The organism is Salinimicrobium terrae DSM 17865 (genome assembly GCF_000424665.1).
Classification (GTDB): domain Bacteria; phylum Bacteroidota; class Bacteroidia; order Flavobacteriales; family Flavobacteriaceae; genus Salinimicrobium; species Salinimicrobium terrae.
This window is the reverse complement of record NZ_AUKI01000011.1, coordinates 57672-115342: the sequence shown is the minus strand read 5'-3', so window position 1 is coordinate 115342 and position 57671 is coordinate 57672. Positions and strand designations below refer to the sequence as shown.

General features: G+C 41.2%; 45 protein-coding genes (2 of these 45 cut by a window edge). 36 read left to right on the top strand and 9 right to left on the bottom strand.

Features of this window, described 5'->3' with window-relative positions:
* Positions 1 to 1835: the 5' portion of a SusC/RagA family TonB-linked outer membrane protein gene (locus tag H148_RS0103090; protein ID WP_029033487.1), read on the bottom strand. The gene continues 1090 nt to the left of window position 1, outside the view; 1835 of the gene's 2925 nt are visible here — the first part of the coding sequence; it begins with the start codon at positions 1833 to 1835; the stop codon falls past the left edge of the window.
* Positions 1836 to 2047: 212 nt separating this feature from the next.
* Here H148_RS0103090 and H148_RS0103085 point away from each other — a divergent pair, with 212 nt between their 5' ends.
* From H148_RS0103085 to H148_RS0103005, 17 genes are all read left to right on the top strand, one after another.
* Entirely contained in the window at positions 2048 to 3085 is a 1038-nt protein-coding gene (locus tag H148_RS0103085; RefSeq protein ID WP_029033486.1) for a LacI family DNA-binding transcriptional regulator, read from the top strand.
* 107 nt (positions 3086 to 3192) lie between these two features.
* Positions 3193 to 4707 (top strand): MFS transporter, encoded by a 1515-nt coding sequence (locus H148_RS0103080; protein ID WP_029033485.1) that lies wholly within the window; start codon positions 3193 to 3195, stop codon positions 4705 to 4707.
* Entirely contained in the window at positions 4700 to 5359 is a 660-nt protein-coding gene (gene pgmB / locus H148_RS0103075) for a beta-phosphoglucomutase (RefSeq protein ID WP_029033484.1), read from the top strand. Before H148_RS0103080 ends, pgmB begins: the two co-directional genes overlap by 8 nt.
* Before the next feature lie 4 nt (positions 5360 to 5363).
* Entirely contained in the window at positions 5364 to 7670 is a 2307-nt protein-coding gene (locus H148_RS0103070; protein ID WP_029033483.1) for a glycoside hydrolase family 65 protein, read from the top strand.
* An 11-nt stretch (positions 7671 to 7681) separates the two neighbouring features.
* Entirely contained in the window at positions 7682 to 9523 is a 1842-nt protein-coding gene (locus H148_RS0103065) for a glycoside hydrolase family 13 protein (RefSeq protein WP_029033482.1), read from the top strand.
* 5 nt (positions 9524 to 9528) lie between these two features.
* Positions 9529 to 11934 carry a glycoside hydrolase family 31 protein gene (locus tag H148_RS0103060; protein ID WP_245583380.1) on the top strand — a complete coding sequence of 802 codons (2406 nt, stop codon included), beginning with the start codon at positions 9529 to 9531 and terminating at the stop codon, positions 11932 to 11934.
* An 11-nt stretch (positions 11935 to 11945) separates the two neighbouring features.
* Positions 11946 to 13382 carry an alpha-amylase family glycosyl hydrolase gene (locus tag H148_RS0103055; protein ID WP_029033480.1) on the top strand — a complete coding sequence of 479 codons (1437 nt, stop codon included), beginning with the start codon at positions 11946 to 11948 and terminating at the stop codon, positions 13380 to 13382.
* Positions 13383 to 13506: 124 nt separating this feature from the next.
* On the top strand, positions 13507 to 14493 hold the full coding sequence (gene pfkA, locus H148_RS0103050; protein WP_029033479.1) for a 6-phosphofructokinase: 987 nt from the start codon (positions 13507 to 13509) through the stop codon (positions 14491 to 14493).
* 21 nt (positions 14494 to 14514) lie between these two features.
* Positions 14515 to 15516 (top strand): type I glyceraldehyde-3-phosphate dehydrogenase, encoded by a 1002-nt coding sequence (gene gap / locus H148_RS0103045; protein ID WP_029033478.1) that lies wholly within the window; start codon positions 14515 to 14517, stop codon positions 15514 to 15516.
* 47 nt (positions 15517 to 15563) lie between these two features.
* The gene (locus tag H148_RS0103040) at positions 15564 to 16421 is read left to right on the top strand and encodes a BadF/BadG/BcrA/BcrD ATPase family protein (protein ID WP_029033477.1); all 858 of its coding nucleotides are present in this window, start codon (positions 15564 to 15566) and stop codon (positions 16419 to 16421) included.
* A gap of 180 nt (positions 16422 to 16601) precedes the next feature.
* Positions 16602 to 18140 (top strand): YifB family Mg chelatase-like AAA ATPase, encoded by a 1539-nt coding sequence (locus H148_RS0103035; protein WP_029033476.1) that lies wholly within the window; start codon positions 16602 to 16604, stop codon positions 18138 to 18140.
* A gap of 8 nt (positions 18141 to 18148) precedes the next feature.
* Positions 18149 to 19303 carry a DUF2891 domain-containing protein gene (locus H148_RS0103030; RefSeq protein ID WP_029033475.1) on the top strand — a complete coding sequence of 385 codons (1155 nt, stop codon included), beginning with the start codon at positions 18149 to 18151 and terminating at the stop codon, positions 19301 to 19303.
* Positions 19300 to 20523, top strand: a complete 1224-nt coding sequence (locus H148_RS0103025) for an Nramp family divalent metal transporter (RefSeq protein ID WP_029033474.1) — start codon at positions 19300 to 19302, stop codon at positions 20521 to 20523. The genes H148_RS0103030 and H148_RS0103025 overlap by 4 nt, the downstream gene beginning before the upstream one ends.
* 2 nt (positions 20524 to 20525) lie before the next feature.
* Positions 20526 to 21263 (top strand): 5-oxoprolinase subunit PxpA, encoded by a 738-nt coding sequence (gene pxpA, locus H148_RS0103020; protein WP_029033473.1) that lies wholly within the window; start codon positions 20526 to 20528, stop codon positions 21261 to 21263.
* Complete coding sequence (pxpB, locus tag H148_RS0103015) at positions 21263 to 21994, top strand: 5-oxoprolinase subunit PxpB (protein WP_029033472.1); 732 nt, start codon at positions 21263 to 21265, stop codon at positions 21992 to 21994. The genes pxpA and pxpB overlap by 1 nt, the downstream gene beginning before the upstream one ends.
* Positions 21975 to 22844 carry a 5-oxoprolinase subunit C family protein gene (locus H148_RS0103010; protein ID WP_029033471.1) on the top strand — a complete coding sequence of 290 codons (870 nt, stop codon included), beginning with the start codon at positions 21975 to 21977 and terminating at the stop codon, positions 22842 to 22844. Before pxpB ends, H148_RS0103010 begins: the two co-directional genes overlap by 20 nt.
* Before the next feature lie 279 nt (positions 22845 to 23123).
* Positions 23124 to 24647, top strand: coding sequence for a bifunctional GNAT family N-acetyltransferase/carbon-nitrogen hydrolase family protein (locus H148_RS0103005; protein WP_029033470.1), 1524 nt, complete (start codon positions 23124 to 23126; stop codon positions 24645 to 24647).
* Here the strand turns inward: H148_RS0103005 and H148_RS0103000 are convergent, their stop codons facing one another.
* Positions 24648 to 26120: an aldehyde dehydrogenase family protein gene (locus H148_RS0103000; protein WP_245583379.1), complete on the bottom strand. Its 1473-nt coding sequence runs from the start codon at positions 26118 to 26120 to the stop codon at positions 24648 to 24650.
* A gap of 386 nt (positions 26121 to 26506) precedes the next feature.
* Here H148_RS0103000 and H148_RS0102995 point away from each other — a divergent pair, with 386 nt between their 5' ends.
* The 14 genes from H148_RS0102995 to ilvA all read left to right on the top strand — a co-directional run bounded on the left by H148_RS0102995 (position 26507) and on the right by ilvA (position 42622).
* Positions 26507 to 27154, top strand: a complete 648-nt coding sequence (locus tag H148_RS0102995; protein ID WP_029033468.1) for a GNAT family N-acetyltransferase — start codon at positions 26507 to 26509, stop codon at positions 27152 to 27154.
* Complete coding sequence (locus H148_RS0102990; RefSeq protein ID WP_029033467.1) at positions 27151 to 28338, top strand: argininosuccinate synthase; 1188 nt, start codon at positions 27151 to 27153, stop codon at positions 28336 to 28338. The genes H148_RS0102995 and H148_RS0102990 overlap by 4 nt, the downstream gene beginning before the upstream one ends.
* Positions 28335 to 29300 (top strand): N-acetyl-gamma-glutamyl-phosphate reductase, encoded by a 966-nt coding sequence (gene argC, locus H148_RS0102985; RefSeq protein WP_029033466.1) that lies wholly within the window; start codon positions 28335 to 28337, stop codon positions 29298 to 29300. The genes H148_RS0102990 and argC overlap by 4 nt, the downstream gene beginning before the upstream one ends.
* A 46-nt stretch (positions 29301 to 29346) precedes the next feature.
* Positions 29347 to 30144 carry a pyrroline-5-carboxylate reductase gene (gene proC, locus H148_RS0102980; RefSeq protein ID WP_029033465.1) on the top strand — a complete coding sequence of 266 codons (798 nt, stop codon included), beginning with the start codon at positions 29347 to 29349 and terminating at the stop codon, positions 30142 to 30144.
* On the top strand, positions 30141 to 31280 hold the full coding sequence (locus tag H148_RS0102975) for an aspartate aminotransferase family protein (protein ID WP_029033464.1): 1140 nt from the start codon (positions 30141 to 30143) through the stop codon (positions 31278 to 31280). The genes proC and H148_RS0102975 overlap by 4 nt, the downstream gene beginning before the upstream one ends.
* A gap of 51 nt (positions 31281 to 31331) precedes the next feature.
* Positions 31332 to 32291 (top strand): N-acetylornithine carbamoyltransferase, encoded by a 960-nt coding sequence (locus H148_RS0102970; RefSeq protein ID WP_029033463.1) that lies wholly within the window; start codon positions 31332 to 31334, stop codon positions 32289 to 32291.
* Between the two features lie 118 nt (positions 32292 to 32409).
* Positions 32410 to 33189, top strand: a complete 780-nt coding sequence (gene argB / locus H148_RS0102965; protein WP_029033462.1) for an acetylglutamate kinase — start codon at positions 32410 to 32412, stop codon at positions 33187 to 33189.
* Entirely contained in the window at positions 33189 to 34256 is a 1068-nt protein-coding gene (locus tag H148_RS0102960; RefSeq protein ID WP_029033461.1) for a M20 family metallo-hydrolase, read from the top strand. The genes argB and H148_RS0102960 overlap by 1 nt, the downstream gene beginning before the upstream one ends.
* Positions 34257 to 34408: 152 nt before the next feature.
* Positions 34409 to 35689 (top strand): argininosuccinate lyase, encoded by a 1281-nt coding sequence (gene argH, locus H148_RS0102955; protein ID WP_029033460.1) that lies wholly within the window; start codon positions 34409 to 34411, stop codon positions 35687 to 35689.
* Positions 35690 to 35927: 238 nt separating this feature from the next.
* Complete coding sequence (gene ilvD / locus H148_RS0102950; protein ID WP_029033459.1) at positions 35928 to 37601, top strand: dihydroxy-acid dehydratase; 1674 nt, start codon at positions 35928 to 35930, stop codon at positions 37599 to 37601.
* An 11-nt stretch (positions 37602 to 37612) separates the two neighbouring features.
* Positions 37613 to 39346, top strand: coding sequence for a biosynthetic-type acetolactate synthase large subunit (gene ilvB / locus H148_RS0102945; protein WP_029033458.1), 1734 nt, complete (start codon positions 37613 to 37615; stop codon positions 39344 to 39346).
* On the top strand, positions 39346 to 39885 hold the full coding sequence (gene ilvN / locus H148_RS0102940; protein WP_029033457.1) for an acetolactate synthase small subunit: 540 nt from the start codon (positions 39346 to 39348) through the stop codon (positions 39883 to 39885). The genes ilvB and ilvN overlap by 1 nt, the downstream gene beginning before the upstream one ends.
* Complete coding sequence (ilvC, locus tag H148_RS0102935) at positions 39882 to 41351, top strand: ketol-acid reductoisomerase (RefSeq protein WP_029033456.1); 1470 nt, start codon at positions 39882 to 39884, stop codon at positions 41349 to 41351. Before ilvN ends, ilvC begins: the two co-directional genes overlap by 4 nt.
* Complete coding sequence (ilvA, locus tag H148_RS0102930) at positions 41351 to 42622, top strand: threonine ammonia-lyase IlvA (RefSeq protein WP_029033455.1); 1272 nt, start codon at positions 41351 to 41353, stop codon at positions 42620 to 42622. Before ilvC ends, ilvA begins: the two co-directional genes overlap by 1 nt.
* Before the next feature lie 56 nt (positions 42623 to 42678).
* Here ilvA and leuB read toward each other — a convergent pair whose 3' ends face one another.
* The 4 genes from leuB to H148_RS17115 are packed head-to-tail and all read right to left on the bottom strand — an operon-like array spanning position 42679 to position 46937.
* A complete protein-coding gene (gene leuB / locus H148_RS0102925) occupies positions 42679 to 43794 on the bottom strand; it encodes a 3-isopropylmalate dehydrogenase (RefSeq protein WP_029033454.1) in 1116 nt (371 codons plus the stop codon).
* Positions 43791 to 44384, bottom strand: a complete 594-nt coding sequence (gene leuD / locus H148_RS0102920) for a 3-isopropylmalate dehydratase small subunit (RefSeq protein ID WP_029033453.1) — start codon at positions 44382 to 44384, stop codon at positions 43791 to 43793. Before leuD ends, leuB begins: the two co-directional genes overlap by 4 nt.
* A gap of 1 nt (position 44385) precedes the next feature.
* Complete coding sequence (gene leuC, locus H148_RS0102915) at positions 44386 to 45768, bottom strand: 3-isopropylmalate dehydratase large subunit (RefSeq protein WP_029033452.1); 1383 nt, start codon at positions 45766 to 45768, stop codon at positions 44386 to 44388.
* Complete coding sequence (locus tag H148_RS17115) at positions 45768 to 46937, bottom strand: 2-isopropylmalate synthase (RefSeq protein WP_051286146.1); 1170 nt, start codon at positions 46935 to 46937, stop codon at positions 45768 to 45770. Before H148_RS17115 ends, leuC begins: the two co-directional genes overlap by 1 nt.
* A 151-nt stretch (positions 46938 to 47088) precedes the next feature.
* Here H148_RS17115 and H148_RS0102905 point away from each other — a divergent pair, with 151 nt between their 5' ends.
* Positions 47089 to 48633 carry a hypothetical protein gene (locus H148_RS0102905; protein WP_029033451.1) on the top strand — a complete coding sequence of 515 codons (1545 nt, stop codon included), beginning with the start codon at positions 47089 to 47091 and terminating at the stop codon, positions 48631 to 48633.
* A gap of 10 nt (positions 48634 to 48643) precedes the next feature.
* Here H148_RS0102905 and H148_RS0102900 read toward each other — a convergent pair whose 3' ends face one another.
* Together H148_RS0102900 and panB are read right to left on the bottom strand one after the other, a co-directional pair.
* Positions 48644 to 49342 carry an RluA family pseudouridine synthase gene (locus H148_RS0102900; RefSeq protein WP_029033450.1) on the bottom strand — a complete coding sequence of 233 codons (699 nt, stop codon included), beginning with the start codon at positions 49340 to 49342 and terminating at the stop codon, positions 48644 to 48646.
* A gap of 130 nt (positions 49343 to 49472) precedes the next feature.
* Positions 49473 to 50291 (bottom strand): 3-methyl-2-oxobutanoate hydroxymethyltransferase, encoded by an 819-nt coding sequence (gene panB, locus H148_RS0102895; protein WP_029033449.1) that lies wholly within the window; start codon positions 50289 to 50291, stop codon positions 49473 to 49475.
* Positions 50292 to 50344: 53 nt separating this feature from the next.
* Between panB and H148_RS0102890 the strand changes: the two genes are divergently transcribed.
* Positions 50345 to 50821 carry a nuclear transport factor 2 family protein gene (locus H148_RS0102890; protein ID WP_029033448.1) on the top strand — a complete coding sequence of 159 codons (477 nt, stop codon included), beginning with the start codon at positions 50345 to 50347 and terminating at the stop codon, positions 50819 to 50821.
* Between the two features lie 490 nt (positions 50822 to 51311).
* Here H148_RS0102890 and H148_RS0102885 read toward each other — a convergent pair whose 3' ends face one another.
* Positions 51312 to 52736, bottom strand: coding sequence for an L-serine ammonia-lyase (locus H148_RS0102885; protein ID WP_029033447.1), 1425 nt, complete (start codon positions 52734 to 52736; stop codon positions 51312 to 51314).
* Positions 52737 to 52932: 196 nt separating this feature from the next.
* Between H148_RS0102885 and dnaK the strand changes: the two genes are divergently transcribed.
* The 3 genes from dnaK to H148_RS0102870 all read left to right on the top strand — a co-directional run.
* Positions 52933 to 54873 carry a molecular chaperone DnaK gene (gene dnaK, locus H148_RS0102880; protein ID WP_029033446.1) on the top strand — a complete coding sequence of 647 codons (1941 nt, stop codon included), beginning with the start codon at positions 52933 to 52935 and terminating at the stop codon, positions 54871 to 54873.
* Positions 54874 to 55046: 173 nt separating this feature from the next.
* Positions 55047 to 56702 (top strand): amidohydrolase family protein, encoded by a 1656-nt coding sequence (locus tag H148_RS0102875; protein WP_037324561.1) that lies wholly within the window; start codon positions 55047 to 55049, stop codon positions 56700 to 56702.
* Positions 56703 to 56739: 37 nt separating this feature from the next.
* Positions 56740 to 57671 carry the 5' portion of an amidohydrolase gene (locus tag H148_RS0102870; protein ID WP_029033444.1) on the top strand. 424 nt of this gene lie beyond the right edge of the window, so the window shows 932 of its 1356 coding nt (coding positions 1-932); the start codon lies at positions 56740 to 56742; its stop codon lies off the right edge, out of view.

Here is a 57671-nt window from a genome sequence, read left to right as displayed (position 1 = left end):
CGAAGTTTCAATTCAGAAAGAGTTTCTAAATTCTCAAAAAAGCTTTCCTGGTCGATCTTCCAACCTACAGAAACGGCCGGGAAATAACTCCAGCGGTTCTCTTCGCTAAATCTTGAAGAACCATCCATTCTGTAACTTCCAGAAATAAGGAATCTGTCATCTATGTCAAAACTGGCACGAGCGAAATAGGATTCCAAAGCATTCCTATTGATGATCTGAGGATTGGTAAACCAGAATCCTTCCACATCTTGATCTGTATATCTTTGTTGGCTTGAAACATAGAATTCCTGATAGGAATGTCCTGCAACAAAGTCAAAATTAGTATTAATTGCTTCGACGTAAGGCTTGTAATTAAAGTAAAAGTCAAGAAGGGTGTTCCTGTTAATCCCCCAATAGTTTTCCTGATATGGAATGGTCTCAAGTACTGTGGCAGAAGTTAAAGGACGAAAAATATTTCCTTCATTCTCGGCATAATCAATACCTGCATTAAGGTTAAATCTCAAATCATCAATAAATGGAAGCCGATAGTCGACATTGAAGTTTGAAATAATCCTTTTTGTTTCTCCATGATCATCAGGTTGCTCTAAAAGTGCTACGGGGTTCCGGGTTGCTTGTTGTAAAGCTTCATCATTGGCATTTCTAAATTCAAAATAACCTCCAAACGGGCTGGTGGGATCATAAACCGGCTGTGTAGGATCAAAACTTACTGCGGCGCCTATTGCAGCATTATCTGCGAATTCGTTTTCGTCAATACTTCCTTTAGCTGTAAGGGTGAGTTTTAGATCATTATCAAGAAAATCACCGTTTAAAGCGAGATTAATAGCATTTCTTTCGTAATAATCTGTTAATAAAACACCGGTTTGCGCAGTGTGGTTTAAGTTTACCCGGTAGTAAATATTCTCAAATCCCTGTGTTACTGTGAAGTTGTGAATAGCACCGACTGAAGTTTGATAAATTTCCTTCTGCCAGTTCGTATTTGTGTCTCCTAAAAGATCAAGATCTGTCCCGGGTACGCTTTCAACTAAATCTCTGAATTGATTTGCATCAAGAACATCTACATAATCTGAAACTATTCCAACAGATGTTTTCAGGTTATACTGAAATTTTAAAGCTGCATCTTTTTTACCTTTTTTAGTGGTAATAAGAATAACCCCGTTAGATGCTCTTGATCCATAAATGGCCGTTGCAGAAGCATCTTTTAAAATTACAAAATCCTCAATTTCATTCGGGTTAATAGCGTTTAATTGATTTCTTACCCCTTGAACCCCACGCTGATCTAATGGTATTCCATCGACAACGATTAAGGGAGAGTTATTGGCCGACAGGGAAGATCCTCCACGAATCCTTATTTCTCCTCCGCCACCAGGAGCTCCATCGGAACTCGTAATACGTACCCCAGCAGATTTACCTGCAATGAGTTGTTCAGGAGAAACAATTGCGCCCTGGTTGAATTCTTCAGTAGAAATTTGTTCCACTGCACCAGTAGCATCCTGTCTTCTTGTTGAACCGTATCCAATTAAGACTACTTCTTCAAGTAAAGCTGTATCGGGAGCGAGTCGAACGTTTATGGTCTCTTGGCCGGTATAGGGAATTTCCTGGGATTCAAATCCTATATATGACACTACGATCACATCATCAAGATTAACTCCTTCAAGGGTATATTCTCCGTCGAAATTTGTTGTGGTACCGGTTGTGGTACCTTTAATTACTATGTTAGCACCCGGAATAGGGATTCCAGTATCCCTTTCGGTGACAATACCGCTAACAGTAGATTGAGCAAAAAAGCTCATTGGCATCAATAAAATGAGCAATGTGCTTTTAATAAATGTTCTCATAAATTTGCTTTTTGGTTTAACTTGGTTTAACCTTATATTTCTACTTTCCCGCTCGAAATTAGTCAATCCTAAAAGATCTTCAGGTATTAAATTCTGTTCGAAACCGCCCGAAAACGTTTTCGTGTTGACAACTTTATCATAATCATAATTTAACAGTGAAATAATATAGATTTGCCTTATTAAAATGGTCTGCAATTTTTGATCTTTGACTAATGAAACCAAAACTTACCCTTAAGCAAATTGCACGTGAACTTGATGTATCTGTCTCAACAGTTTCAAAAGCCTTACGCGATAGCCCCGAAATTAGTGACGATACCCGACAAAAAATTCAGGCTTTTGCCAAACTCTATAATTACAAACCCAACAATATTGCTTTAAGCCTTAAGAACCGGAGAACAAGAACCATTGGTCTGGTCCTGCCTGAGATCGTTCATGATTTTTTCGCTACTGTAATTAGTGGAGTGGAAGAAGTGGCTAACAAACGAGGGTATAATGTTCTCATCTGTTTATCAAACAATTCATTTGACAGAGAAGTAATGAACATGGAGATGCTGGCTAATGGCAGTATAGACGGATTTATTCTTTCTGTAGCCAAAGAAACCCAGCAAAAAGCGGACTATCACCACCTGGAAGAAGTTATTAGCCAGGGGATGCCAGTGGTAATGGTGGATAGGGTAGTCAACGATATAATTTGTGACAAGGTAATTATAGATGACAGTGATGGTGCCCGGGATGCAGTCCAACACCTTATAGACAACGGCTGCCGCAGAATAGCAATTATTACCACTGTTGACTACATAAGTGTAGGAAAACTGAGAACCGAAGGATATTTAAGCGCGCTTAGGAATAATGATGTGAAGGTAGAGGAAGAACTTATTCTGAAAATTGAAGATGTAGATAACAGCAACGAAGAAATTGCTCAATTTCTTGAAGGGAAAGATGTCGACGGAGTTTTTGCTGTAAACGAGCAATTTGCCACCAGTGCCGTAAAAGCTTTGCTGAATAAAGGATTATTTGTTCCCGAAGACGTCCTTGTATTTAGCTTTTCTGACGGGGAACTTTCCCGACGGTTCATTCCCAGCCTAAGTACCGTGAATCAGCACGGGGCTGACATGGGGGCTAAAGCTGCTGATTTACTTTTAGATAGAATCGAAAACGCTGCTACAGAAGAGAAATTTCAGACAGTCATAGTGAAAACCAGCTTGATTGAACGGGAATCAACGCAAAAGAGAAAAATATCTTCCGTTTAAAATTATTTTCTATCTTTGACAGGATTTTTATCAAAACTTATATTTCTACTTCCCTTTTAAAGTTTTGATAAGTCTAAAAAGCTTATCGTAATCTAATTAATACGATAATGCAAAAACGTACCCTGAGTTTTTGGGAGATCTGGAACATGAGTTTTGGATTTCTAGGAATACAATTTGGTTTTGCTCTGCAAAACGCCAACACTTCACGAATTTTTGAAACCCTTGGGGCAGATGTGGATCAAATTCCCATTCTGTGGATCGCTGCGCCTGTTACAGGCCTTGTTGTCCAACCAGTTATTGGCTATTTTAGTGACCGTACATGGACCCGTCTAGGTAGGCGTCGCCCTTATTTTTTAATAGGTGCCATCCTTTCTTCTATCGCTTTATTTATAATGCCAAATTCACCAACCCTGTGGATCGCAGCAGGTACGCTTTGGATAATGGATGCTTCAATAAATATTTCCATGGAACCGTTCCGGGCATTTGTTGGGGATAATTTACCAGCCAAACAAAGAACTTTGGGCTTCGCCATGCAGAGTTTCTTTATTGGGATTGGAGCTGTAGTGGGATCTCTTTTGCCTTACATTTTCTCAAATTGGCTCGGAATAAGCAATACTGCTCCGGAAGGGGTGATCCCAGATTCTGTGAAATGGTCTTTTTACGTAGGTGGTGTTGTTTTCTTTCTTGCCGTTTTATGGACGGTATTTAAATCAAGAGAATATTCACCTGAAGAACTGGCGGCCTTTGAAAAAGCTGATAAAAAAATTGCTCCGGTGGAGGAAACTGCCGAACAGCGCCAAAGAAATATTCAGAAGCAACTTTACTATGGGCTTGGAATGTTTGCAGTTGGTGCTGCAGTAACCTGGTATGTGTATAGCAATGAACTAACCCAGGAATTATATATTCTGTTTATTGGACTTATGGTTGTTGGGGTTCTTTTTATGGTTACTTCGATGCTGAGAAAACAGAAAATTAGAAATGGATTTACTGTGATTGTGACCGATATGCTTAACATGCCCGACACTATGAAGCAACTGGCATGGGTGCAGTTCTTTTCATGGTTTGCGCTTTTTTCCCTTTGGATCTATACTACAGCTGCTGTTACCGGACATGTTTTTGGAACTTCAGATACTACTTCTGAACTTTATAATGATGCAGCCGACTGGGTGCCGGTAATGTTTACCGTCTACAATGGCGTAGCTGCTGCAGTGGCTTTCCTTTTGCCGGTACTGGCAAAACGAACCAGTAACAAGATTACTCACCTGCTTGCACTGGTCATTGGAGGAATTAGTCTTATATCCATTTATTTTCTTTCGAGTAAAGCAGGACTATTACTATCAATGGTAGGTGTTGGAGTTGCATGGGCAAGCATTCTATCCCTTCCTTATGCAATGTTGTCTGGTTCTCTTCCATCCTCTAAAATGGGATACTATATGGGGGTCTTCAATTTTTTCATTGTAATACCACAAATAGTAGCCGCGACGATTTTAGGGTATATAGTAAAAGAATTTTTTTCAAACGAACCTGTATATGCAATAGTTGTTGGAGGATTTGCTATGATCCTTGCAGGATTATTGACTCTGCGGGTTAGGACTAATAAAAGACTGGATATAAATGAATAATACAAAAGGAATAATATTCGACCTGGATGGAGTAATAGTCGACACAGCCAAATTTCATTATTTGGCGTGGAGAAAAATGGCTAATGATCTGGGATTTGATATAACGCTTGAGCAAAACGAACAATTAAAAGGAGTAAGTCGGGTACATTCTCTTCAGCAAATTTTAGGATGGGGGAATAAAACGGTGACCGAAGAGGAATTTGAGCGCCTTATGGCCTCCAAGAATGAGGATTACCTGGCAAGGATCGCCCACATGGATGATTCAGACCTTCTACCGGGAGTAAAGAAAGTGCTGGATTATTTAACGAAAAATGACATTTCTTTTGCCCTTGGCTCTGCAAGTAGAAATGCCAGGCCAATACTGAAAGGTTTAAAGATAGAAACCAGGTTCAAGGGAATTGTAGATGGTAATGACGTGACTAAGGCTAAACCCAATCCTGAAGTCTTTCTCATTGCAGCAGAAAAACTTGGAATAGCATCCGAAGACTGTATAGTTTTCGAAGATTCTGTTGCAGGGGTCGAAGCGGCAAACAGGGCGGGAATGATCAGTATAGGAATAGGAGATAAAAATATTTTGAAAGACGCAGATTACAATTTTGCCGATTTCACCGAAATAAATATAGAATTTGTACAGAAAATTGTAAGAAAATAAAGAAATGAATCAGGATTATATAATACCCGACAATTGGTCAATTCTCGAAGAAGGATTTGATGCGGAGAGAGTAGAGGCTTCCGAAAGTTTATTCAGCCTTGGAAATGGAGCGATGGGGCAGCGGGCAAACTTTGAAGAAAATTATTCTGGGAGTACGTTCCAGGGAAGTTACATAGCAGGAGTTTACTATCCAGATAAAACCAAAGTTGGCTGGTGGAAAAATGGGTATCCGGAGTATTTTGCTAAAGTTCTCAATGCACCAAACTGGATTGGAATCAATGTTTTCATTAATGGGGAAGCTTTAGATCTTAACACCTGTAAAGAAGTCAGGGATTTCCGCAGGGAACTCAATATGAAAGAGGGCTGGTACGAGCGAAGTTTTACAGCCATTATGCCCAATGAACTCGAGGTAGCGGTTAAAGTAATAAGATTCCTTTCTATAAAAAGAAATGAACTTGGAGTGATCAATTATGAAGTTGAGGTAAAAAATGACGATGCAACTGTCATTTTTGAACCTTATCTGGATAGCGGCATAACAAATGAAGACGCAAACTGGGAAGAGAAATTCTGGAAGACATTGGAAGTGAAAAATGAAGGTAACCAGGGTTTCATAACAGCTAAAACCCTGAAGACTGAATTTCATGCCACCACTTTTATGCAATCTAGAATATTAAAAGATCGGAAGGAAGTGAAGGTCGAACCTACAAAAGTTATTTTTGACGAAAAAATAATCTTTAGATATACTGCACAGGCTAAAAAGGGGGAAAAAGTGGCTATTCAGAAATTCGGTGGTTATGTTACCGATATGAATCACGAGAGACAGGAACTTGTCAAAGCTGCCCGATCTGTTCTCGAAGGAGCTTTTGTAGCAGGATTTGAAGTTCTTTTTCAGGAACAAAAAGAAGCATGGGCATCGGTCTGGGAAATGGCCGATATTAGCATACAGGGGGATGTGAAGGCGCAGCAGGGTATCAGGTTTAATATCTTTCATTTAAACCAAACCTATTTAGGGGAGGATGCCAGATTAAATATTGGTCCCAAAGGATTTACCGGAGAAAAATATGGAGGTAGCACCTATTGGGACACAGAAGCATATTGCATTCCTTTTTACATGGCTACCAAAAATCAGTCTGTAGCAAGGAACCTGCTTACCTATAGATATAATCATCTCGAGAAAGCTATTGAAAATGCCAAAAAATTAGGCTTTTCCAATGGAGCGGCACTTTATCCAATGGTGACCATGACCGGCGAAGAGTGTCACAACGAGTGGGAAATCACTTTTGAAGAGATCCACCGGAATGGAGCTATGGTGGTGGCTATTAAAAGATACGTTGATTATACCGGCGACTTTAGTTACATCCCTGAAAAAGGTCTGGAGGTGATGATCGCCATTGCACGTTTTTGGCAACAGCGGGCCAACTACAGCACACCAAAAGATAAATACGTCATCCTTGGCGTAACAGGGCCCAATGAATACGAGAACAATGTCAACAATAACTGGTACACTAATTATATAGCAAAATGGTGTATTGATTATTGTTTGGCTTCAATGAATAAGGTAGAAAGTGAATTTAATTCAGATTTTACCAGGATCATGAAAAAAACAGATCTGCGGGACGAGGAGATTTCCAGATGGAAGGAAGTTTCAGAGAAAATGTATTTCCCGTATTCCGAAGAATATAAAGTGTTTATGCAGCAGGATAATTTCCTTGATAAGGAGATTATCCCTGTTTCAGAATTACCTGCTTCCCAACGTCCTATTAACCAAAAGTGGAGCTGGGATCGTATTTTACGCTCCTGTTACATTAAACAGGCCGATGTCTTGCAGGGATTCTATTTCTTTGAGGACCATTTCTCAAAAGAAGATCTGGAAAAACATTTTAACTTCTATGAACCCTTAACAGTACATGAATCTTCACTTTCGCCCTGTGTTCACAGTATCCTGGCTGCGGCATTGGGAAAAATGGAGCAGGCATACCAGTTCTATTTGAGAACCTCACGGCTTGATCTCGATGATTACAATAATGAAGTAAAAGAAGGTTGCCATATAACCAGTATGGCGGGGACCTGGATGAGCATAGTAGAAGGATTTGGAGGTATGCGTATGGTTGAGGGGAAACTGTCTTTCAATCCCCGAATTCCTGAAGGTTGGGATAGCTACTCATTCAAAGTCAACTTTAGAGACCAGATCCTTAAAATAAATGTGGCACCCGAAAAGACCAGCTTTACGTTGGAGGGGAATAATCCGCTGGAGATCCTCGTCAAAGGAAATCCTGTAAAGGTGGAGCCAAGTGTGCCGGTAACCGTTTAAAATATCAAAAAATGAAGAAGTTAATTTTTCTCTTTTTACTCACGGTGAGCGTCTCAATGAGTGCACAGATAGAGAGAGTTGAGCCACCATTTTGGTGGAGCGATATGAACCTTTCGGAAGTGCAATTAATGTTCTACGGAAAAAATATTGCTGAATATAATGTTTCTGCGCCTGAAGAAATGGTGATCAGTAACGTAAGGAAAACTGAAAATCCAAATTACCTGTTTGTCACAGTACAAACTGAAGGACTACCCGCCGGAAGTTATGATATCAAATTTTCCAAAAAGGGTAAAAAAGATTTCTCTTATAATTACGAGCTCAAGGAACGGGAGCCGGGATCGGCGCTACGGGAAGGCTTTGATTCTTCAGATGCCATTTATCTTATTATGCCCGACAGGTTTGCTAATGCAAATCCCGCAAATGATTCTCATCCCGAACTTCAGGAAAAAGCCGATAGAAGTAATCCGGGAGGAAGACATGGAGGGGATGTAGAAGGAATTATTGAAAATCTTGATTATCTCGAAGATCTTGGGGTAACGGCGATCTGGACAACTCCATTACTTGAAGATGATGATCCCACCTATTCTTATCATACTTACGCTCAAAGCGATGTCTACAGAGTTGATCCCCGTTATGGAACTAACAAAGATTATCGTCGCCTGGCCACCGAAATGGAAGAGCGGGATATGGATTTGATTATGGATTATGTGACCAATCACTGGGGTGCAGAGCACTGGATGATCAAAGATCTTCCAACTTATGACTGGGTTCATCAATTTCCTGGTTACAAGAATTCAAACTACCGAATGACTACTCAGTTTGACCCTCACAGATCGGGAATAGATACAGAATTAAATGAAGACGGTTGGTTCACTTCGACCATGCCCGATCTTAACCAGAGCAATCCACTGGTTTTAAATTACCTCACTCAAAATGCTATTTGGTGGATAGAATATGCAGGTCTTGACGGGTTTAGAGTGGACACTTATTCCTATAATGATAAAGATGGGATTGCAAAATGGACAAAAGCCGTAATGGATGAATATCCAAATTTCAATATCGTAGGAGAGGTATGGATGCACGACCAGGCCCAGATTTCCTACTGGCAAAAAGATTCTCCTGTAGGTGCTATCCAAAGCTATAATTCTCATTTACCTTCGGTAATGGATTTTACACTCCATGATGCTCTCATGAGCATGTTCAACGAAGATGATATGGGCTGGGACCGAGGAATGGTTCGTGCATATGACAATTTTGCCAACGATTTTCTTTATAAGGACATTTACAACCTGCTCGTTTTTGCAGGTAATCATGACACCAATCGTATTAACGAGCAGTACGATGGAGATTTAGATAAGTACAAACTTGCGATGACGCTTGTCTTAACTACCCGCGGAATTCCACAACTTTACTACGGTGATGAAATTGGAATGCGCGGAGACAAACCTGCAAAGGGCGATGCAGATATTCGCAGGGATTTTCCCGGTGGATGGGCAGGGGATGAGCAGAATGCCTTTACTGAAGCAGGAAGAACTGAACAGCAGAATGAGTACCACTCCTTCACTAAAAAACTACTGAATTATCGTAAGAACAACGATGTATTACACACAGGGAAGTTGCTACAGTACATTCCGCAGAACAACGTATATGTTTACTTCAGGTACGATAATGACCAAAGGGTAATGGTAGTGATCAATAATAATCCTGAAGATCAAACACTCGATCTTTCACGTTTTGCTGAAGGTCTGGCAGGAGCGACCTCTGGAAATGATGTTATTTCAGGGGAGCAGGTAATTCTTAATGATGAACTAGAAATTGGTGGTAAATCCTCAATGGTACTTGAACTAAATTAATATCTATGAAAGGGCGCCAAAAATACCTTCCAAAAATGGCATTTTTAAGTGCCTTTCTTTTGCTGCCCTTTTCCCTGCTTGCGCAAAATCCCGACAGATTATTTGTTGGCTTTGAGAAAACAGAGACTGGTTTGGAGATTTCTACCAGTGATGGCAGATATTTCTTCAGGTATTTTACTCCCGAAATAGTGGAGACTGCCTTTATTCCTTCAGGACAGGAATATATGGAGGAATCTCACGCAGTGGTGCTCGAGCCCCTTTCCGTAAATTTTTCTGTTTCTGAAGAGGAGGACAGGATCCTTATCGATTCTGAAGGGCTGGATATTGAGGTGTCAAAAAGGCCATTTCAGGTCACCTATTTTTTCAACGGAGAAAAAGTAATTTCCGAAAAAACAGGTTACTTAAAAGATGAGGAGCATGAGAAACTGGATTTCAACCTCTCAGAATCTGAAGTGCTTATGGGAGGCGGTGCCCGGGCTTTGGGAATGAATCGACGCGGAAACAGGCTTGAGCTTTACAACCGTGCCCACTACGGTTATGAGACAAAAAGTGAACTGCTGAATTTTACATTACCCATAGTTCTTTCTTCAGAAAAGTACCTGTTGCACTTCGATAATGCTCCCATTGGGTTTCTTGATCTTGACAGTAATTTCAGCAATACGTTAACTTATGAAACCATAGGAGGCAGGAAGACCTATCAACTTGTGGTGGGTGATACATGGGAAGATATCGTTGGAAATTATACACTATTGACCGGCAGGCAGCCGTTGCCACCGCGTTGGGCTTTGGGAAATTTCTCCAGCCGGTTCGGGTATCATTCCCGGGAAGAAGTAGAGGAAACCATTGAAAAATTTCGGGAAGAAGAAATTCCTGTAGATGCTGTAATTATTGACCTCTTTTGGTTTGGCCATGAAATCACCGGAACCATGGGTAATCTTGAATTTGTCATAGATTCTTTTCCAAGGCCTGAAGAAATGATGCAGGATCTTGCGCAGGATGGGGTGAAAACTATTCTGGTGACAGAGCCGTTTGTTCTTACAACTTCTAATCGGTGGGAAGAAGCTGTACAGGGAAACGTACTGGCAAAAGATTCTCTGGGAAATCCTTACACCTACGATTTCTATTTCGGAAATACCGGTTTAATTGACATTTTTGAACCGCAGGCACAGGAGTGGTTCTGGAACATTTACGAAGAGCTTACCGAAATGGGAGTTGGCGGCTGGTGGGGTGACCTTGGGGAACCCGAATTGCATCCCGAAGACCTCATTCATGCTACTGGTACAGCCAACGAGGTACACAATATTTACGGCCATTACTGGGCAAAATTGATCCATGAAGGCTATGAAAGATCTTTTACAGATCAAAGACCGTTTATCCTAATGCGTGCCGGCGCTGCCGGTTCACAGCGGTTTGGATTAATGCCGTGGTCCGGGGATGTGAACAGAAGCTGGGGTGGTTTAAAACCACAGCCCGAAATTTCTCTGCAGATGGGTCTACAGGGGCTCGCTTATATGCATTCTGACCTTGGCGGATTTGCCGGTGACAATCTCAATGATGAATTGTACGTGAGATGGCTTCAATATGGCGTTTTTCAGCCTGTTTACAGACCACATGCGCAGGAAGAAGTCCCGTCTGAACCTGTTTTCCGGGAGCCGGAAACAATGGCCCTTTCAAAAAAGGCAATTGAACTGCGTTATAAATTATTACCATACAATTACACACTGGCCTTTCGAAATTCTACTGAAGGGGTGCCATTAATGAGACCCTTGTTCTTTGAAGAGCCTGAAAACTTCAGGTTGTATTCTGTTGCAGGAACTTATTTATGGGGTGATAATTTTCTTGTTTCCCCTGTACTTCGGGAAAATGTGACCAGCCAGGAAGTGTATTTTCCGAAGGGTTCTAATTGGTTCAATTTTTACACCGGTGAAAAATATTCAGGCGGCAGTTCGGCTACAATTCAGTTAAAAGAAGAGTACATTCCTACTTTTGTAAGAGGCGGGGCTTTTATTCCTATGGCAAAGCCTATGCAAACCACTCAGAATTTTTCCGCAGAAGATGTAGAGCTTCATTACTTTTTTGACACGGAAGCAGGACAAACTGAAGATATTCTTTACCATGATGACGGGAAGACGCCGGAGACTTATTTAAGTGGCGAGTACGAGATCCTTTATTTAAAAAGCAATTCTGCAGAGAATATTCTTGAATTAAATATTCTTCCAAGGTTGGGAGCTGCGAAGGAAGTTTCAGAATTTGAGGAAATTGACCTGATAATTCATAACCTGGAGAAAAGACCAGAAGAGGTCCGGCTGAATAATAGTAAAATTAAATTTGAATATGACCAAAATGAGCACAGGATGACAGTTCCTGTTAACTTTAAAGAAGACAATACAAGCCTTATAATTATTAATTAAATTTACTTTACATGAAAAAAATATCCATTTTATTACTCGGTTTTCTTACGCTTGCCTCCTGTAAGAATGAACCTGAAGAAACAGTAGCTGTAGTTGAAGAAGAGCAGGTTATTGAGCCGGTAACTAACGACGCTTTGGAGTCGGCCGTTATTTATGAAGCCAACATAAGACAGTATTCCCCCGAAGGTACTTTTGATGCCTTTACAGAAGACATTTCTCAATTAAAAGATCTTGGAGTAAAAGTAATATGGATAATGCCTATTCATCCAATTTCTGAAGCACGAAGAAAGGCAACTAACGATCTAAGTATTGAAGACATTGAAGATCCCGAAGAGAGAAAGAAGTACCTGGGAAGTTATTACGCTATTGCTGATTATACCGGTATCAACCCTGAATTTGGAACGAAAGAAGATCTTGACGAACTGGTAGAAACTGCTCATGAGAATGGTATGTATGTAATCCTTGACTGGGTTGCCAATCACACCGGCTGGGATCACCCATGGCTGGAAGAACATCCTGAATTTTATACTCAGAATGAGCAGGGAGAGCCTGTAGATCCATTAAATCCTGCGACAGGAGAATCATGGGGTTGGACAGATGTGGCCGATCTTAACTACGACAATAAGGAATTGTGGGATGTAATGACTGCTGAAATGAAATATTGGATCGAGGAGCATGATATTGATGGCTTTAGAGCAGATGTGGCCGGGGAAGTGCCTACAGAATTCTGGGAACAGGCGGTACCACAACTTCAGGAAATAAAGCCTGTATTCATGTTGGCAGAATCTGAAGACAAGGACCTTTTCTACAATGCCTTTGATATGGGTTACAATTGGGAAGGACATCACATTAAGAACCAGATTGCGCAGGGAGAAGCTACTGTAGAAGCATGGGATGAGTATATGAAGAAAATAGACACCACCTATCAGGGAGATGATTACCTGATGAACTTCGTGACGAACCATGATGAAAACTCCTGGAGTGGTACCGTTCGTGAAAGAATGGGCGATGCAGCCGAAGCCATGGTCGCTCTAACCTACAGTATCCCTGGTGTTCCTTTGATCTATAGCGGGCAGGAGTACGATATGGATAAAAGACTCAGGTTTTTTGAAAAAGACACCATTCCGAAAACTAAAGGAGTGATGTGGCCTTTACTGGAGAGGCTTGGCGAATTAAAAACAACCAGTCCCGCATTACACGGAGCCAAAGAGGCAGCAAGTTATAACCGCCTTGAAACTTCAGCCGATAAGCAGGTCCTGGCTTTTGAGAGAACAAAAGAAGGGGAGAAGGTTGTGTACGTAGCAAATCTTTCGGACCAGCCGGTGGAATTCAACCTTAATTTGGATGATAATCTTCAACCTTTTGTTGGAAAACAGGATTTCAAAATAGAGCAAAATCAGCAATATTCATTTGGTCCCTGGGAGTACGTAATTTTGACAGATAATTAAAAAATGCCCTAAAAAATTTATAAAAAGTCCCTAAAAAGGGGCTTTTTTCTTTTTTATCAACCGAAAACGTTTGAGAAATCCTATAGATTAGGTTATATTATATAATTCAAATAGCTTTACATGAATGTTAGGAAAATATAAAAAAATCGGAGTACTTACTTCGGGGGGAGATGCCCCCGGAATGAACGCAGCTATTCGCGCTGTAGTCCGAAGTTGTTCATACTACAATATCGAATGTATTGGTATTTACAGAGGCTATCAAGGCTTAATAGAAGGGGAGTTTGAAGTACTGACTGCCCGTTCGGTAAGAAATGTCATAAACAGGGGAGGAACTTTTCTAAAATCTGCACGTTCACAGGAATTTCGCAGTGAGGAAGGTCGAGCTAAAGCCGCTTCGAAAATGAAGGAAGCGGGAATAGAGGCACTTGTTGTAATTGGAGGAGATGGTACCTTTACCGGGGCTATTTATCTTGAACAGGAGCATGGGATCCCGGTTGTGGGTATTCCCGGCACCATTGATAATGACATTAATGGAACAGATTACACTATTGGTTACGATACGGCTTTAAATACAGTTGTAGATGCCATTGATAAAATAAGAGACACTGCGAGTTCTCATGACCGCCTTTTCTTAATTGAGGTGATGGGACGTGACGCAGGAGATATTGCATTGAACGCCGGAGTTGGTGCCGGTGCCGAAGAAATTCTCATTCCTGAAGAAGATATGGGAGTAGAAAGAATGCTGGATTCTCTTCAAAAAAGCCGGAAAACCGGAAAAACCTCCAGTATTATTGTTGTGGCCGAAGGCGAGAAGAGCGGAAAGAACATTTTTGAACTCGCCGAATTGATTGGGGAAAGCCTTGAGGGATATGATATCAGAGTATCTGTTCTTGGCCATATCCAAAGAGGAGGAGCGCCTAGTTGTTATGACAGGGTATTGGCCAGTAAACTTGGAGTGGGCGCTGTTGAAGCTTTACTTCGCGGCGAAAACAGAGTAATGGTTGGAATTACAAATAAATTAGTAACATCGGTGGATTTTGAAGTAGCTATTAAAGGTCATAAACCACTCGATAAAGAATTACGAAGGGTGTTAGATATAACATCTGTATAACTTTAATTTAAATTAATAATTATGAGCACTAAAATAGGAATAAACGGATTTGGTCGAATTGGAAGGATTGCTTTCAGAATTGCCAGTGAAAGAGAAGATGTAGAAGTTGTGGCAATCAACGACCTGCTTGATGTAGACCATTTAGCATATCTATTAAAATATGATTCAGTTCACGGAAAGTTTAAAGGTTCTGTGGAAATTGAAGGAGGAAACCTAGTTGTGAATGGAAAAACCGTTCGTATTTCTGCCGAAAAGAATCCTGAAGATCTAAAATGGGATGAAGTAGGAGCTGAGATCGTAATGGATTGTACAGGTATTTTTACAACTAAAGATACTGCCTCAAGACACCTTACTGCAGGTGCCAAAAAGGTGGTTATTTCAGCACCATCCAAAGACGCACCTATGTTTGTGATGGGAGTAAACCATAAAGATATTAAAGCAGACGATAAGGTTGTATCTAATGCCTCTTGTACTACTAACTGTCTTGCACCGCTTGCCAAAATAGTGGATGATGAATTCGGCCTGGTTGAAGGACTTATGACTACTATTCACGCTACAACTGCTACACAAATGACAGTTGATGGTCCTTCTAAAAAAGATTGGAGAGGAGGTAGAAGTGCACTTCTAAATATTATACCTTCTTCAACAGGAGCAGCAAAAGCGGTTGGAAAAGTAATTCCTAAACTGGATGGAAAACTAACAGGAATGGCATTTAGAGTTCCTACTGCCGATGTATCTGTAGTTGATCTTACTGTAAGAACAGAAAAAGCTGCTTCATACGACGAGATAAAAGCAGCCTTTAAGAAAGCTTCGGAAGGTGCATACAAAGGGGTTCTTTCTTATACAGAAGAACAAGTTGTATCTCAGGATTTCATTTCGAATGATTACGTTTGTAACTTTGATGCAGGTGCCGGTATTGCCCTCAATGATAACTTCTTTAAGCTGGTTGCATGGTATGACAATGAATATGGATATTCATCCAAATTAGTAGATTTGTCTGCTTACGTAGCTTCACTTAAATAATTAATAAAAAAGCCCTGCAGCGCAGGGCTTTTTGATATTTTTCTATTATGATTTTAATAGCAGACGGAGGCTCCACTAAATGTGACTGGATCTTACTTGATTCAAAGGGGGAGCAAATATTAAAAACACGCACAAAAGGGCTCAATCCTGCAGTGTTTAAAACCGAAGTACTCCAGGAACGGCTGGAGGAAAATCTTGACCTTAAGCAGATAAAGGATCGGGTAGAAATGGTTCATTTCTATGGAGCGGGTTGCGGGACACCAAAACCTACCGCTTTACTTAAATCTATACTTACCGCTTTTTTTTCCGGTGCAAATGAAGTTAAGGTGCAGGAAGATATGGTAGCTGCGGTTTATGCAGTTACAGATAAGCCCGGCATTGTATGTATTCTGGGTACAGGTTCTAATAGTTGTTACTTTGACGGCAAGACTATAAGGACGGCCGTGGATTCTCTTGGTTATATTCTGATGGATGAAGCCAGCGGAAATTACTTTGGAAAAAGACTCATCAGGGATTACTACTACAAGAAAATGCCAAAGAAACTGGCCGATGTTTTTGAAAAGGAGTACGATCTCTCCTCAGATACCATTAAGGAGAATATCTACAAGAAGGACAATCCCAATACCTATCTGGCCCACTTTGCCGAATTCATTTTCAAGAATGAAAGAAATGGATATTTCTATCAGCTTATAGCAGAAGGGATGCAGAATTTTATTGAGCATAGGGTGATGAGCTTTAAGGAAGCTCAGAATGTGCCTATACATTTTGTAGGGTCAATAGCTTATTTCTCCCAGGATATCATCAAGGATTCTTTACAGCCTTACCGGCTAGAGCCCGGGAATTTTGTGCAAAGACCTATAGATGGAATTATAGATTATTACCGCAAGCATGTGGTAGGAAAATAGTTGTTTTACTTTTAATTTTATGTAGCGGCTGCCAATCTCGGTGGCCGCTGTTGTTTATAGTACCTTAAAAATGGCATTTTTGAAAGGCCTTGTTTTTTAATATTCACAAAGTCTTGTTTATTAAAATGCGTTCAGGTCCTAACCCAAAATTTTTACTACATTTAAAAAAAGAATTCTTTAATGCTGGTAAAAGTTTACGGAAGTGCAGTTTTTGGCGTGGAAGCCACCACCATAACAGTGGAAGTAAACGTAGACACCGGCATTGGGTATCACCTTGTAGGTCTTCCCGATATTGCAGTAAAGGAAAGCAGCTTCAGGATTGCTGCTGCTCTTAAAAATGTAGGATATAATCTCCCCGGAAAAAAGATCACAGTCAATATGGCTCCGGCCGATCTTCGGAAAGAAGGTTCGGCTTATGATCTCACTTTTGCCATGGGGATTCTCATGGCTTCGGGACAGATAAAAGCTACAGACATCAGCGAATACATTATTATGGGAGAGCTTTCCCTTGACGGAAGTCTGCAGCCTATTAAAGGTGCACTCCCTATAGCCATTAAGGCGAAAGAAGAAGGCTTTAAAGGTTTTATTCTTCCGAAGCAGAACGTAAAGGAAGCGGCAATAGTGAGTGATCTCGAGGTTTACGGAATTGAAAATATAGACGAGATAATTCGTTTTTTTGACAAGGGAGAACGTTTGGAGAGAACAATAATTGACACCCGTAAGGAATTTTATCAGGAGCTGGAACATCCCGAGCATGATTTTGCCGATGTAAAAGGGCAGGAATCTATTAAACGTTGTATGGAGATCGCTGCCGCAGGGGGCCATAATATTATTCTCATTGGTCCTCCCGGTGCAGGAAAGACTATGCTTGCCAAACGACTTCCCAGCATTTTACCACCTATGACCTTACGGGAAGCTTTGGAAACTACTAAGATCCACAGCGTTGTGGGGCGGGTAAAAGAAAATGTAGGATTAATGGCTCATAGGCCTTTCAGGAGTCCTCATCATACGATTAGCGATGTAGCTCTTGTTGGTGGCGGGGCTTATCCGCAACCGGGGGAAATTTCCTTGTCTCACAACGGGGTACTGTTTCTGGATGAACTTCCGGAATTTAAACGCAGCGTTTTGGAAGTAATGAGGCAACCTCTGGAAGATAGGGAGGTTACCATTTCAAGAGCAAAATTCACAGTGACTTACCCTTCCAGTTTTATGCTGGTGGCCAGTATGAATCCCAGCCCCAGTGGGTTCTTTAATGATCCAGGTTCTCCCGCCACATCTTCCCCGGCAGAGATGCACCGGTACATGAGCAAGATTAGCGGACCCTTACTGGACAGGATCGATATTCATATTGAAGTAACTCCGGTCCCTTTTGAGAAATTGAGTGAAGACAGGAGAGGGGAAAGCAGTGTGGAAATAAGAAAAAGAGTGACAGCCGCAAGGCAAAAACAAACTGATAGGTTTGAAAACAATGATAAGGTACACTACAATGCGCAAATGAGCGTAAAGCAAATAAGGGAGCATTGCGCTCTTGATCCGGATTCAATGAACCTGCTAAAGGTGGCAATGGAACGACTAAATTTATCTGCAAGGGCTTACGACCGCATTCTTAAAGTTTCCCGAACCATTGCAGATCTTGAAGATTCAGATAAAATAAAAGGTACTCATATTAGTGAGGCTATACAATACCGCAGCCTTGACAGGGAAGGTTGGCTAGGATAATTAGAATTATGAAAAAAACTATGTTATTTATCGCCTCAATGGTGATTTTAGGTTGTAAAGGAAACGATGAATCACAGGCTGAGGAAGGGGTCTCCCGGGATACCACGCTTGTAGATGAAGCAGTAGCTATGCTGGAACCAACAAAATCTGTGGCCTTGACTGTGGAGGAAGCCAATAGATTGGCTCAATTACCTTTGGATTGTATCAATGTAGAGTATCCTAATAAACTAAACCAAACTTTAGCCGGGGCTGGAGACATTGGGGAGCCCCAAGAACTGCATCCTGCCTTTTATGGTTGTTTTGACTGGCATTCTTCTGTACATGCTCATTGGACTCTTGTAAATCTCCTGAAGAAGTTTCCGGAAATGGAAAAAGCTGAGGAAATTCGGGAGAGACTGGAATCCTCTCTGACCGCCGAAAATATTCAGAAAGAAGTACAATACTTTAGTCGTGAACAGGAAAGTAATTTTGAACGCACTTATGGGTGGGCATGGGTTTTAAAACTAGCTGAGGAACTTGAAACCTGGGAAGAGGAGCCGCTCGGAAATGAATTAAGTCAAAATCTGCAACCACTTACCGATCTTATGGTGCAGAAGTTTAAAGAGTTTCTACCAAAGCTAAATTATCCTATAAGAGTGGGCGAGCATACAAATACAGCTTTTGCTTTGGCTCTTGCTCACGACTATGCTGTTACTGCCGGCAAGGAGGAATTGCGAGTGATGATAGAGAAACGAGCAAAAGATTACTATTTGAATGATGATGATTGTCCAATTGAATGGGAGCCCAGCGGATTCGATTTTCTGTCACCCTGCCTCGCTGAAGTCGATGTCATGCGAAAGGTTCTGCCAAAGCAGACTTTCCTGCTTTGGATGAAAGATTTTCTACCACAGCTCCGCAACCAGGATTTCCTGATGGAAGTTGCAGAAGTTACCGACAGGACCGATGGTAAGCTCGTTCACCTCGACGGACTGAATTTTAGCAGGGCATGGGTTTTCTACGGTCTCGCAAATCAATATCCGGAAGAATATGGACATCTGCGTGCGCTGGCAAATGATCATGTTGCGCAGTCCTTTCCAAATCTTGTGGGAGACAGTTATGAGGGTGGCCACTGGCTTGGCTCTTTTGCACTTTATGCCATTGAGGAGAGTAACAGGGAGCTTTGATAGAATGGTTTAAAAATCTGGGGCCGGGGGTTTTGGTCTCAGCAGCTTTTATAGGACCCGGTACCGTCACTGTTTGCACACTGGCCGGGGTAGAGTTCGGTTTTTCTTTACTGTGGGCTTTGCTGCTATCCATTATTGCCTGTGTTATCCTGCAGGAAATGGCAGCAAGAGTAGGTATCGTTACTCAAAAAGGCCTCAGTGAAGTAATAAGAGAAGAAATTAAAAATCCTCTTTTCCGCAGCCTTTCCATTTTACTCATTTTTGCGGCAATTGTCATAGGGAATGCCGCTTACGAAGCTGGAAATATTTCTGGAGCAGTTCTGGGAATATCGGCGGTTATTCCAGTGCAGGAAATTACCCTGGGGGTTTTTACTGTCAATATTTGGAGCGTCATAATTGGTACAATAGCTTTTGTGCTTTTAGCTATTGGTAACTATAAGATCCTGGAAAGGGTTTTTATTGGGCTGGTAGCGATTATGAGTATTTCTTTTATAATTACAGCTATAATAACCAGACCTGATATTTCTAAACTTCTTCAGGGATTATTTATTCCTAGGAATGGAGGCGCCGGAATTCTTACGGTCATGGCATTAATAGGCACCACTGTCGTGCCGTATAACCTCTTCCTGCATGCCTCGCTGGTAAGTGAAAAGTGGAAAGACAAAAATTCCCTGGGAACAGCTCAAAAAGAGCTTTTTTGGAGTATTGGTCTTGGCGGAATTGTTTCTCTGGCAATTGTGGTAACCGCAGCGGCTTCCGGGGTAGTTAATGTGAATACGGCTGCCGATCTTGCCGTAGGGCTTGAACCGGTCTTTGGAAGTTACGCCACCTGGTTCATAGCTTTAGGGCTCTTTTCTGCAGGAATTACTTCGTCAATAACGGCGCCGTTGGCAGCGGCTTATGTGGTTAGCGGTTGTATGGGATGGAAAAAAAGTTTAACTTCAGGTAGGTTCAAAATGGTTTGGGCTGGTATTCTGGTGCTGGGAGTGATTTTTTCTTCTATGGGCCTACAGCCGGTGGAGATTATTAAGTTTGCACAGGTAGCCAATGGAATATTACTTCCCGTAATTGCAATTTTTCTGCTTTGGGTGGTAAACAGGCGGGCTTTAATGGGGAGTGCTAAAAATTCTGTAAAACGGAATATTTTGGGCTTTATAATCATAACCATCACCATATTTCTTGGTGCCAAATCAATCTTTACGGTATTTGAAAGTCTATAGCTATGAAAAAAATACATATAAATTGCGATCTGGGAGAAGGAGGGGAGCATGACGAAGAACTTATGCCGCTTATTTCAGCTTGTAATATCGCCTGTGGTGGCCATGCAGGCACTTTGGAGACCATGCAACAGACTGTGGATCTCGCAATGGAACATGACGTTGAAATAGGGGCACATCCTTCATACCCCGATAAAGAAAACTTCGGAAGGGTCTCTGTTCCCATGGAAACCGAAGAGCTGAAACGATATTTGGTAGCCCAGATCCTGAGTCTTAAGCAAATCGCAGAAGCTGAAGGAGCTATTCTTACTCATGTAAAACCTCATGGAGCCCTTTACAATGACGCCTATACAAATAGTAATATTGCTAAAGTGATTATTGATGCCATTCTGGAATTTGGGAATGACCTGGTGCTTTACGCAGCCGAAGGTTCTGTATTAAGCCGGTTGGCACAAGATAAACTACCGGTACGATTTGAAGCCTTTGCCGATAGAAATTATAATCCCGATGGCAGCCTTCAAAATCGTACAAATTCAGGTGCCCTTCTTACTCAAAAAGAGCAGGTGCTGGAACATGTTTTTTCTATGGTTTCTGAAGGAAAGATTACCACTCAAAAAGGGCAAAAAATTGACAGTCTGGCCACCACTTTTTGCCTTCATAGTGACACCCCCAATTCCGTGGAAATTCTTAAATATCTGCACCAAAAATTACCTTCCATAAATATCGATATTTACAGAGGTTAATGGCGAAATTTCCGAAAATAAAAAGGATGGGGGAGCGGGCAATTCTGCTCGAGTTTGAACCTGAAATCTCTTTAGAAATTCTCGAAAAGGTACTAAGTCTAAAAAAATATCTCCAGGAGAATAGTCTTAAAGAAACTGTTGATATAACGACTACATATAATTTATTATTAGTTAGTTATGAATATGCTATAGAAGATGCTTATAGTGAGGTTTTTAACCTTTGGGAGGATTTTTCAAGGACGAATATAAGCTTTAAAATTGAAAGCAGGTTATTCCAGGTTCCTGTATGTTATGATGAAAATTTCGCCCTTGATATGGTAGAAATATCGGCAGCCAAAGACCTGTCAAAAAAGGAAATAATCGGGCTGCATTCTTCAGAAATTTATACCGTTTATTTTACCGGATTTTTACCCGGATTTTTATACCTGGGTGGTCTGCCCCAACTTCTTCATTTTCCCCGTAAAATTCATCCCCGGCAAACCGTCCAAAAAGGCGCGGTTGGAATAGGTGAAAAACAAACCGGAATATATCCTCAATCCAGTCCCGGAGGATGGAATATTATCGGAAATTCCCCGGTGCCTCTTTTTGATCCTGAAAAAAATCCACCTTGTGAAATTAGACCGGGAGACAGAATAAAATTTTGTCCTGTGAGTTTAGAAGAGCACAGGGAAATAACGGAAGAAGTCAGAAAAGGTGATTTCAATTTTAATTTTGAAGAAGAAAATGGCTGAAGTAGAGATAATTCAGCCTGGATTGTTCAGCAGTATTCAGGATCTGGGGAGATACGGCTATCGGGAATTTGGTGTCCCGACAGGCGGTGCTATGGACACCCAGGCTGCGGGAATGGCGAATCTTCTGCTGGGGAATGAGTCGGAAGCCGCTGTGCTCGAGATCACTTTGCAGGGGCCTAAAATGAGATTTTTAGATCCTGCTCAAATTGTCATTACAGGCGCAAATCTCTCTCCCAAGCTGGAGGGAAAGGAACTTGAGAACAACAAGATAATCAATGTTGAAGCCGGAGAGATCCTTAGCGTTGGAAGAAGAAAATCCGGCTATAGAGCTTATCTGGCGGTCAAAGGAGGGCTGCAATCAAAAATTATACTTGGGAGCAGGAGCTGGAGTCCCGGGATCACACCGCACAACCGACTTGAAAGAGGTATGAAATTGCCTTTTTTGAGAAGTGAGTCAGAAAGTAGTTCAAAATATTCGGCAGTAAAGTCTGATGACTATATAACTTCAGCAGTTATAGAAGCTTTCCCCGGACCGGAATTTGAATTGCTGTTAACTTCAGAAAAAGAGATGCTTTCAAAAAGGCATTTTTCGGCAGCAAAGGAAAGTAATCGTATGGGAATTCAATGTCAGGAGAAACTGGAGAATTCGCTTCAGCCTATTTTGACAGGTCCTGTGCTTCCGGGAACAGTGCAATTGACCCCTTCAGGAACCTTAATTATATTAATGAGGGATGGTCAAACTACAGGTGGTTATCCCCGGATCGTTCAGTTAAGTGAGACAGGAATTAATACGCTGGCACAAAAAATACCGGGACAAAAACTTCAGATAAAGGTTATTAACTATAAGTAAATCAATTATTTAAAGAAGGTGTCATTACCTGGAGCTGTTTTACTACCCTACATCTTAAAGCAGCCGGAAATGACACCGTTCTTTAGTGGAATAAAGTCTTATAAATTTAAACAAACTGAGATCAAGTTATGATGCTTGAAGGGAAAAAATACCGTTTTGCAGTAAGATTAATCCTAATACCGTTAAAGGAACTAAGTAATTGAAAGCTAAAGTACTTCTCCTGCTGCTTAATATTTTCAAAGCAGCCGGGAAAGGAATACCTTTGTAAAAAAATTGTAAGTGATAGATTCTGCCAAAATTGAATTAAGAAACCTTAGTGTTAAGGATTATAAGGAGCTAAAGATCTCCATGATTGAGAGTTATGATGCCATGCCTAATGAGTACTGGAGCGAACGTGAGATCAAAAATCTTATAAAGAAATTTCCCGACGGGCAATTCTGTATCGTGATCAATGAGAAGATCGCAGGATGTGCCCTTTCAATTATTGTTGACTATCATAAGTTTGAGGATAATCACACGTATGAACAAATAACCGGAGGTGAAAATTTCTCTACTCACACCAAGGTGGGAGATGTGCTGTACGGAATAGACGTGTTCATTCACCCTGAATTTCGTGGAATGCGTTTGGGACGTCGTTTATACGAAGCAAGAAAGGAACTTTGCGAGCAATTAAATCTAAAATCTATTGTTTTTGGAGGGAGAATTCCCAACTATGCCGAATATGCCGAAGAACTCACTCCCAAACAATATATCGAAAAGGTTAAGGTCAAGGAGATCCATGATCCAGTGCTTTCTTTTCAGCTTTCCAACGATTTTCACGTCAAAAAAGTTATCAAGGGTTATTTGCCCGGCGATTATGAGAGCAAGGAATTCGCCACACTTATGGAGTGGAATAATATTTACTACACCAAACCCGACAAGCTCATCAATACAGCGAAGACAGTAGTTAGACTTGGACTTGTGCAGTGGCAAATGAGGTTATTCAAGGACTTTGAAGCTCTGGTTTCTCAAATTGAATTCTTTGTGGACGCGGTGAGCGATTATCAAAGTGATTTCATCCTTTTTCCGGAATTATTCAATGCCCCTTTAATGGCTGAGTACAACCATCTCAATGAAGCTGAAGCCATTCGGTCGCTGGCTTCATATACAGATAAGCTGCTGGAAACATTCGTTGATTTTGCTATCACTTATAACATAAATATTATTACCGGTAGCATGCCACAAATCATTGGGGAGCACATGTACAATGTGGGATACCTGTGCCGCCGCGACGGAAGTTATGAACGTTATGAAAAACTCCATATCACTCCGGCCGAAGGTTCTGCCTGGGGTATGAAAGGTGGAAGTCAGTTAAAAACCATGGATACCGACTGCGGTAAGATTGGGGTGTTGATTTGTTACGATGTGGAATTTCCTGAACTTGGAAGATTGCTGGCAGAGCAGGGGATGAATATTCTTTTCGTGCCCTTTATGACAGATACTCAAAATGGTTATTCCCGGGTGCGTCTTTGCGCTATGAGTCGGGCAATCGAGAATGAATGTTATGTGGCCATTGCGGGCTCTGTAGGTAATTTGCCAAAGGTGAATAATATGGATATTCAATATGCACAGAGCGCGGTATTTACACCTTCAGATTTTTCGTTTCCTGTGAATGGAATAAAAGCTGAAGCGACACCGAATACTGAAAGTACGCTGCTTGTAGATGTAGATCTCGACCTGCTTAAGGAGTTGCATAACTTCGGAAGCGTACGAAACCTGAAGGATCGTAGAAAAGATTTATACTCCCTGAAGCTGAAAAAGTAACTACAGCCTTTTCATTATTTTTCTTATAAGCGGGAGCTTTCCCGCATAGGGAGCATATCTAAGCGGGATATCTATCCAGGTAGCCCGTTTGCTTATGCTCTTTTTGTGCGTAAAGGTGTCGAAGGAAAATTTGCCATGATAACCGCCATAACCGCTGCTGCCTACACCACCAAACGGGAGGTTTTTATTCGCAATATGCACCACAACATCATTAGAAGCGCCCCCTCCAAAACGGTATTTTTTAAGGATCTTTTCTGAAAAATTTGAATCTTCAGCAAAAACGTAAAGCGCAAGAGGATCTGGATAATGACCAATGATCTTGTACATTTCGGCCTCATCGGAATAGGTGAGGACCGGCAGGATAGGACCAAAGATTTCGTCCTGCATTACTTCGGAGTCTAAGGAAGGCTCATTTAGAAGAGTAGGAGCAATATAATTATCTTCCGCTGAAGTTTCACCTCCTGCGATTATTGTTTGTCCCTCCAGCATCTTTTGAAGCCTTTCAAAATTCTTTTTGTTGATGATTCGCGCATAATCGGGAGACTTTTGGACGTCTTCTCCGAAAGCAGCTTTAATTTCCTTTTTTACGGCCTCTGTGAATTCGGTTTTTTTCTTTTCATCGATGAGGATATAATCCGGGGAGATGCAGGTTTGTCCGGCGTTGATGAATTTCCCCCAAACAATTCTTTTAGCTGCCAAATCAATTTTAGCTGATTGGTGGATCACACACGGATTTTTTCCACCTAGCTCAAGTGTCGACGGAGTGAGATTGGGTGCTATAGCCTTTGCTACGATCCTACCCACTGGCACACTTCCGGTGAAGAAAACGTAATCCCATTTTTGCTCCAGCAGTTCCTGTGAGGCTTCAACACCGCCTAAAATCACTGCAGCCTGTTCTTCCGGAAAAACTTCAGCGAAAATTTCTTTAGTAAGCTGAGAAGTGGCTGGGGCATACTCACTCGGTTTTATTACTACCGTGTTTCCCGCAGCTAGTGCACCAATGGCAGGTGAGATACTCAGCTGGAAAGGATAATTCCAGGGCGCCAGTACCAGCACGTTTCCGTATGGCTGGGAATAGATATAATCTGAAGAAGGGAAGTTCAGGAAAGTACTCTTTACCTTTTTTGGTTTCGCCCACTTCTTTAGGTTTTTGACAATGAATTTAAGTTCACTTAGAATCAGGGCAGTCTCTGTCGCATAAGTTTCGAATTCAGGTTTCTTAAAATCAGCAAAAAGCGCAGCAGAGATTTCTTGTTCTTTAGCTTCAATAAGCTTCTTCAGCTTTTTGAGCTTTGCTATTCTCTCAGGCACATCCAGGGTTTTACCTGCCTCAAAAAAGGCTATTTGTGAGCTTATTATTTTTTGAATATCAACTTCATAATTAATTTCAATTTCTTCGGCCATGGTTTTTCTTTCTATATGTAAATTATATCCGAACAATTTACGACAATGTTGTTCGTCTAAAGACAACATTTAATTAAGTCCTGAAGGAAATCAGGATTTTAATCTTAAATATTGTCTGAAATTATTTTGTGGTTTAAAAAATAAATATACTTTTACTATATGAATTCGAACAGTGAAATAATAATAAGGCCCTTGTTGCGCCGCCGGATGTAATTTATCCGCGATTGCAACTTTCTCTCTTTGTCTTATTTATTTTACTTTTTATTTTGAATCATTTTTTTCCACATATTTTTTTTCTCACAGATTTCAGGATTTTTTCTGAAAAACCAATTAGGCGCAACCGCCGTCCGCGTCGCACGTTTGTGCGTGCTTAATTTCATGGAACTTAGGTGAGTCCGGTTCTTCTCTCGACAACATTTTAAACCCTTTTTTTAACCTTTAATTCCTTTTAGCACATGAAAATTGTCATTGCTAATTTATCTCACGCAAAATACGCACAGGTAATTTGTGATACCATTGAAGAATCTGCCAAAAATCGTGGTACAGGTATCGCTCGGCGTACTCCGGAATATATCCTGACCAAAATGCAAAATGGCAACGCGGTTGTGGCATTCGAAGGAGATCAATTCGCCGGCTTTTGCTATATAGAAGTCTGGGGCCATGAAAAGTTTGTGGCCAATTCCGGACTCATAGTCCATCCCGACTTCAGAAATCGTGGCCTGGCGAAGGATATCAAAAAAGCTGTTTTTGAACTCTCGAGAAAAAAATATCCAAATGCCAAGATCTTTGGGATCACTACGGGGCTAGCGGTTATGAAGATCAACTATGAGTTAGGTTATCAACCGGTGACCTTTAGTGAGCTCACAGATGATGAAAGTTTTTGGAAAGGCTGTCAAACCTGTAAAAATTATGATATCCTTACCCGCACCGAGCGCAAAATGTGCCTGTGCACCGGGATGCTTTATGATCCTGTGAAGAAAGAGAAACCAAAAGAAAAATCCAGACTTAACGACAAGGCTTTTACCCGATTAAAAAGCATAAAGCAAACGCTGTTCTTTAAAAAAGAAAAAGCAGCTCAAATCATTGAAAATAAATTAAAATGAAAAAATTAGTATTAGCATACAGTGGGGGGCTTGACACCTCTTATTGCGCAAAATATTTATCAAAAGAAGAAAACTTTGAAGTTCACGCAGTAAGTGTAAATACCGGCGGATTCACTGCGGAAGAAATAAGCCGCATAGGACATACTGCCAAAACCATTGGTGCGGCCACCTATACAAATCTTGATGCGGTTTCTCCTTTTTACCAGAAGGTGGTGAAATATCTCATTTTTGGAAATGTATTAAAGAACAATACCTATCCGCTTTCAGTAAGTGCAGAGCGAATTATTCAGGCCATAGAAATTGTGAATTATGCTCAAAAAATAGGTGCAGGTTATATTGCTCATGGCAGTACGGGAGCCGGGAATGATCAGGTGCGGTTCGATATGATCTTTCAGATCCTCGCGCCTGAGATCGAGATCATCACTCCAATTCGTGATAAGAAACTCACCCGGCAGGAGGAAATTGATTATTTACAGGCGAATGGAGTAGATATGAACTGGGAAAAGGCAAAGTATTCAGTCAACAAAGGATTGTGGGGAACCAGCGTAGGCGGTGCGGAAACCCTGACTTCAGAACAACCTTTACCTGAAAACGCTTTTCCTTCGCAACTTCAGGAAAAGGAACCTTCTAAGTTAAGGCTCTCTTTTAGTAAAGGAGAACTTTCAGCAGTAAACGGAGAAGAAAATACACCCGAAAAAAACATTGAAAAGCTGGAAGAACTGGCTTCAGCTTACGCCATTGGAAGAGATGTTCATGTGGGCGATACAATTATTGGTATCAAAGGTAGAGTTGGTTTTGAAGCGGCTGCGGCTTTGATCACCATAAAGGCGCATCATCTTCTGGAAAAGCATACGTTGAGTAAATGGCAATTGCAGCATAAAGAAAACGTCGCTAACTGGTACGGCATGCACCTTCACGAAGGCCAGTACCTGGATCCTGTAATGCGGGATTTTGAAGCATTTTTACAAAATTCTCAGGCGCAGGTGACAGGGGAGGTGTACATGAGTCTTCAGCCATACAGATTCACCCTGGATGGAATTTCTTCGCCCTTTGACCTTATGAACAGCGGCTTCGGAAAATACGGAGAAGAAAACAATGCCTGGACAGCTCAGGATGCCAAAGGCTTTATAAAGATTCTTAGCAATGCAGGAAAGATCTATAACCAGGTAAAACAACAGCAATGATCAAAGCAGGAATTATAGGCGGAGCCGGCTATACTGCCGGAGAATTGATCAGAATTCTGATAAATCATCCTGAGGTTGAACTGAATTTCATCTACAGCACTTCAAGTTCCGGGAAACCTGTACATACGGTCCATCAGGATCTGATAGGTGAAACAGGAATTCTTTTCAGTAATGAAATCAATACTGAAGCCGATGTAGTTTTTCTTTGTCTGGGCCATGGGAACTCAAAACAGTTTCTGAGTGACAATAAGTTTTCCAAACAAACTAGAATCGTCGATCTCAGTACAGATTTCAGAAATTCCGATGCTTCTCACGACTTCATTTACGGACTTCCGGAATTGAACAGGAAGAGTATTGACAGTGCAAAGAAAATTGCAAATCCCGGGTGTTTCGCTACTGCAATAAATCTGGCGCTATTACCTTTAGCGTATGCCGGGGCATTAAAGGAAGATGTGCATGTAAATGCCGTTACCGGGGCTACCGGGGCAGGAACTTCGCTTTCAGCCTCTACTCATTTCGCGTGGCGGGATAATAATTTTTCAAGTTATAAAGTTTTTGAGCATCAACATTTGGCCGAAATCGGACAAAGTGTAAAGCAGCTTCAGGAGGATTTTGAGAAGGATATTAACTTTATTCCTAATCGGGGAAATTTTTCCCGTGGCATTCATTGTACAGCTTATACTAATTTTGAAGGAGAACTGGAAGACGCCATTGGAATGTATAAAAGATTTTATGCCACCGCAGCTTTTACCCACGTTGTAGATGAAGAACTGCATTTAAAGCAGGTGGTGAACACTAACAAGTGCCTTGTGCGGCTTCAGAAGTTTGGAAGTAAATTACTTGTCACAAGTGTAATAGATAATCTATTAAAAGGAGCATCGGGGCAGGCGGTCCAGAATATGAATTTAATGTTTGGATTTGAAGAAAGCCTGGGCCTTAAACTGAAAGCTAATTATTTCTAATCAGGCCTCCGGTATTTAAAACCGGGAGGTCTCAAAAACATTCGATATGAAGATTGCAATTATTGGAGCGGGGAATCTGGGAATTTCCATTGCCAAAGGACTCATAGGAAGCAACGCATATACTACGCTATACCTCAGCAAAAGAAAGACCGAAGATATTGAGAACTTTGGGAATTACCAGAAAGTGACGATTACAAAAAATAATCGTGAAGCAGTCCAAAACTCTGATATTCTCATCTTTGCCGTGCAGCCTAACCAATTAGAAGGAGTACTCACGGAAATAAAAGAAGACCTCACCGATAAACATGTGATTATTTCTACGGTCACCGGAGTAAGTATTTCCAGGATCGAAGATTTGGTGGGAAATCACTTTATAATCCGGGCTATGCCCAATACCGCTATTGCAGTTAAAAAATCTATGACCTGCCTGTGCAGTAACGAAAAAGGGCAGAAGTGGCTAACGGTTGCAGAAGCTATTTTCAACAGGATGGGAACCAGCATGATCATTCCCGAAAATAAAATGCAGGCCGCAACAGTGATCTGTGCCAGTGGGATAGCTTTTTGGATGCGATTGATAAGGGCCACTACCCAAAGTGCGGTTCAACTCGGTTTTGATGCAAAAGAGGCCCAGCAGCTTTCCTTGCAAACCTGCCTTGGCGCGGCAAGTTTGTTGATAGAATCGGGTAAACATCCCGAAGAGGAAATTGACAAGGTAACTACTCCTATGGGTTGTACCATTGAAGGTCTTAATGAAATGGAACATCACGGCCTCAGCTCTTCTCTCATCAGGGGAATGCAGGCTTCATTTAAAAAGATTAATAACATTTCTAACACAGCATCATGAATTTATTTGACGTTTATCCGCTTTACGATATCACTCCGGTAAAAGGTGAAGGATGCTATGTTTTTGATGCTGAGGGCAAAAAATATCTGGATCTCTACGGGGGGCATGCAGTGATCTCCATTGGACATTCTCACCCAGTTTATGTAAAAGCGATAAAGGAGCAGGTTGAAAAACTCGGATTTTACTCCAATTCCATAAAGAATCCGCTGCAGGACGAACTTGCAGGAAAGCTGCTGCAGGCTTCAGGTATTAAAGATTACAAGTTGTTTCTCTGTAACTCGGGTGCAGAAGCCAACGAAAATGCTTTGAAACTTGCCTCGTTTCACACCGGAAAAAGCAGGGTGATCTACTTTAATAATGCCTTCCACGGAAGAACTTCAGGAGCTGTTGCAGTGACAGACAATGAAGGTATAAAAGCCCCTTTCAATAAAACACATCTAACCACCTGCCTTTCTTTTGAAGACGCTGAAGGTTTGGAAAATGAACTTGCTAAAGGAGACGTTGCGGCTGTTATTTTGGAGGTGATACAGGGAGTGGGCGGCCTGGATGAAGCTTCTACGGAATTTTATCGGGAAATTGACCGGCTTTCTAAAAAAAATGGTGCCATTCTAATTGCAGATGAAGTGCAGTCCGGTTATGGAAGGACAGGCGAATTCTTTGCCTTCCAAAAACATCAAATTTCCCCTGATATTATTTCCGTGGCTAAAGGAATGGGTAACGGATTTCCAATTGGCGGGATCCTTATTTCTCCTGAAATTGAGGCGAAACACGGGCTGCTGGGAACTACTTTTGGTGGGAATCACCTGGCTTGTGCAGCGGGGATTGCGGTACTGGATGTCCTAAAAAATGAAAACTTAACCGAAAATGCTTCAGCTCTTTATGATTATGTAAAAGAAAGAGCTGCTGAAATTCCGCAGATAAAAAATATAAAGGGTAGAGGATTAATGCTGGGGCTGGAATTCGACTTTGAAGTTGCCGGACTTCGGAAAGATCTTTTATTTAAGCATCAAATATTCACCGGGGCAGCATCCAATAAAAAGTTGTTGAGAATTCTGCCGCCGCTTAGTATCCAAAAAAGGCATTTTGAAGCCTTCTTTTTGGCATTAAAATTAGAACTTAATAATAAAAGTAAGTAAGGCCTCACAGGTTTCTAAAACCTGTGAGGTCTTTACAACATATTTTAAATAATGAAGAATTATATCAATTTATCAGATATAGAAGATTTACAACAAACCATAGCTGAAGCACTTCAGCTTAAAAAAGAAAATACCGCAGCAAGCTTAGGGAAGGGAAAAACTCTGGGGATGCTCTTTTTTAATCCCAGCCTGCGCACCCGGCTTAGTACCGAAAAAGCTGCAAAACTCTTGGGAATGGAGGTGATGGTTATGAATGCAGATAAAGATGGCTGGGCACTGGAATTCGAAGACGGTGCAGTAATGAACTCAAATAAAGCAGAGCATATCAAAGAAGCTGCTGCAGTTTTATCCCAGTATTGTGACATTGTAGCTGTCCGTGCTTTTCCAGGTCTTGAAAACAGGGAGCAAGATGAAGAAGATAAAGTGATCAACAGCTTTAAAAAATATGCAACTGTGCCTGTAGTGAACCTGGAAAGCGCCACCGGGCATCCCTTGCAGGCTTTGACAGATGCCTTGACGATCACAGAACTTCAAAAGACGAAAAAACCGAAGGTTGTGCTCACCTGGGCCCCGCACCCGCGGGCATTGCCTCAAAGTGTACCCAATTCTTTTGTAGAAGTTATGCAGCGGATGGATGTAGAGCTGGTAATTACAAATCCGCCGGGTTATGATCTAAATCCTGCGGTAAGAAAAGACACTTCGGTGGTACACGATCAGGACGAGGCATTAAAAGATGCCGATTTTGTTTACGTAAAAAACTGGAGCAGCTATGAAGATTACGGAAAGATCTTAAGTGAGGATAAATCCTGGACCTTTAGCGAAGAAAAACTGCAGCTGACAAATGATGCAAAGGTGATGCATTGTCTCCCTGTAAGACGGAATGTGGTCATTGATGATGCAATTTTGGATAGTCCTAATTCTGTGGTAATACAACAAGCGGGAAACAGAACCTATGCTGCCCAGGTGGTTTTAAAAAGGCTGTTGTCCGCCCGTCCCCCAAAAGGGGAGTAATTTTGCACATCTTCTCATAAAAAGGGTAAGGATTAAATCAATCACTTAATTATGAGAGCCAACTTCCCAGGGCAAGGGATTTAAAGTAATTAAAATGTCTTTGAAATCCATTTTAAAAATGAAGAAACAAAATCTTACCATCGTAAAAATAGGAGGAAAGCTTATTGAAAATGAAGAGCGACTAACCGCCTTTCTGCAGGACTTTTCTGCTTTGGAAGGACCAAAGATCCTTATTCACGGCGGCGGGAATATGGCTACGGAAATTGCTTCCAAACTCGGATTCCCCACCCAGATGGTAGATGGCCGCAGAATTACAGATGCCGATTCCTTAAAAGTAATTGTGATGACCTATGGCGGACTTATTAATAAAACTATTGTGGCCAAATTACAGGCATTCGAAACAAATGCGGTTGGCTTGTGCGGGGCAGATGGGAAAAGTATAATTTCGAAAAAGCGGCCGGTGAAGGAGATCGATTATGGGTTTGTAGGAGATATTGAAACCGTTAATTCAGACTTCATTAGTTCTTTGCTGGAACAGAAAATAGTCCCAGTTTTTTCAGCAATCTCGGCCACCCGTAAGGGGCAGCTTTTGAATACGAACGGAGATTCTGTCGCTGCTGAAGTGGCCAAAGCTATGAGTAGTTTTTATACCACTGAATTATATTACTGTTTTGAAAAAAAGGGAGTATTGGAAAATCCGCTGGATGAAGATTCAGTAATTTCTGAAATTGATGGAGTTAAATACCGACAACTTTTAGAAAATAAAATTATAAGTGAAGGCATGCTGCCAAAGCTACATAACTGCTTTGAAGCTTTGAAGCACGGGGTGAATGAAATTTATTTGGGAGATGCCCATATTTTAAAAGCAGGAAGTTCCTGCACAAAAATTATAAAATAATGGATTTATCAGGTTTACAGGAAGAAGCATTGGAACTTCTTAAAAAATTGATCTCTACCCAGTCTTTTTCGGGAGAGGAAGATGGGACTGCCACCTTGCTGGAGCAGTGGTTTGAGGCTCATAATATTCCCTGTAAGCGTCACCTGAATAATGTGTGGGCAGTTAATAAACACTTCGACGAATCGAAGCCGATGCTATTGCTCAATTCCCATCACGACACCGTTAAACCTAATTCGGCTTATACAAGAGATCCTTATGATCCGGAGGTAATTGAAGGAAAATTGTATGGACTGGGTTCTAATGATGCAGGCGGTTGTTTAGTTTCTCTGCTGGCTACTTTTACTTATTTCTATGAAGCCGAAAGTCTATCACACAACCTTATATTTGCCGGTACAGCAGAAGAAGAGACGAATGGAAAGAACGGGATTGCCTGCCTTTTACCTTTATTGCCAAAAATAGATATAGCTATCGTGGGAGAGCCTACCCTGATGAACCTGGCAGTGGCTGAAAAAGGGCTGGTTGTTTTCGATGCTGTAGTAAAAGGTACGCCATCACATGCTGCACATCCTAACAATGATAATGCTATCTACAAGACAGCCAAGACTCTGGAATGGTTTGAAAAATACAATTTTGAAAGAATATCTGATGTTCTCGGAGAAGTAAAACTAACTGTAACACAAATTAAAGCAGGAAGTCAGCATAATGTCGTACCGGGGCAGGTAGAACTGGTAGTAGATGTTAGGGTGAATGACCGGTATAGCAATACTGAGATCTTCGAAATTTTACAAAAAGATGCTCCGGTAGACGAAATAAAGCCCCGCTCTTTAAGACTTAACTCTTCCTCCATTCCTTTAGATCATCCTTTGGTAACAGCCGGTACTTCTATTGGAATGTCAACTTATGGTTCTCCGACGTTAAGTGACCAGGCGATGCTGAATTGTCCTTCCCTGAAGTTAGGTCCGGGAGACTCTACGAGGTCGCATTCGGCAGATGAATTTATTTTTGTGAAGGAAATAGAAGAGGGAATAGAGAAGTATATAAAGTTGCTGGAAAAGGCATTGGTTTAAACGTGAAAATATATATTATGGCTTTCTGAAAAATTATATTTCCGTCAACCTGAACTTGTTTCAGGTTCTGTTTATTTCTGTTATTAGATAAAAAGATTCTGAAATAAATTCAGCTTGACGATAAAATGAATTTGAAATAAAACATTAAAATAATGAAACTCTGGGATAAAGGTATTTCGATAGACAAGAAGATAGAAAAATTCACTGTAGGGAATGACAGGGAGCTGGATATGTTTCTGGCCAAATATGACCTGCAGGCTTCGGCGGCACATGCAAAAATGCTGGGAAAGGTGGGTTTAATTCAGGAAGATGAAGTTAAAGAATTACTGATAGAGCTTCAGAATCTTCAGCAGCAGGTGAGCGACGGAACTTTTGTAATTGAAGAAGACTTTGAGGATGTTCATTCCAAAATTGAATTTGCACTAACCAAAAAGCTGGGAGAGGCAGGGAAAAAGATCCATACCGCCCGCTCGAGGAATGATCAGGTGTTGGTTGCGTTGCACCTTTACTTTAAGGAAAATCTGCAGGAGATCATCCTTAAAGTTAATGAGTTAATTGATGTGCTTTTAAATCTTGCAGAGGAGCATAAGAACAGTCTTCTGCCTGGATATACTCATTTGCAGGTGGCTATGCCTTCCTCTTTCGGATTATGGTTTTCAGCTTATGCAGAAATTTTGATTGATGACCTGTACCAGTTGAAGGCAGCTTTCAAGGTGGTAGACCAGAATCCGCTTGGATCGGCTGCCGGCTATGGCTCCTCGTTTCCCATAGACAGGGATTTCACCACTAGGGAATTAGGTTTTTCAACCATGAAGTACAATGTGGTCGCAGCCCAAATGAGTCGGGGGAAAGGTGAGAGGGTTGTGACTTCAGCAATAGCTTCAGTAGCCAATACTTTATCCCGTTTTGCAATGGACATCTGTCTTTATATGAGCCAGAATTTCTCTTTTATAAGTTTTCCGGAGGCACTTACAACCGGCTCCAGCATCATGCCTCATAAAAAGAACCCTGATGTTTTTGAACTGGTAAGAGGTAAAGGCAATAAGCTTCAGGCTATAGCGGGGGAGATGGTTTTGGTGACCAATAATCTTCCAAGTGGGTATCATCGGGATTTCCAGGTGATTAAGGAAAACAGCATTAATTCCGTAGAAGGTATTAAGGAGATCCTGGACATTTTCACTCACTCTATTTCTCAGGTCATTATTTCTGAAGTAAATCTACAGGACGAAAAATATAAATACCTGTTTACGGTAGATAGTATTAATGATATTGTGATGGAAGGAAGATCATTTAGAGAGGCTTATCAGATCATTGGAGAAAAGGTTCAGAATGGAACTTATAAACCGGTCGGCAACAAACAGCATTCTCATGCAGGCAGTAAAGACAATCTTTGTTTGGAGGAGATCAGGGAAAAGAAAAATTTAGCGGAATAAGCGATTCACATACTTACCTCTCAAAAAGCCGTTTTTTTAACGGCTTTTTTTATGCCCTGTTTTTACAAATGCAGGCTGCATTAAAATTTTAGCTATCGTAATCATTAGGGGTGTATTCTATTGAAATTCAGTTATTTAACTACTTATTTTTGCTTCTGAAGATAATTTAAAACCTTCTTCCTTCAGCTTGTGCAATTTATATGAAGGTAATTTTAAATAAAAATGACCAATTCCCGGAATGAATAATAAATACAGTAAGGTTTTAACACAAAGCGAATCACAACCGGCCTCACAGGCCATGTTACATGCAATAGGACTTACAAAAGAGGATTTTAAAAAGCCTTTTGTAGGTATAGCAAGCACAGGATACGAAGGTAATCCCTGCAATATGCACCTCAACGATCTTGCAGCCCTGGTAAAAAAGGGCTGTAATGAAAATGATCTTGTAGGCCTCATTTTTAATACCATAGGCGTGAGCGATGGTATTTCTATGGGGACTCCGGGAATGCGTTATTCCCTGCCCTCACGGGATATAATTGCCGATTCTGTGGAAACGGTAATTCATGCAATGTCTTACGATGCCCTTATTACAGTGGTGGGATGTGATAAGAATATGCCCGGGGCATTAATGGCGATGTTGAGGATCAACCGGCCGGCTATTTTGGTTTATGGGGGTACAATTGCCTCAGGATGTCATAATGGGAAGAAACTGGATGTAGTTTCGGTTTTTGAAGCCTGGGGGTCTAAAGTTTCAGGAGACATAAGTGATGAAGATTACAACAGTGTAATAGAAAAAGCCTGTCCGGGAGCGGGAGCCTGTGGCGGGATGTACACAGCAAATACAATGGCTTCGGCTATTGAAGCTTTGGGAATGGCATTGTTATACAATTCCTCGAATCCTGCAGTCGGACAGGAAAAGAGGGCAGATTGTGAAGAAGCGGGGAAAGCTATTCGTCTTCTCGTGGAAAAGGATATTAAGCCAAAAGACATTGTCAATAAAAAAGCTTTGGAAAATGCAGTGAGACTTATAACAGTACTTGGTGGTTCTACAAATGCGGTACTACATTTCCTTGCAATTGCAAAAGCAGCTGAAGTAGATTTCACGCTTACAGATTTTGAAAAGATAAGTGAGAGTACTCCCTTCCTGGCAGATCTCAAGCCTAGCGGCAGGTATGCCATGGAAGATGTGCATAGCATTGGAGGGATCCCTGCAGTGTTAAAATATATGCTGAACAACGGCATGCTCCACGGGGATTGCCTTACCGTTACCGGTAAAACCTTAGCTGAAAATCTCGCCAATGTGCCCGATTTAACTGAAGGTCAGGAAGTATTAAAGGGTATTGAAAATCCCATAAAGAAGTCAGGACATATAAGAATCTTATACGGGAATTTAGCTGAAGGTGGATCGGTGGCCAAAATTACCGGGAAAGAAGGCTTATTGTTTAAAGGAAAAGCCCGTGTATTTAATAGTGAATATGATGCGAATGATGGAATTTCCGAAGGAAAGGTCAAAAAAGGAGATGTTGTGGTTATTAGGTATGAAGGACCTCAGGGAGGACCGGGAATGCCGGAAATGTTGAAACCAACAGCGGCTATAATGGGGGCAAATTTAGGAAAGGATGTGGCTTTAATTACAGACGGAAGATTTTCCGGAGGGACTCATGGATTTGTAGTTGGTCACATTACCCCGGAAGCCCAGGCAGGAGGATTAATTGCTTTGATCGAAGATGGAGATGAAATTTCCATTGACGCTGTCAAAAATATAATTTCTGTGGATTTAAGTCCGGAGAAAATTCAGGAAAGAAGAAATAAATGGAAAGCACCCGACCTGAAATTCAGCAAAGGAGTGCTCTATAAATATGCGAGAACTGTTTCTTCAGCCTCACAAGGTTGTGTTACAGATGAATTTTAAGATGAAGAGTTATGGAAGTGAAAACAGCTGGTTTTAAAAAAGTTTCCTCTAAGGAAACGGTAAAGGTTTCGGGAGCAGAGGCAGTGATTAAATGCTTGATAGCAGAGGGAGTAGAAACCATGTATGGCTATCCCGGAGGGGCTATAATGCCTGTGTACGATGAAATTTATAAATATCAGGATAGGATTCAACATGTGCTCACCAGGCATGAACAGGGAGCAGCACATGCAGCTCAGGGATATGCGAGGGTTACCGGAAAAGTTGGAGTGGCTATTGCAACATCGGGACCGGGGGCGACAAATCTCATTACGGGAATTGCCGATGCTCATATTGATTCCACTCCTATGGTGTGTATTACGGGGCAGGTAGGATCACATCTTCTTGGCAGCGACGCCTTTCAGGAGATAGATATTGTTGGCCTTTCTACACCCATAACAAAATGGAACTACCAGATTACCAAAGCTTCTGAAATTCCTGAAGTTTTTGCCAGGGCATTTTTCATTGCTCGCAGTGGAAGGCCCGGTCCTGTCCTCATTGATATCACCAAAGATGCACAGTTTGACAGCCTGGAATTTAGCTATAAAGAATGTACGGCAATAAGAAGTTACAATCCGGTACCGGAAGTAAATTTACTACAGGTGGAAAGAGCTGCAGAAGCCATTAACAATGCGAAAAAACCCTTGATTGTTTTTGGGCAGGGTGTAATTCTTGGCGGTGCAGAAAAACTTCTAAAAGAGGTAATAGAGAAAGCAGGAATACCTGCAGCCTGGACAATTTTAGGCCTTTCTGCCCTGGAAACAGATCATCCTCTAAATGTTGGTATGGTGGGAATGCATGGTAATTATGCACCAAATTTTTTTACCAATGAATGTGATGTTCTCGTTGCGATTGGGATGCGTTTTGACGACCGGGTAACGGGAAATTTACAGACGTATGCCAAACAGGCAAAAATCATACATTTTGAAATTGATCCCGCTGAGGTTAATAAAAATGTACATGCAGATATACCTGTTTTAGGAGATGTGAAGGAAACTCTTAAACTGCTTTTGGAATTTATTCAGCCAAACCAGCATGAAAACTGGCACAATAAATTTCAGGAACTCTATGCTATTGAGTACGAGAAAATAATTAAAAATGACCTTACCGCCAAAAGTGGAGAAGTAAAAATGGCTGAAGTGCTCGATGAGATCAATACGTTTTCTCATGGCGATGCTATAATTGTTTCAGATGTGGGGCAACATCAAATGGTGTCCTGCAGGTACGCAAAATTTAATTCCACCAGGAGTAACGTAACATCTGGAGGACTTGGAACCATGGGTTTTGCATTACCGGCAGCAATAGGCGCAAAAATGGGAAGTCCAAACAGGGAAGTGGTGGCCGTCATAGGCGACGGGGGATTCCAGATGACCCTGCAGGAATTAGGTACCATTTTTCAAATGAAAATACCTGTGAAGATAGTAGTCCTTAACAACAGCTTTCTTGGAATGGTAAGGCAGTGGCAGCAGATGTTCTTTGAGAGACGATATGCTTCTACAGAAATGGTGAATCCCGATTTTATTACAATTGCAAATGGTTATCATATCCAAACAAAAAAAGTGAAAGAACGGTCCCAGCTCAAGGAAGCAGTTAAGGAAATGATGGAATCAAAAGATGCCTATTTTCTTGAAGTAGTTGTAGAACAGGAAGAGTGTGTTTTCCCCATGATACCAACGGGAGCATCAGTTTCAGATATACGTTTAGAATGATGGAAAAGAGAAATTATACAGTATCTGTTTATACGGAAAATAACCTGGGCCTGCTAAGCAGAATAGCGGCGATTTTCCTGAAGAGGCATATTAATATTGAAAGTATTACAGCCTCGCAAAGTGAGGTTAATGAAGTAATGCGTTTTATTATAATCGTAGAAGTAACCGAAGAACAGGTGAAAAAGATTGTTGGGCAGATAGAAAAGCAGATAGAAGTGATCAAAGCTTTTTATCACAAGGATGATGAGCTAATCTATCAGGAAACTGCTCTTTATAAAGTGAGATCTTCAGATTTTGTTCAGGATTTTGACATTCAGAGTTTCATAAAGAAAACAAATGCCCGAATAGTAACCGTTTCTCCGCAGTTTTTTGTAATAGAGAAAACAGGAGAACGGCATGAAACCGAAAGTCTTTATGAGAAATTAAAGCCTTATGGTCTAATGCAGTTTGTAAGATCGGGGACGATTGCAGTTTCAAAGAATGAAATGCCGATATCAGAAATATTAGAAAAATTTAATACATCAAATACAATAGAATGAGTAACTACTTTAACAGCCTTTCCAGAGGAGAACAACTAGCTCAGCTTCAAACCTGTAGGTTCATGTCCAACGAAGAATTTAATGAAGGCGCGGCGGCTCTGCAAGGTAAGAAGATAGTAATAGTAGGATGTGGGGCCCAAGGATTAAATCAGGGACTTAACATGAGAGACAGCGGCCTGGATATTTCATATGCACTGCGAGAAGGAGCAATCAAGGAAAAAAGACAGTCTTACAAAAATGCTACAGAAAATGAATTTGCCGTAGGAACCTATCATGAATTAATTCCTGAAGCCGATCTCGTTATCAACCTTACACCAGATAAACAGCATTCTTCTGTTATAGAATCGATTCAGCCTTTGATCAAAAGAAATGCAGTGCTTTCATATTCCCATGGATTCAACATTGTGGAAGAAGGCATGAAGATACGAGAAGACATTACCGTAATCATGGTAGCTCCAAAATGTCCCGGAAGTGAAGTTCGGGAGGAATACAAGCGCGGATTTGGAGTACCAACCTTAATTGCTGTCCATCCCGAAAATGACCCTCACGGGATTGGTCTGGAATGGGCGAAGGCCTATGCCTATGCCACCGGAGGACACCGGGCCGGGGTTCTGGAATCTTCTTTTGTAGCCGAAGTAAAATCCGATCTTATGGGAGAACAAACCATTCTTTGCGGAGTGCTTCAAACCGGATCTATTCTTAGCTTCAATAAAATGGTTGCTGAAGGGGTAGAACCGGCCTATGCTGCCAAACTCATTCAGTATGGGTGGGAAACTATTACTGAAGCCCTTAAACATGGTGGTATCACACAGATGATGGACCGGCTTTCAGATCCTGCAAAAGTGCGGGCTTTTGAGATTTCAGAAGAACTCAAAGAAACCATGCGGCCACTTTTCAGGAAACATATGGACGATATTATTACAGGAGCCTTTAGTACCAGAATGATGAAAGACTGGGAGAATGATGATAAAGAACTGTTGGAATGGCGAGCAGCTACAGAGAATACTGCTTTTGAAAGGACAGAAGCCACTTCAGAAAAAATCAGCGAGCAGGAGTATTTTGATAAAGGTGTGTTGCTGGTGGCTTTAGTAAAGTCTGGAGTGGAACTTGCTTTTGAAACCATGGTAGAAGCCGGAATTATTGAAGAATCGGCTTATTATGAGTCCCTTCATGAAGCTCCGCTTATTGCCAATACTATTGCAAGGAAGAAATTATATGAGATGAACAGGATCATTTCAGATACAGCTGAATACGGATGTTACCTTTTTGACCATTCCTGCAAACCACTTATCAAAGATTACATAAATGGACTAGAGCCTGAAGTTATTGGCCGGGAATATAGCAATGGAAAACCCGATGAGAACAAGATTGCTGGGATCAATAATTCAATTAGGAAACATTCTGTAGAAAAAGTTGGATCCAAATTGAGAAAAGCGATGACCGCTATGAAAAAACTGGAAGTATAATGGATGAGTTAGCTGCTGCTAAAATATATCGGCCTCAACTGGAAGCTGTAAGGGACGCTAAAAAAAGGATCTCAAAAGTGACACTTTTGACACCTTTGGCCCCCTCATTTACCTACAGCAGGAAATTTAAGGCAAACGTTTCCCTTAAAAGAGAAGACCTTCAACAGGTGAGGTCTTATAAAATTCGTGGTGCGTATAATAAAATTTCCAGTTTACCCAAAGCTCAACTTGAAAAGGGAGTTATTTGTGCCAGTGCAGGGAATCATGCCCAGGGAGTCGCTTTTGCCTGTAATAATATGCAAACAAAAGGAGTTATTTATATGCCTGTAACAACTCCGCGACAAAAGGTAGAGCAAACTCAGATGTTTGGCGGGGAATGGGTGGAGGTCGTTTTGAAAGGGGACACTTTTGACGATTCTTATAAGGAGGCTGTTACTCACGGACGGGAAAAATCCCTGGTCTTTATACATCCTTTTGACGACGAAAAAGTTATAGAAGGCCAGGCCACAATTGCTCTTGAGATTCTTGAACAGGCAACTGCTCCAATAGATTTTGTTTTCGCTCCCCTGGGTGGTGGCGGACTTTTAGCCGGATTATCTTCTGTATTTAAACAACTATCACCACAAACCAAAGTAATTGGGGTAGAGCCTGAAGGTGCTGCTTCCATGACTTCTTCTCTGCGGGAAGGTCAGGTTGTGGAATTGGATTTTATTGAACGTTTTGTGGACGGAGCTGCTGTTCAAAAAGTGGGATCTAAAAACTTTAATCTTTGCCGGGAGAACCTGCACCAAATGGTGACCGTGCCCGAAGGAAAGATCTGCCAGACAATCCTTGATCTTTATAACCAAGATGCAATAGTAGCAGAACCGGCAGGTGCCATGGCACTTTCGGCCCTTGATTTTTTTGCTGAAGAAATCGAAGGAAAGAATGTGGTTTGCATTCTAAGTGGTGGTAATAACGACATTACCAGAACAGCCGAAATTAAAGAGAGAGCTCTATTGTATTCGGGACTTAAGCATTATTTTATTGTGCGTTTCCCCCAAAGAGCAGGGGCATTGAAGGAATTTGTAGAAGCTGTTTTAGGAAAAGATGACGATATTACGCATTTTGAATACTCTAAGAAACATCATCGGGCAAATGGGCCGGCTGTAGTAGGGATAGAACTAAAAGATAAGGCAGATTTCGATCCATTAGTGCAGCGAATGAAAGACTACAATTTTTACGGACAGTATCTCAACAACAATCCCGATCTCTTTCAGTTTTTGATATAAATAAAAGCCTTCCCTAAATAATTAAGGGAAGGCTTTTGGGCATAAGACAAACCATTCTAAATAATTGTCATTTGACCTATGTTTAAATTTCTGTCATTGATTTGATAATTTTCTGTTTCACTTATTCTTCCTTCCAAAAAATCCCCCACTTTCTCAGTGGAATAATGATTATTCTTATTGATGTCTTGTGTACAGATATTTAATGCTATGCTTTCTTCTACAGCCTTTCTTACCACTTTTGCTTCAGTTGTTAAATTAAAATGATCCAATAGCATTGCTGCAGATAAAATAGAGGCTACAGGATTTGCAATTCCTTTTCCGGTTGCCTGGGGAAAAGATCCATGAATGGGTTCAAAAAGGGCATTTTCGAGACCTGTTGAAGCCGAAGCCAGTAAACCAATACTTCCACCGATCACACTTGCTTCATCGGACAGTATATCGCCAAACATATTTTCAGTAAGTATTACATCAAACTGCTTTGGATTAATAACCATCTGCATCGCAGCGTTATCTACAAATAAAAAATCCAATTCTAAATCAGGATAATCTTCTGCTAGTTTTGTTACTGTCTTTCTCCATAGTCGGGAGGTTTCCAGAACATTTGCTTTATCAACAAGTGTTAATTTTTTACTTCTTTGCTCAGCAGCTTTAAATGCGAGGTGGGCTATTCTTTCAATTTCGGATACATTATATGTACAAACATCGGTAGCTGTCAAACCGTCTTCGCTGGTACTTTTATCTCCAAAATAAATTCCGCCGGTAAGTTCTCTATAGATTACCAAATCGGCACCTGCAATACGCTCAGGACGTAAAGGTGAATGTTCGAGCAGGTTGTTGTATGCTTTTACAGGACGAATATTTGCGAAAAGACCAAGTTCTTTTCTAAGTCGGAGTAAACCCTGCTCCGGTCTTGTTTTAGCATTCGGGTGATTGTCATATTTAGGGTGGCCAATTGCTCCGAACAAAACAGCGTCAGACTCTTTACACAATTCTAAAGTATCGTAGGGGAGAGGATCTCCTGTGCGGTCTATTGCAATGGCTCCGACAACTGCTTCTTCGAATTCGAAATCGTGATCAAAACGTTCAGCAATTGCTTTTAAAACTTTAACCGATTGTTTGGTTACCTCGGGCCCAATTCCATCTCCTGGTAACACTGCTATTTTCAACTTCATAATACAAATTGTTTTTCTTCATATTTCTTAATAGACTCAAGCCTGCTCAATAGAAAATCAATGTCGTCATAGCCGTTGAGCATGCAAGTCTTTTTGTATGGATCTATTTCAAATTTTTCGACTTCACCTGTACCTTCTATTAGAATTTTCTGATTATCTAAATCTATAGTTATCTGTCCTAAAGGATCTGCTTTTATATAATCAAATAACTTACGAAGAAATGGAGGAGAGACTTGTACAGGGAGTAACCCATTGTTAAGAGCATTCCCCTTAAAAATATCAGCAAAATAACTGGAGACCACAACCTTGAATCCGTAAGCTTTAAGAGCCCACGCTGCATGCTCCCTACTGGAGCCACATCCAAAGTTGTCGCCTGCAACAAGAATTGTCCCTTTATAAGAAGGATCATTTAGGCTAAATTCAGTATTAGGTTCTCCTTGTTGTGTATATCTCCAGTCCCGGAATAGGTTTTCACCAAAACCGGCTTTGTCTGTTGCTTTTAAAAATCGGGCAGGAATTATCTGATCGGTATCGACGTTTTCGGTTTCCAGGGGAACTGCAGTATCTGTAAGGGTTATAAACTTTTCCATCTTAGTTCAGGCTTTTTGTAAAATCTGTTAGCTTTCCTGCTACTGCGGTCGCAGCCGCTGTTAATGGACTGGCAAGAATTGTTCTTGCTCCCTGGCCCTGGCGGCCTTCAAAATTTCTGTTACTGGTAGATACACAATACTCTCCTGCAGGAATTTTATCATCATTCATTGCAAGACAGGCAGAGCACCCTGGTTGTCTAAGAGTGAAACCTGCTTCTTCAAATATATCCTGCAGTCCCTCTGCTTTAATTTGTTCGGCTACCTGGCGAGAACCGGGCACTATTAAAGCATTTACATTTCCGGCCTTTCTTTTTCCCTTAATATAAGAAGCAGCAACTCTAAAATCTTCGATCCTGGAATTGGTGCAGCTTCCAATAAAGATCCAGTTTACCGGCCTATCCAAAAGAGATTCTCCCGGTACAAAACCCATGTATTCTAATGCCTTGTCTGCACTTTTACCGGTACTAATTGGAATGGAACCTGTTAGCTTTATTCCCATTCCCGGATTGGTGCCATAGGTGACCATCGGTTCAATATCAGCAGCATCCAAGTGGTACTCTTTGTCAAACTCAGCCTCCTTATCTGTTTTCAAGGTTTTCCAATAGGCTTTCAATTTTTCAAAATGTTCGCCTTTTGGAGCAAATTCTTTTCCTTCCACATAATTATATGTGATATCATCGGGAGCAATAAGGCCTCCCCGGGCTCCCATTTCAATACTCATATTGCAAATGGTCATTCTGCCTTCCATAGACATTTCTTCAAAAACATTTCCTGCATATTCACAAAAATATCCTGTTCCTGTATTAGTACCGAGTTTACTAATAATGTAAAGAATAACGTCTTTTGGCAAAACTCCTTTCTTCAAGCTGCCGTTTACATTTACTCTCATTTTTTTTGGCTTCTCCACCAACAGGCACTGGCTTGCAAAAACCTGTGCTACCTGGCTGGTTCCAATTCCGAAAGCGATAGTACCAAAAGCACCATGAGTAGAGGTGTGGCTATCCCCACAAACTATGGTCATGCCCGGTTGGGTGATCCCCAATTCCGGGGCCATCACATGCACTATCCCATTATAAGGATGGCCCAGCCCGTAAAGGGTAATATCATTCTCCTCACAGTTTTGGGTCAATTCCTTAAGTTGTTTCCTGGAGAGCAGATCCTTAACTGGCAGGTGTTGATTAAGAGTGGGGGTATTATGATCTGCCGTGGCAACAATTTTTTCGGGACGAAAAACAGAAATTTTTCTCTCCTTTAATTCATTGAAAGCCTGCGGACTTGTTACCTCGTGAATTAGGTGTTTATCAATATACAAAACATCGGGGCCGTTGGGAATTGACTCCACAACATGCGAATTCCAGATCTTATCAAATAAAGTCTTGTTCATTATGCAGATGCTCTGTTTTTAAAACTTAGATCCATGATTTCATGTAAATCTGTATCGGCCACCTGTTTTTTGACATCGGCGTAATTAAGGAAGGTAGCATAGACTATATCAAGCTGAAGTTTAGTTAACTCATACCCCATGATCTTGGCCTTATAAGCCAGGGCAGCTCTTCCACTACGGGCGGTAAGGATAATAGCCGATTCTGTTACTCCAACATCTGCAGGATCTATAATTTCGTAGGTTTCCCGGTTTTTAATTACTCCATCCTGGTGGATACCAGAGCTGTGCGCGAATGCATTTGCTCCTACTATAGCTTTATTTGGTTGCACAAACATCCCCATTTCCCGCGACACAAGATTACTCAATCCATATAAAAGCTTTGGTTGAATACTGGTATGAAAATTAAGATCGGGGTGTTGCCTAAGGATCATTACAACTTCCTCAAGAGCTGTATTTCCTGCCCGTTCACCTATACCATTAATTGTGCATTCGACCTGGCGCGCTCCGTTTCTCACTCCTGCAATGGCATTTGCTGTTGCAAGGCCGAGATCATTATGACAATGGCATGAAATGATCACATTTTCAATGTTTTTTACATTCTCCCGGAGGTACTTTATTTTCTGTCCGTACTCTTCGGGAAGACAGTATCCCGTGGTATCTGGAATATTTAGCACTGTGGCACCGGCTTCTACGGCAGCTGTGCATACTTTCGCTAAAAACTCATTGTCTGTTCTCCCGGCGTCTTCAGCATAAAACTCAACATCATCTACAAAATTCTTTGCGTAAGAAACAGCTTCCTTAGCACGAATTATGATCTCAGCCCGGGTAGAATTAAACTTATATTTAATATGAGAGTCAGAAGTGCCAATTCCGGTATGGATTCTTGGTCTTTTCGCATATTTAAGAGCTTCGGCAGCAACTTCAATATCTTTTTTAACGGCACGGGTGAGGCCGCAAACACTCGCATTTTTAACTAGTTTGGATATTTCGGTTACAGATTTAAAATCACCGGGACTGGAAACAGGGAATCCGGCTTCAATTACATCTACTCCCAATGCTTCCAGTTTTTCCGCAATTTTCAATTTCTGGCTGGTTTCGAGTTTACATCCCGGTACTTGTTCCCCGTCACGCAGGGTGGTATCAAAAATTTCTACCTTTTCTCTAATCATATCAAGATAAATTTACTTTACTTTATCATGGACTAAATTAACAATCTAACTCCCCTTCTCCGGAAACCGTTAGGTGGTATTACGATCATTAAATTCTAATACGACATTTTACTTGCATGATATTCAATAAGTTATACTCTATTCTGTTACAATGACCAACGATTTAACTGATAATCTTTTTTCTCTTATAAAATCACTTTCGCCTTCAGAGAAACGCCAGTTTTCTTTATACGTTGGAAGAATTGGTGTAAATAGTGACAGTAAGTTTTTGAACCTGTTCAAGGTTATGTCCAGGCAAAAGAAGTATGATGAAAAAAAAATTCTGGAGAGTACAAGCATCACAAAACAACAGCTTTCCAATATTAAGGCACATCTCTATAAACAGCTACTAATAAGTCTTAAGCTCAATCCTGTTCATCAAAGTGTTCCAATCACCATTAGGGAGCAGATGGATTTTTCATATATCCTCTATCGGAAAGGTCTTTACAAGCAGAGCCTAAAAATCCTGGAAAAGGTGAAGGCAACTGCCCTATATTATGAAGAGAAGGTAATGGCTTATGAAATCCTTGAATGGGAAAAAATTATTGAGTCTCAATATATTACTCGTAGTAGCCACAATAGAGCAGAAACACTGGTGAAAGAAACTCAACAACTAAATGAGCTTAATATTATCTATGGCAAGCTTTCCAACGTTTCGCTCCAACTTTATAATATTTTTCTCAAGATGGGACATGCCCGGACGGAGGAGGAGTCCAATTCTATCCGTGAGTTTTTTAAGCAGAACCTTCCAGAACTTGACGTGAAAAAGATTGGCTTTAGAGAGAAGTTGTGGCTCTACAAAGCCCATTTGTGGTACAGTTTTATAACTCAGAATTTTCTTTCCTGTTACAGGTATTCTTCTAAATGGATAGATCTTTTTGTGGAATATCCCCATCTTATAAGTGTTCATCCTGTTTCCTATTTAAAGGGGAATCATTATCTTTTAGAATCCTTATTTTATCTTAATCATACAGAACTTTTTGAGAAGACCCTTAAGCAGCTTGAGGATACCCTGAAGAACCCACTAATTCCAGATGACGATAACATTGCTTCCCTTTCCTTTCTTTATGTTTATTCTAATAAGTTAAACCTGAGGTTTATGAAAGGGGATTTTTCTAATGGTGATCCATTGGTCGAAAAGATTCAGAAAAAAATAAAGAAGTATGGATCCAGAATCGATGGGCATCACATTATGATCTTCTACTACAAAATCGCTTCCTTATATTTTGGGGATGGGAATTATCTACGGTGTATTGAATTCCTGAAAAAGATTATCAACAATAAATCATTGGAATTACGGGAGGATCTTATGTGTTTTTCAAGGATTTTGAACCTTGTAGCTCATTATGAGGCCGGGAAGGACTATCATTTAGAAAGCCTTATAAAGTCGACATACAAATACCTGATAAAGATGAACGATATGCATGAGGTGCAAAAGGAAATAATAAAGTTCCTCAGAAATTTGCCTGAAGTTTCACCACTTAAAATTAAAGATGAATTCAGGAAACTTCATAAAACCCTTAAGCCTTATGAAAATCATCCTTATGAGCGAAGAGCTTTTTTATACCTGGATATTTTATCCTGGCTGGAGAGTAATATAGAAGGCAGACCGGTTGCAGAAATTATTGCTGAAAAAGCAAAACTTGTTTCCCGATAATCACTGATAATTAAGTGCAGGCATCCCACAGGGGATCCTGGGGTGGAGGGGCAATAACTTCCAACATCTCTTTTTTTACCGGATGTTCAAAAGCAAGCTTGTGGGCGTGCAAATGTATGCTGCCGTCCTTATTGCTGCGGTCAAAACCATATTTAAGATCTCCTTTTATTGGACAACCTATAGCGGATAGCTGACTCCTTATTTGATGGTGTCTTCCGGTGTGAAGATCAACCTCTATGAGGTAATAATTATTTAGACTCTTTAGCACACGATACTCTAAAATGGCTTTTTTTGAATCTGGTACTTCTTTGAGGTGTGCGTAAGATTTGTTTTGTTTAGGATTCCGCTTCATGTAATGTACCAACGTATCCTCCTGTTTCGGTGGCGCATTTTTCACTATTGCCCAATAAGTTTTTTTAACATCTTTATCTTTAAATAGCTTATTGAGTCGTGGTAAGGCTTTAGAAGTTTTGGCAAAAAGTACAATTCCGCTAGTGGGGCGGTCGAGGCGATGAACCACTCCCAGGTAAACGTTTCCTGGTTTGTTGTACTTGATCTTAATATATTCTTTTACCACCTCGCTTAGCGGCACATCACCGGTTTTATCTCCCTGCACAATGTCACCCGCGCGTTTACTCACAATGATCACATGATTGTCTTCGTAAAGGACCTGCAAATTTTGTGGTGTGGAAATTATCTTATCTTCCAAAGATGGGATTTTTAGTTGTTAATGTAATACATTAAAATGGAGAATTGAGGAAAAGGAAAATTAGCTGTTTATTAGAAGGGGCTTTTTTCGTTTCAAAACTGACTTTATTATTTTTCAAACCTTAAACCCGTTAGTATTGTTCATCATCCGACGGGAAATTTTTACTCTTTACATCATCCCGGTACTGTTCAAAAGCCTTCGTCATTTCTGAATACAGATCCAGATATCTTCTCAAGAATCTAGGATTGAATTCATGCGTCATTCCAATCATATCGTGCACCACTAATACCTGGCCGTCGACTCCGTTACCGGCGCCAATTCCAATTACGGGAATAGTGAGACTTTCAGCTACCTCTTTTGCCAGTTTTGCAGGGACTTTTTCAAGAACCAAGGCAAAACAACCTGCCCTTTCAAGCATGAGAGCATCAGTTTTTAATTTTTCTGCTTCGGCTTCTTCTTTTGCGCGAACGGTGTATGTTCCGAATTTGTAAATTGACTGCGGAGTTAAACCCAAATGACCCATAACCGGAATCCCCGCGTTTAAAATCCGTTTTACAGAATCTTTTATTTCTTTTCCTCCCTCAAGTTTTACTGCATGTCCACCGCTCTCTTTCATGATCCTGATGGAAGAGCGTAAAGCTTCTTTGGGATCACTTTGATAGCTTCCGAAAGGAAGATCAACCACCACCAGTGCCCGCTCTACAGCACGTACTACGCTGGCAGCGTGATAGATCATTTGATCCAGCGTAATAGGCAGCGTAGTCTCATGTCCCGCCATAACATTACTGGCTGAGTCACCCACTAAAATAACATCAATGCCAGCTCCATCCACAATTTTAGCCATTGAAAAGTCATATGAGGTCAACATGGAGATCTTTTCTCCCTGGGCCTTCATCTCAACAAGGGACTTAGTAGTAATACGTTTATATTCTTTCTTAGCAACTGACATATGGTTGGTTTAAATTCAGGTAAAAGTACTAAATTACATTTAAAACAAATTACATGAAAAGACATATAACCAGCGTGTTTTTCCTCTTATTTGGTGTCTTTGCATTAGCACAAAATATCTCCGAAGAAGACAATATTAAAAAAGTTGTAGATACTTTTTTTGAAGGATTCCACGCGCGGGATTCCATTATTATGAAATCTGTTTTCCATGAAGCTCCTGTTGTGCAGACTATTGGCAAAACCAAGAATGGAGAGACCAAGTTAGTTAATGAGGAGTTGGGAAAGGTTCTGAAAGGGATCGTTACCATTCCCCTGAAGACAGAGTTTAAAGAAGTTTTGCATGATTATATTATAAAAGTAGACCAGGATATGGCAAATGCATGGATGCCTTATTCGTTCTATATTAATGGCACTTTTAGCCATTGTGGAGTCAACAATTTTCAGCTTTTGAAGCAAGAAGGAGAATGGAAAATCATTTACCTGATCGATACCAGGAGGAAGGAAGGCTGCGAGGAGAGGAAACTTAAATAAAATTCAAGGACCAAATTCCAGATCCGGATCATTTCGTGTATAAGAGGCTGAAGTGAAGTCGGTTGCAAGTTGCAGTTTGCCGGTTCCAAGTTTCCAAGTTCCAAGTTAAAAAGATAGGATAACTTTGTCCCGCTGCGCGGGTGGGGTGCCTGACCACCCCGTCTCCGCCTCCCGGCGGAGCCACCCCTCCTTGAAAAAAGGAGGGGAGCTAATTGAGACATTTCGCTTCGCGAAGCCCTCCTCAAGAGGAGGGAGTTCAGGTAAAAAATTCCGCTGCACGTTCACTCTCTTCAAGAGGAGAGGGATTTTAAGTTTTTCCTCCGCTTCGCCTTCACACTGCCTGCGGCAGGAAATTAAATATTACCGGGAATACGCAGCCGCTAGGGGAGTCCCTTTAGACTCGTAAGTGTTCCCCTCCTTTTCAAGGAGGGGTGCCCGGAGGGCGGGGTGGTTAAAATCTCAATACTCAATACTAAAATCTCACATCTATTTAGCAGTCACTCAAACTCACCCTCACCGCCAATCCACCTTCTGAAGTTTCCTTATACTTCGAGTTCATGTCCTTGGCCGTTTCCCACATGGTTTCGATCACTTTATCCAGTGGAACTTTTGCATGAATGGAATCTGCATCCATGGCCATTTCGGCTGCGTTGATGGCTTTTATTGCGCCCATGGAATTACGCTCGATGCAAGGGATTTGAACGAGTCCTGCAATAGGGTCGCAGGTTAATCCTAAATGGTGTTCCATGGCGATTTCGCTGGCCATCATGACCTGCTCGGGAGTTCCACCCATAACTTCGGTTAAGGCTCCGGCGGCCATGGAAGATGACACTCCGATTTCCGCCTGACAGCCACCCATTGCGGCCGAAATTGTCGCACCTTTTTTAAACAAGCTGCCAATTTCTCCGGCAACCAAAAGGAACTGCTTGATCTTTTCAAATCCGGCGTCGTGGTTTTCGATGGTCAAATAGTACATAAGAACTGCAGGAATAACTCCGGCACTTCCGTTTGTTGGTGCTGTTACCACACGACCCAAGGAAGCATTTACTTCATTAACTCCTAAGGCGAAGCAGCTTACCCATTTCAAGATGGACCGGAATTTCACTTCTGTCCTTCGAATGGCTTCTATCCATTCTTCAGGCGAGTTATAAGTAGAGTCGCCAATTAATTTTTTATGTGAATCGGGGGCTCTGCGGCGAACATTTAATCCGCCGGGGAGGGTGCCTTCGGTATGGCAACCCAGGTACATGGATTCCAGCATTACATTCCAGACTGCTTTTAGTCCAGCGTCGATCTCTTCTTCAGTACGAAGCGATTTCTCGTTCTCGTAGACAATTTCGGATATTTTTTTATTCTCCTGTTTGCAGAAAGCAGCCAGGTCTGTTCCCTTTACAATAGGAAAAGGAAACTGTTTAAATTTCTGAAGCTGCTTTTTGGCATTTTTACGTTCTTCTTTTACAACGAATCCGCCGCCGATGGAGTAGAAGGTGGAGGAGGTAGTTTTTCCGGAGGAAAGTTCGGCCGTGAATTTCATTCCGTTGGGGTGAAATGGCAGGAATTTTTTATTGAAGACGATATCGTTTGCGAGGTCGAAGTCGATACTGCGTTCCCCGTTCAGGTTAAGCCGGTTAAAAGTTTTTATGTTATTGATCTCCGGGTCAATATTCTCTACAGGTACAGTAACAGGATCATATCCTAACAGACCCAGGACTGAAGCCAGATCTGTAGCGTGTCCTTTTCCGGTAAGGGAAAGAGAGCCGTAAAGATTAATAGTGACTTTTTCTACCTGGTCAAACTTTCTGGCTTCCTTCAGCTCTGCGACCCATCTTTCGGCGGCCCGCCACGGGCCAAGGGTGTGGGAGCTCGAAGGCCCAACTCCTATTTTAAGCATGTCAAAAACGCTGATACTCTCCATTCACAAATTTTTCCGGGGCAAAGGTAAGAATCCCTTCAGCATTTTCAGCATAAAAATCCTTGCCAAATATTGTAGCAAATGACGGCCTTTAGGTGTCAAAAATGACATCCTGTCATATAATTTCCGGTGGCATAAAGATTGACTTTAAGTGGTTGTTCAAAAAAATCAGAAATAATAAATAACAACCTATAGAATTATGAGTAAAATAATTGGAATCGACTTAGGTACAACCAACTCCTGTGTTGCCGTAATGGAAGGTAACGAGCCAACGGTGATACCTAATGCCGAAGGAAAAAGAACTACTCCTTCTGTGATCGCTTTTGTAGAAGGAGGCGAAATAAAAGTAGGAGACCCTGCAAAGCGTCAGGCTGTAACAAACCCACAAAAAACTATTTCCTCTATTAAGAGGTTCATGGGGAACAAGTATTCCGAAGTTTCTAAAGAAGCCGGAAGAGTTCCTTATAAAGTAGTAAAAGGTGATAATGATACTCCGCGTGTTGAGATCGACGGACGTAAATATACTCCGCAGGAACTTTCTGCAATGGTGCTTCAGAAAATGAAGAAAACTGCCGAAGATTATCTTGGACAGGATGTAACCGAAGCGGTTATTACTGTGCCGGCATACTTTAATGACTCTCAGCGTCAGGCTACGAAAGAGGCCGGAGAGATCGCAGGTCTTAAAGTAAGAAGAATTATTAACGAGCCTACTGCAGCTGCACTGGCTTACGGACTTGACAAAAAATCTCAGGACCAGAAGATCGCTGTTTATGACCTTGGTGGTGGTACATTTGATATTTCTATTCTTGAATTAGGAGACGGAGTATTTGAAGTACTTTCTACTAATGGAGATACGCACCTTGGAGGTGATGATTTTGATGAAGTAATCATCGACTGGCTTGCAGATTCATTTAAAAAAGCTGAAGATATTGACCTTCGAAAAGATCCTATGGCACTTCAGCGTTTGAAGGAAGCTGCGGAAAAAGCTAAAATTGAGCTTTCCTCGTCTTCTCAGACAGAAATTAACCTGCCATACGTTACTGCAACTGCTTCAGGACCAAAACACCTTGTAGAGACACTTACAAGATCTAAATTTGAACAACTTGCCGATACTTTGGTGAAGCGTTCTATGGATCCTGTGCAAAAAGCGCTAAGCGATGCCGGACTTTCAAAAAGTGATATTGACGAGGTAATTCTTGTTGGTGGATCAACCCGTATTCCTAAGATCCAGGAAGAAGTTGAGAAGTTCTTCGGAAAGAAACCTTCAAAAGGAGTGAATCCAGATGAGGTTGTAGCGATTGGTGCTGCGATCCAGGGTGGTGTATTGACCGGAGATGTGAAAGATGTATTGCTTCTTGACGTAACTCCGCTATCCCTTGGTATTGAAACTATGGGAGGTGTAATGACTAAATTGATTGAGTCTAACACAACTATTCCTACCAAGAAATCACAGGTATTCTCTACTGCGGCCGACAATCAGCCATCTGTTGAGATCCATGTGTTACAGGGAGAGCGTCCAATGGCAGCCGATAACAAGACAATTGGTAGATTCCACCTTGACGGAATCCCACCGGCGCCAAGAGGAACACCTCAAATTGAAGTAACTTTTGATATTGATGCCAACGGTATTATTAAAGTAAGCGCTACCGATAAAGCTACAGGTAAATCTCAGGATATTCGAATCGAGGCCTCTTCTGGTCTTACTGAAGATGAAATCCAAAAGATGAAGCAGGAAGCTGAAGCGAATGCTGAAACCGATAAAAAAGCTAAAGAAAAAGTAGACAAGCTGAACGAAGCTGATGCTATGATCTTCCAGACTGAAAAGCAGCTGAAAGAATTTGGCGACAAACTTTCTGATGATAAGAAAAAGCCAATCGAAGACGCTTTGGAAGAACTTAAGAAAGCTTATGAAACTAAAGATGTAGATACAATTCAGCCGGCATTGGATAAGATCAATGAGGCATGGAAAGTAGCTTCTGAAGAAATGTACAAAGCACAAGCCGAGCAAGGCGGACAACCGGGTGGCCCACAAGGCGGACCGGGAGCTCAAAACGGCCAACAGGCCGGAGGGCAACAAGCCGGAGGTGATGCCAAGCAAGGTGACGATGTAGAAGACGTTGACTTTGAAGAAGTAAAATAAGACTCCTCCCGGCCTCCCCTTGAAATAAGGGGAGGAGTGGGATGAATTTAAAAGCGCAGCTTCGATTATTCGGGGCTGCGTTTTTTTATTTAAAGTGCCTAAAATTTTCGAACAGTTTTCATCTTTTAATTTTTTATCTATCTTCAACCTCTTAAAATTTCTAAAAATCAATTATGAAAAAAATTATTTGGGTATTTCTTTTTATCTTTACTGTCCTGGGGCCGATACAGGCACAGGATATTAATCTTAAACCTGTCACGGGAACAGTGGCAGTGACAAATGTGAATATTATTCCTTCCCCTGGAAAGTATATTGAAAACGCTACTGTTCTGGTTCGAGATGGTTTGATTACGGCCGTGGGCACAAATGTATCTGTCCCTCCGGGAGCCAGGATAATCAAATCGGATAGTATGTATTTGTATCCGGGGTTCATTCTGGGAATGTCTCATGCCGGTATAACGATGCCTAAGCAAGAGGAGAGACCGGAAGTGAAGGATCCTGGAAATCCACCTAATGACATTGCAGGAATTACACCTGGTAGATTGGTCAATCCTTATTTGGAAGTCTCGCATAAATCTATAGAAGATTGGAGAGCTTCAGGATTTACGATGGCTCAAACAGCTCCTTCGGGTGGAATGTTGCCGGGAAAAGGTGCAATGGTACTTTTAAAGGGGAAATCAGGGGGAGATCTAATTCTTAAAAATGAATCCTTTCTCTATGCCACTTTTGACGGAGCCAGAAGGATGTATCCGTCAAATATTCTTGGAGTAATGGCAAAATACCGGGAACTATACAGACAGGCGGAGTATGCACAAATGTTTAGGGATAGTTATCTGTCAAATCCCACAGGCAAGGAAAGACCTATGTACAATGAAACTTTAGAGGCTTTTTACCCGGTTATTCAAAAGCAGATCCCGATACTTTTTAAGGCGCAGGAAATATTACCTGCTCAGAGAGCGATATTACTTAAAGAGGAGTTGGATTTCAATCTGGTTCTTACAGATCTTAAGCAGGGGTGGGATTTAACTCAGGAAATAAAAAATTCCAATAGCAGAGTGTTATTTAGTTTGGAACTTCCGGAGTGGAAAGAGAAGAAAAAAGATACCGTAAAAGAAGAGGAATCTTCTGTAGAAAAGCTGCAGCTTGATGAGAGAAAGGAAGAATTCCTTAAAAAATATTATGGTCAAATGGGTGAATTTGCAGCTGCAGGAATTCTTTTTGGTTTTTCCGGTCTTGATGCGAAACCTGGTGAGGTGCAAAAAGCTCTGCAAAAAATGGTGGAGAACGGACTTTCCGAAGATGCAGCCCTTGCAGCTTTGACAACGAATCCTGCTTCTATGTTCGGTATAAATCGACTCGTCGGCACAGTTGAAAATGGAAAAATGGCAAATTTGGTAATTTCTTCAAAACCCTATTTTGAAAAAGATGCTAAGATAAAGTATGTTATGGTCGAAGGGGAATTATTTAAATATGAAGAAAAAGAAGCCTCTAAGGCAGATCCTGAAACTATTGCAAAAGCAACTGGTACCTGGGATTATAAAGCAGATACTCCAGATGGACCTATAACCGGAACTCTAATTCTGCAAGAAACCGATGGTGTTCTATCAGGAACCATTTCAAATAGCCTCACAGGGCAGGAGAGTGTTTTACAGGATATCCTTCTAACGGAGGACAGGTTATCCTTTAATTTTGATGTGGTTATTACGGGTGAAAGAATGGAGGTAATCGCTGTTCTTACTCTTTCCGAAGACACTTTTGAAGGAAGCCTGAGTAGTAGTGGCCAGCAGTACACAATGAAGGGTACAAAATCTCCAAACGGGCAAGATTAAGTCTAAGATCAAATTTTAAAATATTTAAAATCAGAAAATGAAAAAACAATTTTCACTAATAATAATGATCAGCCTCTTTCTGGTGGACAGCTTTTCGGCTCAAACCAAAAAAGGAGATGTACTAATAAAAAATGGTACGGTGATCACAGTTACTAATGGCACCCGGGAAAATGCAGATGTTCTTATCAGGAACGGGAAAATTTCGGGGATTGGCCAAAATCTTTCTGCGCCATCAGGAGTACAGGTAATAGATGCAACCGGTAAATATATTATGCCCGGAATCATAGATGCTCATTCCCATATTGCTTTGGATGCGGTAAATGAGGCAACTCAGCCCGTTACTGCACAGGTGTGGACGGGAGACGCTTTAAACCCTCTTGACGTGGGAATTTATCGTGCGCTTGCCGGAGGTGTAACTATTTCTCACGCCATGCACGGCTCGGCTAATGCAATTGGAGGACAGAATGAAACAATTAAACATCGTTGGGGTACTGTAAAAATGGACGATATCCGCATGGAAGGTGCTCCCCGAACAATTAAGTTTGCTTTAGGTGAAAATCCTACCCGTGTGCACGGGGAAGGGAGTGGACTTCTTCCACGTACAAGAATGGGAGTAGAACAGGTGTTTCGGCGCTCGTTCTCTGAGGCCAAAGAATATATGGAAGCCTGGGATGAATATAATAACAACAAAAATAAAAGGGGATTTAAAGGAATGCCTCCCATTTATGACCTGCAAAAAGAAGTTATTGCCGATATTCTTCGGGGGGAAATTATAGTTCACTGTCATTCGTACCGGGCAGATGAAATTTTGATGCTTATGGAAGTCTTTAAAGATTATGGCATTGAAAAATTGGTATTTCAGCATGCCAATGAAGCTTTTAAAGTAGCTCCTGAAATTGCAGAATTCGGTGCAATGGCTTCAGTCTTTGCCGATTGGTGGGCTTACAAGTTTGAGGTGTATTATTCCAC

Coding starts and splice junctions, on each gene's coding strand:
- H148_RS0102975 (WP_029033464.1), top strand. CDS start 30,141: ATGAATTTATTTGACGTTTATCCGCTTTACGATATCACTCCGGTAAAA.
- H148_RS0102885 (WP_029033447.1), bottom strand. CDS start 52,736: ATGGAGAGTATCAGCGTTTTTGACATGCTTAAAATAGGAGTTGGGCCT.
- ilvA (WP_029033455.1), top strand. CDS start 41,351: ATGGATGAGTTAGCTGCTGCTAAAATATATCGGCCTCAACTGGAAGCT.
- H148_RS0102890 (WP_029033448.1), top strand. CDS start 50,345: ATGAAAAGACATATAACCAGCGTGTTTTTCCTCTTATTTGGTGTCTTT.
- H148_RS0103000 (WP_245583379.1), bottom strand. CDS start 26,120: ATGTTGTCTTTAGACGAACAACATTGTCGTAAATTGTTCGGATATAAT.
- H148_RS0102995 (WP_029033468.1), top strand. CDS start 26,507: ATGAAAATTGTCATTGCTAATTTATCTCACGCAAAATACGCACAGGTA.
- H148_RS0103080 (WP_029033485.1), top strand. CDS start 3,193: ATGCAAAAACGTACCCTGAGTTTTTGGGAGATCTGGAACATGAGTTTT.
- argC (WP_029033466.1), top strand. CDS start 28,335: ATGATCAAAGCAGGAATTATAGGCGGAGCCGGCTATACTGCCGGAGAA.
- H148_RS0103035 (WP_029033476.1), top strand. CDS start 16,602: ATGCTGGTAAAAGTTTACGGAAGTGCAGTTTTTGGCGTGGAAGCCACC.
- gap (WP_029033478.1), top strand. CDS start 14,515: ATGAGCACTAAAATAGGAATAAACGGATTTGGTCGAATTGGAAGGATT.
- H148_RS0102905 (WP_029033451.1), top strand. CDS start 47,089: ATGACCAACGATTTAACTGATAATCTTTTTTCTCTTATAAAATCACTT.
- H148_RS0103030 (WP_029033475.1), top strand. CDS start 18,149: ATGAAAAAAACTATGTTATTTATCGCCTCAATGGTGATTTTAGGTTGT.
- dnaK (WP_029033446.1), top strand. CDS start 52,933: ATGAGTAAAATAATTGGAATCGACTTAGGTACAACCAACTCCTGTGTT.
- H148_RS0102875 (WP_037324561.1), top strand. CDS start 55,047: ATGAAAAAAATTATTTGGGTATTTCTTTTTATCTTTACTGTCCTGGGG.
- H148_RS17115 (WP_051286146.1), bottom strand. CDS start 46,937: ATGATTAGAGAAAAGGTAGAAATTTTTGATACCACCCTGCGTGACGGG.
- argH (WP_029033460.1), top strand. CDS start 34,409: ATGAAACTCTGGGATAAAGGTATTTCGATAGACAAGAAGATAGAAAAA.
- H148_RS0103070 (WP_029033483.1), top strand. CDS start 5,364: ATGAATCAGGATTATATAATACCCGACAATTGGTCAATTCTCGAAGAA.
- ilvN (WP_029033457.1), top strand. CDS start 39,346: ATGGAAAAGAGAAATTATACAGTATCTGTTTATACGGAAAATAACCTG.
- H148_RS0102990 (WP_029033467.1), top strand. CDS start 27,151: ATGAAAAAATTAGTATTAGCATACAGTGGGGGGCTTGACACCTCTTAT.
- ilvB (WP_029033458.1), top strand. CDS start 37,613: ATGGAAGTGAAAACAGCTGGTTTTAAAAAAGTTTCCTCTAAGGAAACG.
- H148_RS0102960 (WP_029033461.1), top strand. CDS start 33,189: ATGGATTTATCAGGTTTACAGGAAGAAGCATTGGAACTTCTTAAAAAA.
- pxpA (WP_029033473.1), top strand. CDS start 20,526: ATGAAAAAAATACATATAAATTGCGATCTGGGAGAAGGAGGGGAGCAT.
- ilvC (WP_029033456.1), top strand. CDS start 39,882: ATGAGTAACTACTTTAACAGCCTTTCCAGAGGAGAACAACTAGCTCAG.
- H148_RS0103085 (WP_029033486.1), top strand. CDS start 2,048: ATGAAACCAAAACTTACCCTTAAGCAAATTGCACGTGAACTTGATGTA.
- ilvD (WP_029033459.1), top strand. CDS start 35,928: ATGAATAATAAATACAGTAAGGTTTTAACACAAAGCGAATCACAACCG.
- argB (WP_029033462.1), top strand. CDS start 32,410: ATGAAGAAACAAAATCTTACCATCGTAAAAATAGGAGGAAAGCTTATT.
- proC (WP_029033465.1), top strand. CDS start 29,347: ATGAAGATTGCAATTATTGGAGCGGGGAATCTGGGAATTTCCATTGCC.
- pgmB (WP_029033484.1), top strand. CDS start 4,700: ATGAATAATACAAAAGGAATAATATTCGACCTGGATGGAGTAATAGTC.
- leuD (WP_029033453.1), bottom strand. CDS start 44,384: ATGGAAAAGTTTATAACCCTTACAGATACTGCAGTTCCCCTGGAAACC.
- H148_RS0103055 (WP_029033480.1), top strand. CDS start 11,946: ATGAAAAAAATATCCATTTTATTACTCGGTTTTCTTACGCTTGCCTCC.
- H148_RS0102970 (WP_029033463.1), top strand. CDS start 31,332: ATGAAGAATTATATCAATTTATCAGATATAGAAGATTTACAACAAACC.
- leuB (WP_029033454.1), bottom strand. CDS start 43,794: ATGAAGTTGAAAATAGCAGTGTTACCAGGAGATGGAATTGGGCCCGAG.
- H148_RS0103040 (WP_029033477.1), top strand. CDS start 15,564: ATGATTTTAATAGCAGACGGAGGCTCCACTAAATGTGACTGGATCTTA.
- pfkA (WP_029033479.1), top strand. CDS start 13,507: ATGTTAGGAAAATATAAAAAAATCGGAGTACTTACTTCGGGGGGAGAT.
- H148_RS0103065 (WP_029033482.1), top strand. CDS start 7,682: ATGAAGAAGTTAATTTTTCTCTTTTTACTCACGGTGAGCGTCTCAATG.
- leuC (WP_029033452.1), bottom strand. CDS start 45,768: ATGAACAAGACTTTATTTGATAAGATCTGGAATTCGCATGTTGTGGAG.
- pxpB (WP_029033472.1), top strand. CDS start 21,263: ATGGCGAAATTTCCGAAAATAAAAAGGATGGGGGAGCGGGCAATTCTG.
- panB (WP_029033449.1), bottom strand. CDS start 50,291: ATGTCAGTTGCTAAGAAAGAATATAAACGTATTACTACTAAGTCCCTT.
- H148_RS0103060 (WP_245583380.1), top strand. CDS start 9,529: ATGAAAGGGCGCCAAAAATACCTTCCAAAAATGGCATTTTTAAGTGCC.